Annotated in this window: 50 protein-coding genes, 1 tRNA gene and 2 pseudogenes (1 of these 53 only partly in view); 29 read left to right on the plus strand and 24 right to left on the minus strand. The window is 69.4% G+C overall.

Annotated features, from left to right (window positions below):
- The 6 genes from ACFVYE_RS12950 to ACFVYE_RS12975 all read left to right on the plus strand — a co-directional run.
- A protein-coding gene (locus ACFVYE_RS12950) for an MBL fold metallo-hydrolase (protein WP_389605443.1) crosses the window boundary here: on the plus strand, positions 1 to 589 show its 3' portion. The gene continues 164 nt to the left of window position 1, outside the view; the window shows 589 of its 753 coding nt (coding positions 165-753); its start codon lies off the left edge, out of view; it ends in the stop codon at positions 587 to 589.
- Positions 590 to 786: 197 nt separating this feature from the next.
- A complete protein-coding gene (locus tag ACFVYE_RS12955) occupies positions 787 to 993 on the plus strand; it encodes a hypothetical protein (RefSeq protein ID WP_383959322.1) in 207 nt (68 codons plus the stop codon).
- Between the two features lie 217 nt (positions 994 to 1,210).
- On the plus strand, positions 1,211 to 2,080 hold the full coding sequence (locus tag ACFVYE_RS12960) for a JmjC domain-containing protein (protein ID WP_383979120.1): 870 nt from the start codon (positions 1,211 to 1,213) through the stop codon (positions 2,078 to 2,080).
- A 35-nt stretch (positions 2,081 to 2,115) separates the two neighbouring features.
- Positions 2,116 to 2,994 (plus strand): JmjC domain-containing protein, encoded by an 879-nt coding sequence (locus tag ACFVYE_RS12965; RefSeq protein ID WP_383979123.1) that lies wholly within the window; start codon positions 2,116 to 2,118, stop codon positions 2,992 to 2,994.
- 192 nt (positions 2,995 to 3,186) lie between these two features.
- Positions 3,187 to 4,248 carry a helix-turn-helix domain-containing protein gene (locus tag ACFVYE_RS12970; protein WP_383979126.1) on the plus strand — a complete coding sequence of 354 codons (1,062 nt, stop codon included), beginning with the start codon at positions 3,187 to 3,189 and terminating at the stop codon, positions 4,246 to 4,248.
- 162 nt (positions 4,249 to 4,410) lie between these two features.
- Positions 4,411 to 4,875, plus strand: coding sequence for a hypothetical protein (locus ACFVYE_RS12975; RefSeq protein WP_383979129.1), 465 nt, complete (start codon positions 4,411 to 4,413; stop codon positions 4,873 to 4,875).
- Positions 4,876 to 4,913: 38 nt separating this feature from the next.
- Here the strand turns inward: ACFVYE_RS12975 and ACFVYE_RS12980 are convergent, their stop codons facing one another.
- The 3 genes from ACFVYE_RS12980 to ACFVYE_RS12990 form a co-directional block, all read right to left on the minus strand.
- A complete protein-coding gene (locus ACFVYE_RS12980; protein ID WP_389605447.1) occupies positions 4,914 to 5,144 on the minus strand; it encodes a hypothetical protein in 231 nt (76 codons plus the stop codon).
- 203 nt (positions 5,145 to 5,347) lie between these two features.
- On the minus strand, positions 5,348 to 5,575 hold the full coding sequence (locus ACFVYE_RS12985; RefSeq protein WP_383979133.1) for a response regulator transcription factor: 228 nt from the start codon (positions 5,573 to 5,575) through the stop codon (positions 5,348 to 5,350).
- A 312-nt stretch (positions 5,576 to 5,887) separates the two neighbouring features.
- Positions 5,888 to 6,169 carry a hypothetical protein gene (locus tag ACFVYE_RS12990; protein ID WP_389605449.1) on the minus strand — a complete coding sequence of 94 codons (282 nt, stop codon included), beginning with the start codon at positions 6,167 to 6,169 and terminating at the stop codon, positions 5,888 to 5,890.
- 75 nt (positions 6,170 to 6,244) lie between these two features.
- On the opposite strand from ACFVYE_RS12990, the gene ACFVYE_RS12995 reads away from it, so the two are divergent.
- The 3 genes from ACFVYE_RS12995 to ACFVYE_RS13005 are packed head-to-tail and all read left to right on the plus strand — an operon-like array spanning position 6,245 to position 9,492.
- Complete coding sequence (locus ACFVYE_RS12995) at positions 6,245 to 6,673, plus strand: Na+/H+ antiporter NhaC family protein (protein WP_389605451.1); 429 nt, start codon at positions 6,245 to 6,247, stop codon at positions 6,671 to 6,673.
- Positions 6,674 to 6,718: 45 nt separating this feature from the next.
- Positions 6,719 to 8,179, plus strand: coding sequence for a basic amino acid/polyamine antiporter (locus tag ACFVYE_RS13000; RefSeq protein WP_383969595.1), 1,461 nt, complete (start codon positions 6,719 to 6,721; stop codon positions 8,177 to 8,179).
- A 53-nt stretch (positions 8,180 to 8,232) separates the two neighbouring features.
- Positions 8,233 to 9,492 (plus strand): arginine deiminase, encoded by a 1,260-nt coding sequence (locus ACFVYE_RS13005; protein WP_383969598.1) that lies wholly within the window; start codon positions 8,233 to 8,235, stop codon positions 9,490 to 9,492.
- Between the two features lie 155 nt (positions 9,493 to 9,647).
- Here the strand turns inward: ACFVYE_RS13005 and ACFVYE_RS13010 are convergent, their stop codons facing one another.
- From ACFVYE_RS13010 to ACFVYE_RS13025, 4 genes and pseudogenes are all read right to left on the minus strand, one after another.
- Positions 9,648 to 12,599: a tetratricopeptide repeat-containing serine protease family protein gene (locus ACFVYE_RS13010; RefSeq protein WP_389605454.1), complete on the minus strand. Its 2,952-nt coding sequence runs from the start codon at positions 12,597 to 12,599 to the stop codon at positions 9,648 to 9,650.
- Positions 12,600 to 12,609: 10 nt separating this feature from the next.
- Positions 12,610 to 12,921, minus strand: a complete 312-nt coding sequence (locus ACFVYE_RS13015) for a trypco2 family protein (RefSeq protein WP_383969652.1) — start codon at positions 12,919 to 12,921, stop codon at positions 12,610 to 12,612.
- Between the two features lie 195 nt (positions 12,922 to 13,116).
- Positions 13,117 to 13,455 (minus strand): P-II family nitrogen regulator, encoded by a 339-nt coding sequence (locus ACFVYE_RS13020; protein ID WP_383969603.1) that lies wholly within the window; start codon positions 13,453 to 13,455, stop codon positions 13,117 to 13,119.
- A pseudogene (locus tag ACFVYE_RS13025) lies at positions 13,452 to 14,116 on the minus strand (ammonium transporter); the annotation flags it as partial. The pseudogene ACFVYE_RS13025 and the gene ACFVYE_RS13020, both read right to left, overlap by 4 nt.
- Positions 14,117 to 15,194: 1,078 nt before the next feature.
- Here ACFVYE_RS13025 and ACFVYE_RS13030 point away from each other — a divergent pair.
- The 3 genes from ACFVYE_RS13030 to ACFVYE_RS13040 all read left to right on the plus strand — a co-directional run bounded on the left by ACFVYE_RS13030 (position 15,195) and on the right by ACFVYE_RS13040 (position 18,048).
- The gene (locus tag ACFVYE_RS13030; RefSeq protein ID WP_389605457.1) at positions 15,195 to 16,457 is read left to right on the plus strand and encodes an MFS transporter; all 1,263 of its coding nucleotides are present in this window, start codon (positions 15,195 to 15,197) and stop codon (positions 16,455 to 16,457) included.
- 285 nt (positions 16,458 to 16,742) lie between these two features.
- Entirely contained in the window at positions 16,743 to 17,105 is a 363-nt protein-coding gene (locus ACFVYE_RS13035; RefSeq protein WP_389605459.1) for a tautomerase family protein, read from the plus strand.
- Between the two features lie 343 nt (positions 17,106 to 17,448).
- The gene (locus tag ACFVYE_RS13040) at positions 17,449 to 18,048 is read left to right on the plus strand and encodes a hypothetical protein (RefSeq protein WP_383969611.1); all 600 of its coding nucleotides are present in this window, start codon (positions 17,449 to 17,451) and stop codon (positions 18,046 to 18,048) included.
- 144 nt (positions 18,049 to 18,192) lie between these two features.
- On the opposite strand, the gene ACFVYE_RS13045 is transcribed toward ACFVYE_RS13040, so the two are convergent.
- A complete protein-coding gene (locus ACFVYE_RS13045) occupies positions 18,193 to 18,405 on the minus strand; it encodes a hypothetical protein (RefSeq protein WP_389605461.1) in 213 nt (70 codons plus the stop codon).
- 210 nt (positions 18,406 to 18,615) lie between these two features.
- Between ACFVYE_RS13045 and ACFVYE_RS13050 the strand changes: the two genes are divergently transcribed.
- Together ACFVYE_RS13050 and ACFVYE_RS13055 are read left to right on the plus strand one after the other, a co-directional pair.
- Positions 18,616 to 19,398: a polysaccharide deacetylase family protein gene (locus ACFVYE_RS13050; protein WP_383969617.1), complete on the plus strand. Its 783-nt coding sequence runs from the start codon at positions 18,616 to 18,618 to the stop codon at positions 19,396 to 19,398.
- A 405-nt stretch (positions 19,399 to 19,803) separates the two neighbouring features.
- A complete protein-coding gene (locus ACFVYE_RS13055) occupies positions 19,804 to 20,505 on the plus strand; it encodes a Crp/Fnr family transcriptional regulator (protein ID WP_383969619.1) in 702 nt (233 codons plus the stop codon).
- Between the two features lie 10 nt (positions 20,506 to 20,515).
- Here the strand turns inward: ACFVYE_RS13055 and ACFVYE_RS13060 are convergent, their stop codons facing one another.
- Positions 20,516 to 21,034, minus strand: coding sequence for a hypothetical protein (locus ACFVYE_RS13060; RefSeq protein ID WP_389605464.1), 519 nt, complete (start codon positions 21,032 to 21,034; stop codon positions 20,516 to 20,518).
- A 328-nt stretch (positions 21,035 to 21,362) separates the two neighbouring features.
- Here ACFVYE_RS13060 and ACFVYE_RS13065 point away from each other — a divergent pair, with 328 nt between their 5' ends.
- Positions 21,363 to 22,178, plus strand: a complete 816-nt coding sequence (locus ACFVYE_RS13065; RefSeq protein ID WP_389605466.1) for a hypothetical protein — start codon at positions 21,363 to 21,365, stop codon at positions 22,176 to 22,178.
- Positions 22,175 to 27,517: a tetratricopeptide repeat protein gene (locus ACFVYE_RS13070; protein ID WP_389605468.1), complete on the plus strand. Its 5,343-nt coding sequence runs from the start codon at positions 22,175 to 22,177 to the stop codon at positions 27,515 to 27,517. The genes ACFVYE_RS13065 and ACFVYE_RS13070 overlap by 4 nt, the downstream gene beginning before the upstream one ends.
- Before the next feature lie 524 nt (positions 27,518 to 28,041).
- Here the strand turns inward: ACFVYE_RS13070 and ACFVYE_RS13075 are convergent.
- The 4 genes from ACFVYE_RS13075 to ACFVYE_RS13090 all read right to left on the minus strand — a co-directional run bounded on the left by ACFVYE_RS13075 (position 28,042) and on the right by ACFVYE_RS13090 (position 31,027).
- Positions 28,042 to 28,461, minus strand: coding sequence for a VOC family protein (locus ACFVYE_RS13075; RefSeq protein ID WP_383969631.1), 420 nt, complete (start codon positions 28,459 to 28,461; stop codon positions 28,042 to 28,044).
- Positions 28,458 to 28,979, minus strand: a complete 522-nt coding sequence (locus ACFVYE_RS13080) for a cupin domain-containing protein (RefSeq protein ID WP_383969634.1) — start codon at positions 28,977 to 28,979, stop codon at positions 28,458 to 28,460. The genes ACFVYE_RS13075 and ACFVYE_RS13080 overlap by 4 nt, the downstream gene beginning before the upstream one ends.
- A gap of 77 nt (positions 28,980 to 29,056) precedes the next feature.
- A complete protein-coding gene (locus ACFVYE_RS13085; protein WP_383969637.1) occupies positions 29,057 to 30,298 on the minus strand; it encodes an MFS transporter in 1,242 nt (413 codons plus the stop codon).
- A gap of 135 nt (positions 30,299 to 30,433) precedes the next feature.
- The gene (locus ACFVYE_RS13090; protein WP_383969639.1) at positions 30,434 to 31,027 is read right to left on the minus strand and encodes a malonic semialdehyde reductase; all 594 of its coding nucleotides are present in this window, start codon (positions 31,025 to 31,027) and stop codon (positions 30,434 to 30,436) included.
- A gap of 91 nt (positions 31,028 to 31,118) precedes the next feature.
- Here ACFVYE_RS13090 and ACFVYE_RS13095 point away from each other — a divergent pair, with 91 nt between their 5' ends.
- On the plus strand, positions 31,119 to 31,649 hold the full coding sequence (locus ACFVYE_RS13095; protein WP_322109492.1) for a MarR family transcriptional regulator: 531 nt from the start codon (positions 31,119 to 31,121) through the stop codon (positions 31,647 to 31,649).
- A 494-nt stretch (positions 31,650 to 32,143) separates the two neighbouring features.
- Here the strand turns inward: ACFVYE_RS13095 and ACFVYE_RS13100 are convergent, their stop codons facing one another.
- The 3 genes from ACFVYE_RS13100 to ACFVYE_RS13110 are packed head-to-tail and all read right to left on the minus strand — an operon-like array spanning position 32,144 to position 36,595.
- Positions 32,144 to 33,382: an FAD-dependent monooxygenase gene (locus tag ACFVYE_RS13100; protein WP_383969642.1), complete on the minus strand. Its 1,239-nt coding sequence runs from the start codon at positions 33,380 to 33,382 to the stop codon at positions 32,144 to 32,146.
- A 59-nt stretch (positions 33,383 to 33,441) separates the two neighbouring features.
- Positions 33,442 to 36,441 (minus strand): BTAD domain-containing putative transcriptional regulator, encoded by a 3,000-nt coding sequence (locus ACFVYE_RS13105; protein WP_389605472.1) that lies wholly within the window; start codon positions 36,439 to 36,441, stop codon positions 33,442 to 33,444.
- A 13-nt stretch (positions 36,442 to 36,454) separates the two neighbouring features.
- Entirely contained in the window at positions 36,455 to 36,595 is a 141-nt protein-coding gene (locus ACFVYE_RS13110) for a hypothetical protein (protein ID WP_389605474.1), read from the minus strand.
- Between the two features lie 66 nt (positions 36,596 to 36,661).
- Here ACFVYE_RS13110 and ACFVYE_RS13115 point away from each other — a divergent pair.
- Both ACFVYE_RS13115 and ACFVYE_RS13120 read left to right on the plus strand, forming a co-directional pair.
- Positions 36,662 to 37,062: pseudogene (locus ACFVYE_RS13115) on the plus strand (VWA-like domain-containing protein); the annotation flags it as partial.
- A gap of 519 nt (positions 37,063 to 37,581) precedes the next feature.
- Complete coding sequence (locus ACFVYE_RS13120; protein WP_389605476.1) at positions 37,582 to 38,853, plus strand: LAETG motif-containing sortase-dependent surface protein; 1,272 nt, start codon at positions 37,582 to 37,584, stop codon at positions 38,851 to 38,853.
- 631 nt (positions 38,854 to 39,484) lie between these two features.
- On the opposite strand, the gene ACFVYE_RS13125 is transcribed toward ACFVYE_RS13120, so the two are convergent.
- From ACFVYE_RS13125 to ACFVYE_RS13140, 4 genes are all read right to left on the minus strand, one after another.
- Positions 39,485 to 40,000 carry a DUF5994 family protein gene (locus tag ACFVYE_RS13125; protein ID WP_383978313.1) on the minus strand — a complete coding sequence of 172 codons (516 nt, stop codon included), beginning with the start codon at positions 39,998 to 40,000 and terminating at the stop codon, positions 39,485 to 39,487.
- Positions 40,001 to 40,054: 54 nt separating this feature from the next.
- A complete protein-coding gene (locus tag ACFVYE_RS13130; protein WP_383978316.1) occupies positions 40,055 to 40,477 on the minus strand; it encodes a YjbQ family protein in 423 nt (140 codons plus the stop codon).
- 273 nt (positions 40,478 to 40,750) lie between these two features.
- Positions 40,751 to 41,023: a hypothetical protein gene (locus ACFVYE_RS13135; protein WP_383978320.1), complete on the minus strand. Its 273-nt coding sequence runs from the start codon at positions 41,021 to 41,023 to the stop codon at positions 40,751 to 40,753.
- Positions 41,024 to 41,133: 110 nt separating this feature from the next.
- Complete coding sequence (locus ACFVYE_RS13140; RefSeq protein ID WP_383978323.1) at positions 41,134 to 41,406, minus strand: hypothetical protein; 273 nt, start codon at positions 41,404 to 41,406, stop codon at positions 41,134 to 41,136.
- A gap of 867 nt (positions 41,407 to 42,273) precedes the next feature.
- Here ACFVYE_RS13140 and ACFVYE_RS13145 point away from each other — a divergent pair.
- The 3 genes from ACFVYE_RS13145 to ACFVYE_RS13155 all read left to right on the plus strand — a co-directional run bounded on the left by ACFVYE_RS13145 (position 42,274) and on the right by ACFVYE_RS13155 (position 43,340).
- Positions 42,274 to 42,723 carry a helix-turn-helix domain-containing protein gene (locus ACFVYE_RS13145; protein ID WP_189276862.1) on the plus strand — a complete coding sequence of 150 codons (450 nt, stop codon included), beginning with the start codon at positions 42,274 to 42,276 and terminating at the stop codon, positions 42,721 to 42,723.
- Between the two features lie 41 nt (positions 42,724 to 42,764).
- Positions 42,765 to 42,893 carry a hypothetical protein gene (locus ACFVYE_RS13150; protein ID WP_383978326.1) on the plus strand — a complete coding sequence of 43 codons (129 nt, stop codon included), beginning with the start codon at positions 42,765 to 42,767 and terminating at the stop codon, positions 42,891 to 42,893.
- Positions 42,894 to 43,007: 114 nt separating this feature from the next.
- Complete coding sequence (locus tag ACFVYE_RS13155; protein ID WP_383978329.1) at positions 43,008 to 43,340, plus strand: hypothetical protein; 333 nt, start codon at positions 43,008 to 43,010, stop codon at positions 43,338 to 43,340.
- 372 nt (positions 43,341 to 43,712) lie between these two features.
- On the opposite strand, the gene ACFVYE_RS13160 is transcribed toward ACFVYE_RS13155, so the two are convergent.
- Both ACFVYE_RS13160 and ACFVYE_RS13165 read right to left on the minus strand, forming a co-directional pair.
- A complete protein-coding gene (locus tag ACFVYE_RS13160) occupies positions 43,713 to 45,257 on the minus strand; it encodes an HNH endonuclease (RefSeq protein WP_389605480.1) in 1,545 nt (514 codons plus the stop codon).
- Between the two features lie 756 nt (positions 45,258 to 46,013).
- Positions 46,014 to 47,333 (minus strand): tetratricopeptide repeat protein, encoded by a 1,320-nt coding sequence (locus ACFVYE_RS13165; protein ID WP_389605482.1) that lies wholly within the window; start codon positions 47,331 to 47,333, stop codon positions 46,014 to 46,016.
- Between the two features lie 274 nt (positions 47,334 to 47,607).
- Here ACFVYE_RS13165 and ACFVYE_RS13170 point away from each other — a divergent pair, with 274 nt between their 5' ends.
- The 5 genes from ACFVYE_RS13170 to ACFVYE_RS13190 all read left to right on the plus strand — a co-directional run bounded on the left by ACFVYE_RS13170 (position 47,608) and on the right by ACFVYE_RS13190 (position 52,175).
- Positions 47,608 to 47,793 (plus strand): hypothetical protein, encoded by a 186-nt coding sequence (locus tag ACFVYE_RS13170; RefSeq protein ID WP_389605484.1) that lies wholly within the window; start codon positions 47,608 to 47,610, stop codon positions 47,791 to 47,793.
- Positions 47,794 to 47,912: 119 nt separating this feature from the next.
- A complete protein-coding gene (locus ACFVYE_RS13175; RefSeq protein ID WP_389605486.1) occupies positions 47,913 to 49,820 on the plus strand; it encodes a nucleotidyltransferase domain-containing protein in 1,908 nt (635 codons plus the stop codon).
- Entirely contained in the window at positions 49,817 to 50,935 is a 1,119-nt protein-coding gene (locus ACFVYE_RS13180) for a hypothetical protein (protein WP_389605488.1), read from the plus strand. The genes ACFVYE_RS13175 and ACFVYE_RS13180 overlap by 4 nt, the downstream gene beginning before the upstream one ends.
- Complete coding sequence (locus tag ACFVYE_RS13185) at positions 50,916 to 51,707, plus strand: SDR family NAD(P)-dependent oxidoreductase (protein WP_389605490.1); 792 nt, start codon at positions 50,916 to 50,918, stop codon at positions 51,705 to 51,707. The genes ACFVYE_RS13180 and ACFVYE_RS13185 overlap by 20 nt, the downstream gene beginning before the upstream one ends.
- Positions 51,708 to 51,737: 30 nt before the next feature.
- On the plus strand, positions 51,738 to 52,175 hold the full coding sequence (locus ACFVYE_RS13190) for an NUDIX domain-containing protein (RefSeq protein WP_383978894.1): 438 nt from the start codon (positions 51,738 to 51,740) through the stop codon (positions 52,173 to 52,175).
- A gap of 255 nt (positions 52,176 to 52,430) precedes the next feature.
- Here the strand turns inward: ACFVYE_RS13190 and ACFVYE_RS13195 are convergent.
- Positions 52,431 to 52,504 (minus strand) — tRNA-Gly (locus ACFVYE_RS13195).
- Positions 52,505 to 52,972: 468 nt separating this feature from the next.
- On the opposite strand from ACFVYE_RS13195, the gene dcd reads away from it, so the two are divergent.
- Together dcd and ACFVYE_RS13205 are read left to right on the plus strand one after the other, a co-directional pair.
- Positions 52,973 to 53,548: a dCTP deaminase gene (gene dcd, locus ACFVYE_RS13200; protein ID WP_072487843.1), complete on the plus strand. Its 576-nt coding sequence runs from the start codon at positions 52,973 to 52,975 to the stop codon at positions 53,546 to 53,548.
- A 7-nt stretch (positions 53,549 to 53,555) separates the two neighbouring features.
- On the plus strand, positions 53,556 to 54,056 hold the full coding sequence (locus tag ACFVYE_RS13205) for a phosphoribosyltransferase (RefSeq protein WP_389605493.1): 501 nt from the start codon (positions 53,556 to 53,558) through the stop codon (positions 54,054 to 54,056).
- A 339-nt stretch (positions 54,057 to 54,395) separates the two neighbouring features.
- Here ACFVYE_RS13205 and ACFVYE_RS13210 read toward each other — a convergent pair whose 3' ends face one another.
- Complete coding sequence (locus ACFVYE_RS13210; RefSeq protein ID WP_383978887.1) at positions 54,396 to 55,352, minus strand: Yip1 family protein; 957 nt, start codon at positions 55,350 to 55,352, stop codon at positions 54,396 to 54,398.
- Positions 55,353 to 55,595 lie beyond the last annotated feature (243 nt).

Raw genomic sequence — 55,595 nt, forward strand, 5'->3', positions numbered from 1 at the left:
GCCCCGGGTGGACGCCGTGCTGCTCAGCCACGACGAACACCCCGACAACCTGGACGCCACCGGCCGCGGGCTCCTGGCCGGCCGCCCCGTACTCACCACCGTCAGCGGCGCAACGCGCCTCGGCGGTGACGCCCGCGGCCTGGCGCCGTGGGAGACCCGGACGCTGACCGTCGGCAACGGGACCCTGCGGATCACGGGCACGCCCGGTCTGCACGGTCCCGTCGGGGACGTCACCGGTTTCGTCATCGAGGCGCCGGGCGAGGACGAGGCCGTCTACATCTCCGGCGACACCGTCCACATTCCCGAACTCGACGAAATCGGCCGGCGATTCACGATCGGCACCGCCCTGCTGCACCTGGGGGCGGCGCGCATCGAAGCCTTCGGCGGAGGCGAACTGATCACCATGGACGGCGAACAGGCCGCATCACTCACCCGCTCGCTCGGTGCCCGCAGGGTGGTCCCGGTCCACTACGACTCCTGGGACCACTTCACCGAGGGACGCGAACAGATCGCCGCCGGCTTCACCGAGGCAGGCCTCGCGGACCGCCTCCACTGGCTCACTCCGGGAATCGCCGAACCTCTCGACTGACACGGCGTCGCCACTCCCGTTGTCCGCTCACGGCGTGCCCGCTCCTCCCGGGACCTCGGGTCACGTGCATGCGGGAGCGGGCTCTCGTCACTGTCGGCGACCGCGCGCGGAAACCAGGATGGAGATCAGCCAAGGGGAAGCGCCCCGGGGCACGAACCCCGGCCTCACAGGGCCGGCCCGATGACACAGGAGATCTCATGAACCTCTCGCGGAACACCGCGCAGCCGACCGACGCCCAGCCCAAGGCCGGCCTGACCCTGTCCCGCAAGGCCGCCCTCGGCGTCGCCGCGGCCGCGGTCATCGGCGGCTCGATGTTCGCCCCGAGCGCCTTCGCCGCGTCGGACTCCGCGCCCAGCCACTCCGTCGAGGCGGGCTGCGGGGATTGCTACCCGGACGTCATCTGATCCCGGCAGTCATCCGGCCCCGGCAGTCGTCCGACACCGGCAGCCGGCCGGCCCCGGCAGTGACCCGACCCGGCAGCCGGCCGGTTCCGGAGCCGTCCGACTCCCGTAGTTCCCTTCGGATCCGACCCCCGACAGCGCCCTGACGGGGCCCGCCGGCCCCCCGTGCCGGCGGGCCCCGCAGCCGGAGCGTGAGCAACGTGAGCAAGGAGAGTGAGCCGTGAACTGGCTCGAACGCTGTGTTTCCGACGCGGAACGGTTCCTCAGCACGCAGTGGCGCCAAGGGCCCGTCGTGCTGCGGCCGGACGATCCGCCCACCGAAATCCTCACCCCCGCCGACCTCGACGACCTCATCGACTCGGGCGCCCTGAGAGTGCCCTACGCCGGACTGTTCACGACGGCGGGCGCCGTGCCGGAGGCGGACTTCTGCCCGCCACGCGTGGTCGCCGGGCGGTATCTCGAAGGCTGGCTCGACCCGGAGCGCGTACGGACGCTGATCCGGGAGGAGCGGGCCACCCTGCAACTGCGCTACGTCAACCACTGGTACCCGCCGGTCCGGCAGCTCACCGCCGGTCTCGCCGAGCAACTCGGGCGGCTGGCCGAGGCGTTCTGCTTCTACTCGCAGCCCGGACGCTTCGGCGCCGTACACCGGGACGACGGCGACATCCTCGTGCTCCAGCTCAGCGGCGCCAAGCACTGGCAGGTGTTCGGCGGCCCCACCGACGCGGACTGGCAGCCCGTACGGGAGGACGACCCGGGCCCCGTCCTGCTCGACACCGTCGTACGGCCGGGCGAGGTCCTGTACGTCCCGAACGGCTACGCCCACACCGCGCAGGCCACCGAGGACGGCCCCTCGCTGCACCTCACGATCGCGTTGCGCGAGGCCGGCGCCGGGCACCTGCGCGCGGAGCTGCAGTCCCTGCTCGCCTCCGGCCTCGTCCTGCCCGCCCGCCCCCTCGACGACGCGGATCTGACCGGAACGGCCGCCGCCCTCCTCGACCACTTCCGCGACAGGCTCGACAGAGCGAGCGCCGAGTCCCTCGTGCACAGCGCCCGCCTGCACGCGTACAGCAGCCGCCCCACGGCCTGACCGGCCGGAGCACCCGACGGAGAGTGAGACCAACGATGGACTGGCTGAAACGATGTGTCCGGGACGAGCAGGAGTTCTTCGCCACGCATTGGCGCCGCGCACCGGCCGTGCTGCGCCCCGACGACCCCCCGGTGGACCTCCTGGACACCGCCGAACTGGACGGCCTGCTCGATGCCGGGCTGCTCAAGGTGCCCTACATCGGGCTCGTTCACGAGGACAGCCACGTACCCGCCGAACGGTTCTGCACGCCCCGGGTGGTGCTCGGTGAGGTGGTCGAGGACTACGCAGACGCGGAACTCGTGCGCCGGTTGGTCGACGACGAGCGGGCCACCGTACTGCTGCGGTACGTGGACCAGTGGCACCAGGGTGTACGGGCGCTCACCACGGGCCTTGCCGAGCAACTCGGCCGCCAGGTCGAGGCGTTCTGCTTCCGCACCCCCGCGGGCACCCAGGGCCGTCCCCTCCACCGCGACGACGCCGACGTCCTCGCGATCCAGATCAGCGGGGAGAAGCGCTGGCGCGTCCACGCCGGACCGGTCGACGGGAACTGGGAACCGGCCAGGGTGGACGGCGACCCGGGCGCGGTGCTGCTGGAGACCGTCCTGCGACCCGGCGAAGTCCTGTACGTCCCGAGGGGGTTCGCGCACCATGCGGACGCCGTGGGCGACGCTCCGTCCGTCCACCTCTCGCTGACCGTACGCGAGGCGGGCACCGCGAACCTGTACGCCCTGCTGCAGGCTCTCCTCGCGGACGGAGCCGCGATCCCCGGCCGGCCGCTCGGTGACGAGGCGCTCACCGATGCCGCCGAGGCCCTGATCGGCCACACCCGCCGCACCCTGGCGACCCTGACCCCCGAGGCGCTGGTGGCCCACGCGCGCGCCGCCATGCGCGCGACGATGCCGGCCGCCGCGTGAGCCGTCCGACCGGTGCCGGTCCCTGGACCGCCGCGCTGCCCGCAGCACAGCCCCCGATGCACCCGGGCTCGGGGGCCTTTGCGTAGTCCTGACGCGACAAGATCTTTTCTGCCTGTCCCTTCTGCCTATCCTTGCCCGGGGCATCCGATGCGCCGGTCGGCACCACCCGTCAGACGGCGACGAGGGGGGTACGTGGAGGGGCAGGAGCAGGTACGCACCGGGCCGTTCGAGGCGGCCCGGGGGCTGGGCGAGAACGACCTCGCCGTGTACGGCTGGGTCCTCGAACACCGTACGGGCGACCCGGAGGCCGTGTCCGAGGCCACCGGGATCGGCCCCGAGGAGGCCGGACTGAGCCTGGAACGGCTGCGGCGGGCCCAGCTGTTGCACACGCAGAACGTTCCCGGGGGCTCCCGGGAGCTGTTCGCGGTAGCGCCCGAGACCGCGCTGGCGCAGTTGGCCGCGCCCGTGGAGGCGAAGATACGCGAACAGCAGGACAGGCTCGCAGGTATGCGCCAGGACCTCGGTCCCTTCGTCGCGTGCTACCACCAGCGGCATTCCCGCAGCGAGTCGTTGGAGCTGCTGGAGAATGTGCAGGACGTCCGCAACACCCTCAACCAGGCGTCGAACCGCTGCCGCAAAGAGGTGCTGACCAGCCAGCCCGGCGGCGGGGCGCGGGATCCCGAAGCGATGCGGGAGGCGCTGGTGCGGGACCAGTCGATGCTGGAGCGCGGCATCCAGCTGCGTACGCTCTACCACCACACGGCCCGCTTCAACGGCCCCAGCCAGGCCTACGTGGCCGCCGCGTCGGCGCTGGGCGGCAAGTACCGCACCGCGCACGAACTGTTCGGCCGGCTCATCGTCTTCGATCGCGAACTCGCCTTCATCCCTGTGCAGGACGACAGTTGGGGAGCTGTCGTCATACGGGACCCGTCCACGGTCAGGTACCTCTGCGAGATCTTCGAGCAGACGTGGGACCGGGCCACCCCGTTCGCCGATGCCGTCAGCCAGGGCCTGGAAGAGGTGTCCCGGGAGATCCACGAGACGATCGTCCGGCTGCTCGCAGCCGGTCTGAAGGACGAGGCCATCGCACGCAGACTCGGCATGTCGCTGCGTACCGCCCGCCGGCACATCGCCGACATCATGGAGGAGCTGGACGCCACGAGCCGCTTCCAGGCCGGCGCCCACGCTGCGACCCGGGGGCTCCTGGTGAACACCGCTCCCGAAGCGGGACCGCCCGACGGCCCGGTCGCCTGACGTCCGTCAGCCGACGGACGGCCGTATCCGTCGGTGTCCGGCCCGTGCTCCGGTAGCGAACTCACGCGACTGGCCCGGGGCCGCCCGGTGCCGGATGCTGTCAGCAGAGCCCGCGCGGGACGCTTCCTGCGCGGCGCTTCGGCGGAGAGCACGAGGAGGGACATGGACGGCCGGCCCCTGGCACCTCCGGCACCCCGGGCGGAGAGTGAAGGCGCGCTCCATCTGCGGGAGTTGCTGCTGTTTCTCTCGGTGCACCTGGACCGGGCGCCCGGCGTGATGTGGCCCGAGTACGAGCATCCGGCCCTCGACAGCCCGCAACGGCCGGAAGCACTCGATGATCTGGCCGCCGAACTCGGCCTGCGTACCGGCCTGGTCACGAGCAGCGGCCGGGGCAGTCGCACATGCGGGGGTGCGCGGAACCCCGCCGCACATCTGGTGATCCATCAGACCGAGGGCGCGGGGTTGTGGCGACTGCGCGGTGCCCGGGCCGATGGCGGCGCGGGGGCCTTCCGTCACCGGCTGCGGTCGGGCGAAGTCCTCTACATTCCGGCAGGCTGGTCCTGGGCGGTGGAACTCACGCCGGGAGCACAGTACGTGGTCACCGATCTGACGCCGCCGGGCAGCTAGGCCCTGGTGGCCCGGCGGACGCAGGGTGTCCCGTGGGATCAGCCGCCCCATGAGGTGTCGCACGTGTGCACCGTTCCCCGGCCCGGCAGTTCCCCGTCCGTGACGTTCCATCCGGTGGCCGGGTCGCTCGTGGTTCTCTCGGCCGAGACGGTCACCGAGGAGAGCTCGATACCGCCGCAATCGATGTCGGCGGCGTACGCGGGGGAGGCGGGACGGAGGACCAACAGAGCGGCGGTGGCGGTGAGGAGCAGGGCAAGGCGCTTCGGCATGATTCCCCCCAGGGACATGGTGTGGGGCCCGCCTTTTCGGCGGGCCCGCTCCGTTCGTGCGGTGTGTGACCACACTGGCCCAGGCCTGTCGCGTATGTACGGGAGCGAGCCCCTCACCAAGGTGCGTGACCGCTAAGTGAAGGGGGCTCGAATGCCCTCAAGCCGGTGGAAGTCCGGCGAATTTCCGGTTCGTGCGCGCGCTTTCAGGCCAAGTAGCCCCGCTGGATGGCCAGCACCACCAGCTGGGTCCGGTTGCTCGTGCCCGTCTTGTCGCGGAGCCGGCGCAGATGGGTGTCGACCGTGTGCGGGCTGATGCCCAGCCGACGGCCGATTCCCCAGTAGGTCTCGCCTCCTGCGAGCAGCGTCAGGACCTGGCGCTCGCGGGGGGTCGGTGTGGGCTCGCAGACAACGGTGTTCAGGGCGTCCGGCATGGCGGGCTCCTCCTCGTCGACGGGTGGCCGGCGGGCGCTGGTCCCGTCCGGGCATCCACCACACTGGGCCACCTGCGAACCCGCCCGCGAGGGGCCGGACACCTCATCAAGCTGCCTGACAGCAAAGCGAGGCGGCGACAAAGGGGGATGAAGCGCTCTGCGTCGGTGCGGGTGCGGGTGCGGGAGCGGGGCCGACGCGGGACCGGCGCGGGGCGTCGCGGGCCGACCCACCCGCGACGCCCCGCGTCGGAGAGGTCAGGACCTGACCGGAGTGATCCGGGAGGTGTTGTCACCGGCGTTGACGGTCACCGGTTAGTCGTGGTCGTCCGCCGTGCCGAAGCCGCGCAACGTGGCGGTGCCGGGCCGGAAGTCCGTGCCGGGCTCCATGGCGGTGACGGGGATGGCGACCTTCCACGGGACCGGGTCGCCGGGAGCGCGGTCGACCGCTGCTCCGGCCCGGGGGCGGTCGCAGTGCAGTGGCCGCCACCGGCCGCTGCTCCCGCAGGGCTCGGCACCCCTGGCGACGCCGGAACCATCACGGCAATCCCGCTCCGGGGCGATCCATGAAGCGTAATACCGGGCAAAATGTGTCAAATGGCATTAGGTTTCCTCTCACTGAACCAGGCGATGAGGCGGCCACTGGCCCTTCTCTGCGAACCGGGGGCTGAGGTGACGGACGAGGTCCCGGGGAAGAGTGAGCGCCCGGTTCGCGACCCCCCACCGGCTGACGCCGTCGTGCCGCTGGTCCTGCCGGTGTATCTGTCGATCCGCAAGATGCCCGCCTCGGCGTTGGTGTGCTCCGCCGTCTCCGCGGGCATTCCCGGCGTGATCCGTGTGGAGTTCGCCGGGCGCGGGCCCGCCCCGCCGAACCTGTCCCGGCCGGCCGCCGACAGCGGCACGGTGACCTCAGCGCTCGTGCCGTGGAACCGGTGCGGCGCGTTCATGGGAGCGGTGCTCGGCGCGTCGACGCTGTCGTATCCGCCGTTCGCAATCTTCGACCACGCCGGCCCGGCCTTGAGCTTCCTCCACGGAATCACGGGCTTCGAGATCGAGAAAGCGGACCCGGTCGAGGCCGATCCCGGGACACCGGCCCACTAGCAGCCCCCGGGTCCACGACACCGGGGCGCGTCGACGAGGAAAGACATGACTGACACTGGCAGCAGCGCCAAGACGGCAGCCGTCGAACCGCCGGCGGCCGTCAAACTCACCCTGCTGACGCTGACGGCGATGGTCGTCGGCTCGATGGTGGGCGCCGGAGTGTTCTCCCTGCCGCGGCGTTTCGCCGAGGAGACCGGCGTGGCCGGCGCACTGATCGCCTGGGCGATCGCGGGCGTCGGCATGCTCATGCTCGCCTTCGTGTTCCAGGCACTCGCCGTCCGCAGGCCGGACCTGGATGCCGGTGTCTACGCGTACGCGAAGGCCGGATTCGGCGAGTACCTCGGCTTCTTCTCCGCCTTCGGATACTGGGCCAGCGCCTGCGTCGGCAACGTCACCTACTGGGTGCTGATCATGTCGACCATCGGCGCCGTCTGGCCGAGCCTCGGCGACGGGGACACCCTTCTCGCAGTGGTCCTGTCGACGCTTGGCCTGTGGGCGTTCTTCTTCCTGATCCGGCGCGGCGTCAAGGAAGCGACGGCCATCAACAAGATCGTCACCGTGGCCAAGGTCGTACCGATCCTGGTCTTCATCATCCTGGCGCTGTTCTACTTCCAACCGTCCGTCTTCGCCGACAACTTCGGCGGCGCCGACTACGCAGGATCGCTGTTCAACCAGGTCCGCGGCACGATGCTCGCCACGGTGTTCGTCTTCCTCGGAGTCGAGGGCGCCAGCGTGTACTCCCGGCACGCCAAGCGCCGCGAGGACGTCGGCCGGGCCACGATCCTCGGGTTCCTGAGCGTCTTCGCCATCTTCGCCTCCGTCACCATCGTGTCGTACGGGCTGATGCCGATGAGCGAGATCGCCGAGCTGCGCCAGCCCTCCATGGCGGGGGTCCTGGAGCACGCGGTCGGCACTTGGGGAAAGGCCTTCGTCAGCGTCGGGCTCATCGTCTCCGTCCTCGGCGCCTATCTGGCCTGGACCCTGATGGCAGCCGAGGTCCTCTTCGTCGCGGCCAAGGACAACGACATGCCCCGGTTCCTCGGCCGCTCCACCGCCGCCGACGTACCCGTCCCGGCCCTGCTGATGACCACGTTGCTGAGTCAGGTCGTCCTCGTCGTCACGATGTTCTCCGACGACGCCTTCAACTTCGCGCTCGATCTGACCAGCGCGCTGAGCCTGATCCCGTTCCTCCTCGCCGCCGCGTTCGCGGTGAAGATCGCGTTCCGGCCGGGCCGTGAAGGCACGGTGGGCGACAGCACCCGGCGCGAACTCGTGACCGCCGCGATCGCCACGTTCTACACCGCGTTCCTTCTCTATGCGGCGGGGCTGAAGTTCGTCCTGATCTCCTTCATCCTCTACGCCCCCGCGACCCTCCTGTTCATCAAGGCCCGGCGCGAGCAGAACCGTCGGCTGTTCTCGCCCGCGGAAGCCGTGATCTGCGCGGTCTCGGTCGTCGGGGCCATCGTGGGCGTGACTGCCCTGGCGGCCGGCTGGATCGAACTCTGACCACTACGCACGCTCCGTCCACAACGCACACCCATCCGACCGAAAGGCACACCGTGACGAGCACCGACACCACCGAGCCGGCCCTCGGCGTCCACTCCGAGGTCGGAAAGCTGCGCAAGGTGCTGGTCTGCGCTCCCGGCCTCGCACATCGCCGGCTCACCCCCACCAACTCCGACGACCTGCTCTTCGACGACGTGATGTGGGTGGAGAACGCCCAGCGCGACCACGCCGACTTCGTCAACAAACTCCGCCGGCGCGGTGTCGAGGTCGTCGAACTGCACGACCTGCTCGCCGAGACGATGGCCATCACGGAAGCCAGGACGTGGCTCCTCGACCGCAAGATCACCGCGAACGAGGTCGGCATCGGGCTCCTGGACGACACGAGAGCCTTTCTGGAGACGCTCCGGCCCGGCCCGCTCGCCGAATTCCTGATCGGTGGCCTGGCCGTCGCAGACCTGCCCGACGACTTCCGCTCCCCGTACGTGGCCCTGGCCCGCGAGTCCACCGGCGCCCGCGAGTATCTGATGCCCCCGCTGCCCAACACCCTCTACACCCGTGACACCACCTGCTGGCTCTACGGCGGCCTGACGATGAACCCCCTGTACTGGCCCGCCCGCCACGACGAAACCCTGCTGATGAAGGCGATCTACACCTTCCACCCCGACTTCAGGGGCTCCACGGTGTGGTGGGGAGATCCGGAACGGGACTGGGGCCGGGCCACCTTCGAAGGCGGCGACATCATGCCTGTCGGCAAGGGCGTGGTGCTCATGGGCATGAGCGAACGCACCTCACGCCAGGCCATCACCCAGGTCACGGACGCCTTGTTCAAGAACGGCGCCGCCGAGCACGTGATCGTGGCGGGCATGCCCAAACTGCGCGCCGCCATGCACCTCGACACCGTCTTCACCTTCGCCGACCGCGACCTCGTCACCCTCTATCCGAAGATCATGGACGAGGTCCATGCCTTCTCCCTGCGGCCCAGCGACAGGGCCCCGGGGGTCGAGATCACCGACGAGGGCACGACCCCGTTCGTCGACGTGGTCGCCAAGGGGCTCGGCCTGCCGGGGCTCAGGGTGATCGAGACCGGCGGTGATGTGTACGCCTCGGAGCGCCAGCAGTGGGACAGCGGCAACAACGCCGTGGCCCTGGAACCGGGCGTCGTCTTCACCTACGACCGCAACACCCAGACCAACACCCTCCTGCGCAAGGCCGGCGTCGAGGTCATCACCATCGTCGGCGCCGAACTCGGCCGCGGCCGAGGCGGCGGCCACTGCATGACCTGCCCCCTGGTCCGGGACGCAGTCGCCTTCTGACGCCGCGCCGCCCGCGCCCCTTCCTCGCCCTTCCGGTACCGGCGTCCAGGTGATGGTCCGGTCGGACTGCTGTCTCCGGGGCCTTCTGGCGCGGTCCGGACAACAGACAAGCCCCGGGCCACCGGCCCGGGGCTTCGATGCACGACCCCGCAGCGTCAGACCTCGCCGCGCAACCGCTCGGCCTCCTCGGTGAGCCAGGCCGGACGGACCATCTCGACATTGCGTCCGACGCCGTCGGCGGCCCGGGCCAACGCGTCGGCGGCCGCCTGCGGGTCGGGCACCGTCCGGGCGTGGGCCGCCTCGGCGAGCGCCCGTCCCGCCGCGACTTCCGCCGCCCCGGCGAGCTCCAGCGAGGCGGCCGCCCGCTCGGCAGTCTCGGCCGCCTGCCCGTACCGGCCGTCGGTCCAGTACGCCCACGCCATGTTGTAGAGGCAGACTCCCTCGGTGCGCGGATTCTCCATCGTCGACGCCGCTCGGAGCGCCGCCTCCAGAGATGTCAGAGCTTCCGTGACCCGCCCCAGTGCGAGCATGGCCACGCCCTTGGCGTTGAGCGCGTAGTCCGTCGCTTCCTGGATGCCCGCGTCCCGGTAGGCACGCACGGCCCTGTCGCCCGCTTCGATGGTCTCCTGCCAGCGGCCCATGGCCAGCAGGGCCGTGAAGCGGGCATTCCATGAACGGGCCTCGGTGAACAGGTCCCCCGACATACGCGCGAGTTCGCTCAGCCGGTCGGCACCGGCAAGGGCAGCCTCCCCGTCGCCCAGAGTGCTGTGGGCGAGGCTGAGATCCAGGACGGCATGCACCTCGGCTTCGGCGTCGCCGTTCTCATGTGCCAGGTCACCGGCCCGGGCGAGCGGTCCCATGGCGGCGTCCAGGCGGCCCAGCTGACGGTAGGCGTCGCCCAGGCCGAACATGGCGTTCTGCAGCGCACGGCGGTCTTCGAGGCGCTCGGCCATGTCGGCCGCCTCGGCGAACAGGTCCGCCGCGTGCGCCAATGGGCCTGCGCTCAACCGGGCATGCCCGAAGCTGATGAGATGGGCAAGACGCGCCCGGTCGTCGGTCAATTGTTCCTCCACTGTCAGGTGCATCGAGACGGCCGCAAGCACCGAGCCCTGCCAGACCATCCATTCGCTGATCGCGCCGAGGACCAGCGCGGCGCCGTCCATGTCCCCTGCGCGCACACGGTGGTCGAATTCACGCCGGTACGGCTGTATGTCGTCCAGGGTGCGCCAGTTTGCGCGGGGCGGTGCGACACTCGCGTACCAGTCGGCCGCCCGCCGTTCCACGGACTGCCGTCCCCGCTCGCCGTCCCGTGGCATGGCGCCGTACGCGAGGTCGGCGTCCATCGGATGCAGCGCGAAGGTGCGGCTGGCCCGGTCCACCGACAGCATGCGCATCTGCAGCAGACGGGACAGGACCGGCGCGACGACGAGCCCGGGATCGAGGCCGGCCACGATCCACTCGATCGCCTCCCGTGGCACGGGCGTGCGCAGTACCGCGAGGACGTTCAGCACGGTGCGGCCGTCGGGGCCGAGCCGCTGGTAACGGTCCTGGGCCAGGCCGGCGACCACGTCGCCCCGCAGGGTGAAGTCCTCCAGTACGTCCTGCAGCGTCGGCAGAGTCAGCATGTCGTCGGCCATGGCGCCCACCAGCAGCTCCAGTGCGCGCGGAACCCCGTGGACGTGGACCGACGCCTGCAGCAGCTGATCGTCGGACAGCTGCGCCACGCCGAGGCTGCCGTCCTGGTCGAGTTCGCGCAGCAGAGCCACGGATTCGGTGGGCGGCAGCCCGGCGGACAGCTCCACCTCCGCGGCGAAACGGCGCAACTCGGGCGCGAGGCGCAACGGCAGCTGCGAGGTGACCAGCAGTCGTGGCGTGGATCTCACCCGGAAAAGGCAGTCGAGGAAGACCGCCAGTTCGTCCTCGTCGTCGAGCCGGCCGTCGTCGTCGAGCAGGTCCTCCAGGTTGTCCATCAGGATGATGAAGAGCTGGTCACCCATCGCGGCGAACAGCTCGCCGATCTTGTCCTGCACGGGGCGGTTCGTGGCCCAGATGTCCAGCAGACGGGTCTCGTGATCCGAGCCGAGCGCGCGGGCGCAGTCGAAGTACAGGCGTTCCAGGGAGATCCCCGACGTACGGGTGCTCAGATTGACCAGCCCCGACGGAGCCGGAGCCCGGGCGTGGCCCGGCCACTCGCCCTGCTCCAGCATCTCCATGACCTTGGCCGCGACCGCGCTCTTGCCCATGCCCCGTCGACCGGTGACGGTCACCATGCGAATGGCCGGATCGGAGAGGTGACGGCCGATCATCTCGCGTTCTTCAGCGCGATTCTTGAACAGCTCGAGCCCATGCGTGACCGGCAGCCCGATGACCTTGGAACCTGCCTGCGGAGGGGCGGAATCTACAAGGGCCGGCTCGGGGCCCACGTCGGGCAGCGCCCAGGGGTCGGCGATCGCCAACAGCCCGGCCAGCTCTCCCCGACGCGGCTCGCCGACCCGGCTCAGGGTGTGGTCGATGCGGGCCGCTGTCAGCCGGCCCAACCCTTCCCATCGGTGGTGCTCGGCGACCACTCCGACTATGCGGGGCCCGGCCCATACGGCGGCGCCCGACATCCCCGACCACGGCGACACCTTGGGGTCGGGGTCGGCGGCCGCCACCGGGACGGTGATCTCCAGGGTGCCGGTCCTCAGGTTGGACAGCGCGGCCACGGTCCCGTCCGCCTGGTGCAGTTCCCGGAACTGCCTCCCATCGGGGCTGCGGCGGCGCTTCCACAGCGGGAATCCCGCCGTATGCACATCGATGACGGCATGACGGTCGTCGCCGATACGCCCGAACGTCGCGGGCACGACGGGGGCGGCACCCGGCGGAGGTACGAAGGTCAGTACAGCCACATCGGTGTCACTGTCCGACCAGGCCACCTCCGCGGCCGCGACCCACTGCCCCGGCCGGTCGGCATCGAATCGCACCTGCACGCCCGCGGCCTCGGAGACCACATGGAACGCGGTCAGCACCGCCGTGTCGCCGACCCGGTAACCCGACCCGCGCCGCCCGCCACCGGCGGTGGTGACGATGACCTCCGCGATGCGGTGCGGGTCCAGTCCGCCGCTCACGGCCGCGCTGTCAGTCCTCACCGAGCAGCTCGTCCCCGGAGATCAACGCCATCTGGTCCGGCGCGTCCGCCCGCACCGGCTGCAATGTCAACGTGAGCTTCTGAGTGACCGTGGACGACCGCTTCGTCGTCGCACTGGCATCGAAAACCCAGAACCTCACCTTCACCCCCGGCTCGTGGGTCCGCTCCACCCCAACGGTCAGCTCCAGCTCCACCCGCTCGGCCTTGAACCGCAGGTCGGCGTCCTCACCGGCCGACATCGCCCGGCTCAGCTCCTGGCGCAGCTGCGCGATCATGTCCGCCAACTCCACCGCATCATTCACAAGCAGGGCCCCCAACCGGCTCCTATGACCAACTACCCACTGACCAGAGCCACATCATCACGCATCAGCCCCCCGGCCCGTCCACCCCGGCAGCCCTCGGCGCCGGGGGCGCGGCCGTGAGACCTGTGCACAGGAGGCCGAGGCGTCGGCGCGCCACCGCGGAGGGTGGACGGGAACCGGCCCCGGGACCGGGCGCTACAACGCGTCCGGGCCTCGCTCGCCGGTCCGGACCCGTACCACCGTCTCCACGGGCAGCACCCACACCTTGCCGTCACCGATCTTGCCGGTCCGGGCGGCGCGCACCACCGCGTCGATGACCAGGTCCGTGTCCGCGTCCTCGACGACGACCTCGATGCGGACCTTGGGCACCAGGTCGACCCGGTACTCGGCGCCCCGGTACACCTCGGTGTGGCCGCTCTGGCGCCCGTATCCGCCGGCCTCGGTCACGGTCAGTCCGTGCACGCCGAGCTCCTGCAGAGCGGTCTTCACCTCGTCGAGGCGGTGCGGCTTGACGATCGCGGTGATGAGCTTCATGCGGTGGGGTTCCTGTCCTTCGAATGAGGCGTCGACAGTGCCGGGATCTGCGAAGCGCCATGACCCAGGGCGCCGTGATCGTAGGCGCTCTCCGCGTGCACCGTCCGGTCCAGGCCCGTGAGCTCCTCCTCCGCGGAGGCCCGCAGACCCATCAGCCTGTCGATCGCCTTGCCGATCCCGTACGTCACGAGGAACGTGTATGCCGCCACGGCAAGCACGGCGACGGCCTGCCGGGCGAGCTGGCCCGGTCCGCCGCCGTACAGGAGGCCCTCTTTGCCGCCGCTCATCGTGGCTGTCGCGAACAGGCCTATGAGCAGGGTGCCGACGACGCCTCCGACGAAATGAACGCCGACCACGTCCAGTGAGTCGTCGTAGTCGAACCGGAACTTCCACGCGACCGCGTACGAGCAGACGACGCCCGCCGCGAGTCCGACCACGGCGCCGCCCAGGACCCCGACCGTGCCGCATGCGGGGGTGATCGCCACCAGGCCGGCGACCGCGCCCGACGCCGCACCGAAGGTGGTGGGTGGCCGTCGCGCCTCTGCTCGACGAAGAGCCAGCCGAGCAGGCCGGTGCATCCGGCGACGAGGGTGTTGAGGAGCGAGGCCGCTGCCAGACCGTTGGCGCCGAGGGCCGAGCCGCCGTTGAAGCCGAGCCAGCCGCTCCGCGGCCTCTTCGTGGGAAAAAATCCGGTTCGCGGGAATTATCTGGCTGCCGCCCGCTCACACGTAATCAAGCACCTGAGCAGTCACGTCCCCGGGAGATTCCCGACGATAGTCACTGGCGGGGGATTCGAAGGCGTGGGCACCTGGATAAGGAAGGGGACGAACTCGATCCGTCCGCCTGTGTGCAGAAGCCTCTTAGAAACCCGATAGCACACAATCCGATCCGGATCACGAATAGTCCCGTAGCACTGAAGAACTGACTTCTCGGGCGAGACCTGAGAGTTCTTCGGTGAGGTGCCGGCTTCACTCGCTGAGGCGCCCCATGCCCCGGCTGCCAGGCAGGATGAGGTTGTTGCTGCGACAATGATGCTTCGCAAGATCCTCTTCCTCATATTCATCACCCCGAAGGCTGGAAGTGCACTGAACACCACAGTAGGGCTCGGACGGCGAGTCTTCCGGATGATGGGGTAATTCTGCCCACATCGTCATCGGTTGATTTACCTCCAGATCTCCTGGAGCTGAGGGCCGATCCTTGAGTCACGTCGTGCATGGGGTAGTTGTTTCCCCGATGCGCTGAGGGCCCAGAGGCGCGGCTCCCCGTTTTGTCCGGTGGTCGGTGTCCGATGCCGGGGCACGGGAACTCCGACTGTGTCAAGGACACGATGGTTCGAGCAGGACGGTCGTCCGAGGTGGTGCGCGGCTCTTGGACCGGTCCGGACAACAAAGAAGCCCCGGGCCGCCGGCCTGGGGCTTTTGCATGGAGCGGGTGAGGTATGCCGCGTAGGCGGGGCGATGGGTGGAGCATCTTGATACCCGGATCGACCGCTGTTGACCGTTCCGCCGGGCACGGACGGGGCATGGTCAGGGCGGGGGGTCGTAGGTGCCCGGCATCTCGAAGCCGTGCGGCGTGTACGCCGTCATGCCCCGGTCACGCGTGGTCTGCAGGCACCGTTTCACATGGTCGCGGCAGCGGCGACCCGTCCTTCGCGAGGCAGCTCAAAATGTGAGACGTCTTGTCTTGCATTATGGATTCGCTGTCATAGTTGTAACGTCCACACACCGGGGAGGGCTGCTGTGCGCCGTTGGATGATGCTGACTCTTGGGACCGCAGCGCAGACGGTCGCCTGCGCCTTCCTGTACGGACTGCCGTACACCTCGGAGACGTTGAGGCGGGACAACGGGCTGACACTCAGCCAAGTCGGATTGCTGGTCGCCTGTCCCACCGTCGGCCTCGTGCTGACTCTCGTCGCCTGGGGAGCCCTGGCCGATCGTTTCGGCGAGCGGGTCGTCATCACCTCCGGTCTGGCCATGACAGCCGTCCTCCTTTCCCTGGGGGGCGCGGTGAATGGTCTGGTTCCCCTGGGAGTGCTCCTGGCGCTGGCCGGGGCAGCGAGCGCATCGGTCTCCGCGGCCAGCGGCCGGCTCGTCGTCGGTTGGTTCTCCGCCCGGGAGCGCGGGCTCGCCATGGGAATACGGCAGACGTCGACCCCGCTGGGCATGGGCATTGCTGCTCTGGTGGTCCCCACGCTCGCCGCGCGCAGCGGCGTGAAGGGGACCGTTCTGTTCTGCGCGGCATTGTGCGGTGTCGTCGCCTTGCTCGTCGGCTCGCTGACCTCGGATCCGCCTCGCACCGTGCAGTCCACAGCGCAGGAGCCGACCGCGAACCCCTACCGTCACTCCAGCCTGTGGCGCGTCCATGCCTCCAGCGCGCTGCTGTGCGTTCCACAGTTCGCGGCGAACGCTTTCGCGATGGTGTTCCTGATCGACGTCCGGGGCTGGAGCGCCGTGCACGCGGGTCAACTCCTGGTGGTGTCACAGGTACTGGGGGCTGTCTCGCGTGTCGTGGCGGGCCGTTGGTCCGACCGGGTCGGCAGCCGGGTGCGGCCGATGCGGCAGCTGTCCGTGTGCATCGCCGTCGTCATGGGCGCGACTGCGCTGGGTGCGCTCTGGCCCTCGCCGGTGACGGATCTCGCCATGATCGTCGCCTGCGGTATCACCGCAAGCACCAACGGCCTGGCCTTCACCGCCACCGCCGAGCTTGCAGGACGCTCCTGGTCGGGACGGGCCATGGGCGTCCAGAACACCGGCCAGAACCTCGCCGCATCGCTGACACCGCCGCTGCTGGGCGGACTCATCGCCTCCGTGGGGTACGCGTGGGGCTTCACGTTGGCTGGAGTGCTGGCCGGCGCGGCATGCTTCGTGATCCCCACTCTTGAGGGCAAGGCAATGCCCGACTCCAACCAGGAAGTTGCGAGCGGGCCGGATGAGCTCGTGCAGGCCGCCCGGCAGGAGGGCAAGGAGAAGCCTTCTGGCGCGGATCTGGTGCAAGGCGCTTAAGCGCGGGCCAGACCACAAAGAAGCCCCCGGTCGCCGGCCCGGTTCATCTTCATGGAGCGAGTGACGAGAGAATCGACCTCGCGCTCTGAGCTTGGGAATCACCGCTGGTTCAGCGGCGATTCGTGGACGTCAATTTTTCCCCGCCGGGCCGACCCGCCGCTCGTCTCCGCTCCGAAGAAATCGCGGTCGATGCGGTAAAATTTTGTTGGAATCAATAAAATATTTTACGCAGCTCAAGGGAATTCTATGCCACTTTTCACCATCACGATGCGTTCCGGGAGAACGGTGGCAGAGAAGGATGCGTTATCCGCCGCCATCCATGAAGCAAGCGTCAGCGCTGGTTACCCCGAGGACGATCACTTCCAGAGGTTCATCTCTTTGGAAGAAGCCGACCTTCGTATCAGCCCTCTCTATCCCGATCTGCAGAAGCCTCGCAGCGAGCATGCTCTGATGATCGAGGCCGTGCTCTCGTCAGGGACTGGGGACGAGAGGAAGCGCCTGCTCCTCTCCGCGATCGTGGCTCGCCTGCAGGCGGCAGGAACGGATCCGAACGACGTCATGGTCTTCTTCGGTGAGATCGACCGTGCCAGTAGTTCCTTCGGCGGAGGACGTCCCGCCCTGCCTGTCGACGTGCGGCCAAAAATGTAAAGTCGACAAAGCCCCGGATTTGTGATCTGGGGCTTTGCTGTGGAGCGGGTGACGGGAATCGAACTCGCGCCAAGGCCGCTCACATTCCACTTGGTGGCTGAGTTGGTTCCGAAAAACCCGCCGAAGCGGTGAGCCACCTCTTGGGCCTCACCGTATTTCTCTACGGGGCTGCGTTTCGCCTGGTGATACGAGAGGATTTGTCTGCTGTTCTGTCGTAAGAAATTACTCGGAGGGTTGTCTGTGCTCTCGTGAGAGCGAAGGTGTGCGTAAAGGGATTGGGTGTTCGTTTTCATGGTATAGTCCTAATGAATTTACAGGACGCCACGAAAAAAAGGGGAATGGCGTGAACACCGAGAAGGTTACGGCTCGACGTCTTACGGCCGGAGAGGTTTCGGAATTGGGCCCCCAGGACGGCATCTTCGTCTCGGCGGAGATGAATGGCCTTCCTCTCGACTGCTACGCCCCGGCTTTCCTTACGGGGCCGGGTAAGAATTTCGAGGGAGGGTCCTTCGCCGCGAGGACGATCTTCGGTGAGGAAATTCATGTTCTCCCGGACAATGCCGAGGAGCGCGGGATCTGGATTGCCGACAAGGCAGGGGAAGAAATCGAGGTTCTCCAGAGTGCAGGCGTCCTCCTGAACCTCGCCCTCTTCGTGCCTGACGGGAAAAAGGAATCCCTGGAGTCGCTCTACGCCGCCGCACGGGACGCGTTCGGCGCGGGGATCGTTCAGCGCTGGAGCGAGGAAACCGTCGCGGTGCCGGACGTCAAGGTCGACCTGTACGAGGAGCCGGCCCGGGGGCGGAAGAACACGAACAGCCAGAACCGCGACCGCCGTGCCCTGGACATCTACCCGACCCGGGTGCGGTTCCTGGAGCCCAGCGATGGCTGGAGGTTCATTGTCGAACCGCACAAGGAGATCGTCGACGACACACCGACGATCTGACCTGATGGCAGGTTAGCCTCGATCTTTCGCGGGAGCCCGTCGGCTTGCTGACGGGCTCTTCGTCGTTTGTGGGGGCGTGTGGGCAGACCGCCGGCCCGATTGTCGCGTCGGGTGGGCGCCGGCGTTCATTTCCGGTGGGATGGTTCAGGCTCGTCGGGGCAGGTGGGTCTGCCGGTAGACCGGGGTTCGGGAGGGCGTCGAGTCGCTCGATCGCGCTGGTGATGACGTCGGTCCGGTCCCAGTGGTGGGTGAATCGCAGGTGCTGGTGGCGAAGCGGGTGAGCCGCAGGCCGTCGGCGTCGGTGAAGCGCAACTGGGTGCCGAAGTGCGGCCGTTCCTCGCGGACGATCAGCCGCATGCCGGCCGGAATCCGTGCGGATCAGCGTCTGCCGCCCTCGCCGGCACCTTTCGAGGCCGTTGCGCCCCCTCATCTGTCGCCGGGCTCCTGCGTTTGTCGCCGGTCCCCTGCGGATTCGTCTGCGATCGGTAACAGAGGGATCCTCTACGGGCGTTCGTATGTCTTCATGAGTGCAGGGCATCGGCGGAGACAGTAAAGGGGCGGGCGGACATGGCAAAGCACAAGGGAAGGGGATGGCACAGCCGGCTTCTCGCGGCGGCACTCGGGGTGACGGCGGTGGCCGCTGCCACATCGGTGTGGACCGCGCAGGCCGACACCGCCGGAGGGCGGCAGCCGCAAGCGCGTGTCTCAGCGCCGGACGCCCGGCCTCAGGACCGGACCGTGACCAAGGTGGCGGCGGACATCGCGCACGCCTCGGACCGCGGCGCCCGGGGCGTCAACATCACCATCGACGACGGACCGGACCCGGTCTGGACGCCGCAGGTGCTGCAACTGCTGAAGGACAACGGTGTGAAGGCTACGTTCTGCATGGTGGGCACACAGGCCCAGGCACACCCGGACCTGGTCAAAGAGGTCGTGGCGGCCGGGCACCGGCTGTGCGACCACGCGGTTTCGCACGACACCGCCATGGACACCAAGTCCGAGGCGTACCAGTCCCAGCAGATCCTGGATGCCGAACGCATGATCACCAAGGCGTCCGGAGGCGTCCGGCCGCAGTACTACCGGGCCCCGGGCGGTGCTTTCACCCCGTACAGCCGGCAGCTCGCCGCGTCCCGGGGGATGCGACCGTTGGGCTGGAACGTCGACTCCAAAGACTTCGAGCGTCCCGGTGTGGACGCTATGGTCGCCACCGTCAAGAGCGAGATCTCCAACGGGCCGACCGTCCTCTTCCACGACGCGGGAGGGGACCGCTCCCAGACCTTGGCCGCTCTGCGCGAGATCCTGCCCTGGCTGAAGCAGCAGGGGTACTCCTTCGGTTTCCCCGTGCGGTGAGTGAGGCTCGCCGGTACTGACACCAAGACCCGCCCCCGGCACCGGCAGGCAGGCATGAACAAGTTGGTCGTCGCAACTTCCGACCGGTCTCAGGCGATCAAGAACGGCTGGGCGCCTCGTGCTCGTGTGCAGTGACGGCCGGCCTGCCCCGGAAGCAGACGCGGTAGCGGACATGTTCCCGCTCCCAGGCAGTGTCCCGGGGATCGATGGCGCGGATGTCCATGTGAGGAGCCTGAGCAAGGGTGAACGGTTGGTGAGGAGCAGCCCGCTCCGGTAGAACCGTTTCCGCAGAACCGGCACGATGATGTCCTGTGGTCGGCTTCGGGTCTTCCCCCTCCGGTCGTATCGGAGGCGGACCCCTCTGTGGCCACGCCCGAACCCAGAGAGACGGGGATACACGTGGGTGTGCCCATCGGGTCCGAGGAGTGGCCCGCGCGCAGTCTGTTGGGCAGGCTGTCGCCCCCGGCACGGCGGGAACTGCTCAGCCTGGGTACCGAGGTCCGGTTCGATGTGGGTGCGGTGCTGCTGAGAGAGGGGATGAACGACCGGCACGTACTACTGCTGTTGTCCGGTTTCGCCAAGGTCATGGCGGCTGTGGAGAACGGTGAGACCTCACTTCTCGCCGTCAGGGCCGGCGGGGATACGGTGGGCGAGATGGCGGCCATGGACGGGGCCCCGCGCTCGGCGACGGTCACCGCCTGCGGTCCGCTGACCGCCCGGATGCTGCAGACCGGTGTGCTGCGGGGGCTGCTGATGCGCCGCCCTGAGGTCTCCATGGCCCTGACCGGCATTGTCGCCGACCGGCTGCGCGGGGCGAACCGGCGGCGGCTGGACTTCCGTGGGTATCCGGCAAAGGTGCGGTTGGCCCGGCTGTTGGTGGAACTCGCCGCGTCCTACGGATCTTCCCGGAGCGGCGGAGTGGTGATCGGCTGCCGGCTGACGCAGCCGGAGCTGGCCACGCTGGTCGGCGCTGCCGAGACGACCATCCACAAGGTACTGCGTGAACTGCGCGAAGAGGGCTTGTTGGAGACCGGCTACCGTTCCACCACCATCCGGGATCTGCCCCGGCTCAGACAGCTTGCGGACCTGGCGGACGACGGGCCGTAGCCGAGTGACGTCAAACCAATACCGGCTGCAGGGTCACGCTCAGCCCCGCGCTCACGCCCATGACGGCCGTGCACACCACCGCCCCCGTCAGGCAGCGGTACTTGCGTACGGCGACGCGAGCGAGGAATCGCACGGTGTGCGACAACTCCCTGCGATCCGCGGCCTCGTCCGTGGGCACGCCTTCGGAGGGCAGGATGTCAGGGCCCGACGCCAGATGGACGAAGCTGTACCGATTGACCGCCGGGCCCCGCAGCATGCGGGGGCTCAACGTCGCAGCCACGCTCACCGCGCCACCGATCAGGCCGCAGACGAACAGAGCCAACAGTGTCCCGGCGAACGCTCCGGCCGCGCCACCCTGCTCGCAGACGAGAACGGCCTGACGACTCCAGGATCCCGCCGTGACGACCAGCGCCGCCTGCGTCGCCGCCAGGATGCCGGCCTTGGCGTCCGCGTGCTGGTGGGTCGTCTGCAGCGTGGTGAACATGTACTGCGCGGGGCGGCTGTCGGTGACCTGCCCAATTGGTGCCATGGAAGTCTCCTCCGGTCGACGAGGGTGTGTTCCGTCCAGTAAGGGGGCGAACGCCCCGACCGAACCAGTCACTTCTGTGGGTTCTCGGGACTTCGGGAGCGGTCAGATCTCGGCAATCCGTATTTCCACAGGGTTCACACCGGGGCGTGGGTGTACGACTTCAGTGTCGGCGTCCGTACTCGGGGGAGCGGGCGCCGATTCCTTCCCCCGGGAGGCTCCGCAGCGATACCGGTCAACCCTGCTGGAGTGTAGTAACTCCGCGGATTGGCAGGGCATTTGAGTGAAACGGCATGCTCCCCCATGAAGTACGTGTATCCCGAGAGGTGTCATGACAAGGAACAGTCCGGATGGGCGGGGCGGCATGGGAGAGTTCGAGCGCAGGCTGCTGCTGTCGGTCGATGCGGAGGGATACGGCCGCGCCGACGAGGTGACGCAACGCGAGTTCCAGGAGGCGATCCCCCGGCTGTTGGGCGAAGCGGCCGACGCCGCCCGGTTGAACCGCGGGCGATGGGTGACGCAGGAGGGCGGGGACTCGCTGTTCGCGGTCCTGCCCGCAGGCGCCTCCGAGCCGGGCCTGGTCGACGCGTTCATGCGCAACCTGGATGCCCGTCTGAGGACCTTCAACCACAACCGGAATCGGAAGGCATGGCTCCGGCTCAGGGCGGCCGTCCACTTCGGCCCGGCCTCGCCGGGTGCCAACGGTTTCGTCGGCCGGACTCCGGTAGAGCTCCGCCGCATCCTCGACTGCGCGGCCCTGAGTGCCGCTCTCGTGCAGGCGCCGGATGTCTGCCTGGCCGTTGGAGTTTCGGAGCCTGTCTTCCTCGACGTCGTAAAGGCCGAGGCGTACACCAGCGTCCGGGCGGACGAGTTCCGGCACGTGCGGGTCGAGGTGAAGGACCACCGGGGGGAGGCATGGATCTGGGCGCCGGGTACCGACGTACGGCGACTTGACCTGGGGCCGCAGCCGCAGCCGGAGCCGGAGCCGGAGCCGGAGCCGGAGCCGGAGGCTGCCCCGGAGGGACGGGCCGGCGGGGAAGCGGCGCGGGGGGACGTTTACAACCAGCATGTGGCGCCGGGCGGCGCGGGCGCCGCGGGCCCTGGCGCCAGCGCGACCGTCAACAACTACAACGGCGGCCAACCGTGACCGGGCACCCTGAGAATCCCGAGACCCCTGAGGACTCCGAGGCCCCCCGGTACTACTACGAGGGGCACGCATCGCACGGCGGTGCGATCGCCCAGGGCCCGGGCGCGACAGCCACGGTCAACAACATCTACGGCTCGCGCCTGCCCACGATCGAGGCGTTCTCCTCCCCCGCCGCCCCTTCCGCCGCCAAGCTGATGGCACAGCCCAGCCGCCTGCTGGACGCGCGCAGCCAGGTCGTGCCCTTTGTCGGTCGGGAAGCCGAGTTGGAGCGGCTGCGGCAATGGCGGGACACCGGGGACGAGGACGTGTCGGTCCTGCTGCTGCACGCCCCCGGCGGGCAGGGCAAGACCCGGCTCGCCACGGAGTTCGCCGAACAGACCCGGAGCCTGCGGGGAAAGGAGCGATGGCACGTCCTGCAAGCGGGGCTCCAGGGTGTCTTCCCCGGCCCGTCCCTCCCACGTAATGGCATTGCCCCGCCCGGCGACACGGCCCGAGTCCTCCTGGTCGTCGACTACGCGGACCGATGGGCGCACAGCGAGCTGGAACAACTGTTGTCCTACGCCGTTCTCCGCGAACGGCGCCCCACCCGCGTTCTGCTGATCGGCCGGACCGTCCGCTGGTTCGCGGCCCTCCGGGCCGAACTGGCCGATCGCCGTGCCGCCGCCGAAGACCTGCTACTTCCCTCGCTGGCCGAGGACAGGCTGCGGATGTTCACCGCCGCCCGCGACCGCTACGCCGAGGCCGACCTGTACGGCCTGTCGGACGCCGCGAGCATCCAGCCGCTCGGCTCCCTCGATCACCGTGATTTCGGCCTGCCCCTGAACCTGCACATGGCCGCCCTGGTCGCTGTCGACGCCCGCAAACGGGGCGCACAGGCGTCCCTGTCCGAGCCGCACCACCTGTCGGCGTACCTCCTCGACCGCGAACGCCTGGCGTGGCAAAAGCTTGTCGACGCCGGACGGGAGGGGCAGGACTACCGGACCAAGCAGTCCGTCATGGCCAAGACCGTGTTCACAGCGGTGCTCACGGGAGCGGTCAGCCATGCCGTGGGGATGCAGGCCCTGGAGAGACTGCGGCTGCCCGAACCACTCAACGTCTTGGACGATCACCGGCTCTGCTACCCGCCCGTCGACCGGGCATCGGTCTTGGAGCCCCTCTGTCCCGACCGGCTCGCGGAGGACTTCCTCGGCCTGCTCACCCCCGGGCACGACATCAGCTCCTACGAACCCGACCCCTGGGCGAGCGATGCCCCCGCTTCTTTGACCGCTGAGGAGAAACTGCGGCCCGTCATCGCCCCGCGCGCGGTGACCTTCCTCGCGTCGGCCGCCGACCGCTGGGCGCATATCGGCGAGGACGTCCTGTACCCACTGCTGCGCCGCGATCCCGGCCTCGCGATCGCCGCCGGCAGCCCCGCCCTGACCGCGCTCGCCGCCCTCGGTGACACGAGCGGCCCGGACGACGGCCCCATCGGCCCCGAGTTGCTGGCCGCACTGGAGGCCGTCGAGTCCCACTTGCCCGAGGGCCGCGACGCCAACCTGGACATCGGCATCCTCGCGGTCATGGAAGTCCTGATCGCCCACCGCCTGTCCGCCACGGAGGACCCCGGCGAACGGGCCTGGCTGTACGGCACCCTGGCGTGGCGCCGCGCCAACGCCGGCCGCAGGGAGGAGGCGGTCGCCGCGTCCGAGGAGACCGTCCGTCTGCACCGGCAACTCGTCGAGGACGCCCCGGATCATCGCGATCACCCCGGCCGACGCGATCATCCCGATCGTCTCGGCCACCTCAGCCGCCTGGCGACCTCCCTGGCCAACCTCGGCGAGCGGCTGTCCGACGTGGGCCGCCCGGAGGAGGCGCTCTTCCTCACCGAGGAGTCCGTGGCGATCAGCCGCCGCCTGGCCGGGGCCGACCCCGCCGCCCATCGGAACAGGCTGGTGAGGTCACTGACCGGCCTCGGCAACCGGCTGTCGGAGTACGGCCGTCGGGAAGAGGCGCTGGCCGCCCTCCAGGAGGCCGCCGGTCTGGAGCGGCAACTGGCAGCCGACGACCCCGCGGCCCAACGGAGCGATGTCGCCGGATCGCTGGCCAACCTCAGCATGCATCTGACCGATGCGGGCCGCGAGGAGGAGGGCCTGGCCGCCGCGCAGGAGGCCGCCGACCTGTTCCGGCGCCTGGCCGAGGCGGACCCCGCCGCCGAGTCCCACCACTTGGCCGGGGCGCTGAACAACCTCGGGCGCGCGTTGCTCGGCGTAGGTCGTACCGGTGAGGGCTTGGCGGTCACCCGGGAGGCCACCGGCCTGCTCCGGAAACTGGCCGAGGCGAACCCCGCCGCCCACGGGCCCGACCTGGCGACCGCGCTGCTGAACCTCGGCGCATTCCTCTCGGCAGTGGGCCGAAACGAAGAGGCCCTGGCTCCGACCGAGGAAGCCGTGGCCATCCAGCGGCAGTTGGCCGAGACCAACTTCGCCGCCCATCACCTCGGCCTCGCCAAGTCGCTGGAGAGTCTCGGCCTTCGGCTGTCGCACCTGGGCCGCGAGGAGCAGTCCTGGGCAGCCCTCCGGGAAGCCGCCGACCTGTACCGCCAGCGGGTCGGGGCCCACCCCGCCATCCATCTCCCCGAGAGTGCGGAAGACCTGACCCGGATTTTCATCCCGTCGCCGGGCTACCGGGAGAAAGCTCTGGCGGCCACGCGGGAGGCCGCCGACCTGTACCGGCAGCTGGACGAGGCCGGACCCGACGCCGACCTCCCCCGCCTGGCAGCGTCGCTGAACGACATCGGCTGGACTCTTGCCAGGCTGGGGCTGTTCGAGGAGTCCCTCACGGCCGTCGATCGGGCCGCGACCGTCCTCCTGGAGACCGGTGACCCTCAGGGCGCGGCGAACCTGCTCAACGCGTTCACCGACGCCCTGGAGAGGATGGAGCGGTTCGGGGAGGCGGTCACGACGAGCAAGCGGGCTGCCGACCTCTTCCGTGAGGACGGCGACCGCACCATGGAAGCCGCCGCGCTGATCAACCTCAGCAGGTTCCTGTCCCGGCTGGAAAGGACGGACGAGGCCGCTGACGCCTGTCAGCGGGCCGTGGACGTCTATCAGTCGACAGGCGAGCGGCACCTCGAGGCCGCCGCGCTGAACAACCTCGGTGTCGCGCTGATGGCGGCGGAGCGGTACGAGGAGGTCGTCTCCGCCAGCCGACGGGCCTACACCCTCTTCGAGGAGGGCCACGGCAACCTGCAGGGCCCGCCGCTCTACAACCTCGGCGACGCCCTCTTGAAGCTGGGACGGATCGAGGAGTCCCTCGCGCCCACCCGACAGGCCGCCGCCGTCTACCGAGAGAAGGACAACCGCAGTGGCGAGGCGGACGCTCTGGACAACCTCGGCAACGCTTTGTACAGCTTGAACCGGCCCAAGGAGGCGGTCCCCGCCTACGAGCGGGCCGCCACCCTCCTGCGCGAGACAGGCGACCGCAAGCGGGAGGGCCAGGTACTCGGCAGGCTCGGCGGCGTCCTGATAGGCCTGCGGCGATTCGAGGAATCCTTCACCGCCTCCCAGCAGTCCGTCGCCCTCCTGCGTGAGGCCGGTGATCGCGACGACGAAGCCCTGTCGCTGATCAATCTGGGTGGTGCCTGTGCGGGGACGGGCCGGTTCGCGGAGGCCGCCGCCGCGTGCGGGAAGGCTGCCGCCCTCTACCGCGCGGCGGGCAACCACGGCCGCGAAGCCGATGCGCTGGCCAACCGGAGCGAGGCACTGACGAACGCGGAACGGTACGAGGAGGCCGTCACCGCCTGTGAGCAGGCCGTCGCCCTGTACCGCACGGCGGGCAACTGCGCGCGCGAAGGCACACTGCTGCACAGCCTCGGCGTCAACCTCTTCTCGGTGCGGCGGTACGCCGAGGCCGCTGACGCCTACGAACGGGAACTCGCGATCTGCCGGGAGACCGGCGAACGCCAGAACGAGGACAGGGCGCTTCTCGGCATCGCCGTCTCCCTCCTGCACATGGACCGGTTCGAGCAGGCGGTTCCTGTCTGCGAGCAGGCCGCAGATCTCTGCCGCGAGAACGGCGACCGTGGCGGCGAGGGGGCCGCACTGGCGGGCCTCGGCAGAGCGCTGGAGGGGCTGGAACGCGTCGAGGAGTCCGTCGCCGCCCGTCGACGGGCCGCCGAGGCGTACCGTGACGCGGGCAAACTCTCCGGCGAAGCCGAGACATTGAGCGCACTGAGCGCGGACATGGGCCGGACGGGCCGCTACGCGGAGTCCATCGTCGCCAGCAGACGGGCCGCCGAGATCTACCGGCAGCTCGGTGACGGCGGCCACGAGGCCCATGCCCTGGAATACCTCGGTCAAGGTCTGCAGAGCGACGAGCAGCACGAGGAGGCCGTCACCGTCTGCGAGCGGGCCGCGGCCCTCTTCCGCGAAAACGGCGACCGGAGCGGAGAAGGCCAGGCACTGCGTCATCTGGCCCGCTCCCTGAGGGCCGTGGGGCGGATCGAGGAGTCCGTAGCCGCCTCGCAGCGGGCGATCACCAGCTATCGCGAGGCGGGTGACGAACGCCTCGAATCCACGGCCCTCTACGCCCTCGGCGAGGTTCTCCTGGAGGAGGAGCGCTACGAGGAGGCCGTCACCGCGTACCAGCGGACCGCCCGCATCCTGGGGGATATCGGCTTCCCCTCTCTCGAAGGCTCCGCGCTCCTCAACCTCTGCCGCGGACTGCTGGGACTGAACCGGTTCGAGGAGGCCGTCACCGCCTACCAGCGGGCCGTGAGGGTCTACGACGGCGTCGGCGACGGCGACGGCCTCGGCAGGAGCAGCTTCCACCTCGGCAACACGCTCATGAAGGTGGGCCGGAACGGGGACGCTGCCACCGCCTACCTGCGGGCCGCCGTGGCGTTTCAGGAGATCGGCGCCGAGAGCTCCCGGCGCACGGCGCTGCGCTCCCTCGGCCAGGCGCTGTTCAAGGCGGGCCGGTACGAGCAGGCCGCCACCGTCGGCATGCAGGCCGCCGCCCTGTACGGCAGGGCACAGGGACCCGAGGTCGAGCAGCAGTTGGTGTTCCAGCTCAGCGTCGACCTCGTGGAGGCGGGGCGGTCCCAGGAGTCCCTCCCCGTGTGCCGACGGCTTCTCGCGGTCTACCAGGAAGCCGGAGACCGGCTGGGGGAAACCTGGGCACTCGTCCTGCTGGGCGGCACCTTGGTGGACGTACGGCAGTACCAGGAAGCCGTCCTCGTCAACCGGCGGGCCGTCGCCGCCTGCCGTGCGGTGGACAACGGCAATGGCCTGGGCCTGGCCCTGAGTCAGCTGGAGAAGGCCGAACGTGGCCTGAGACGGGGCGACCACGAGCTGTACTGACCCCGCGCCGGCCTCGCGCAGTCCTCCCTGTCGCGCTCCCGGCTTGATAAGCGACGGTGCTCGGGCGGCTGCATGAGGGCTGACCTGCTCGGATTCATTGACCGGTGGGGGATCCCGGCAACGCATGAGCCCCAGGCCACTGACCTGGGGCTGCAAGAGGAGCGGGTGACGAGAATCGAACTCGCGCTCCGAGCTTGGGAATCACTCGGCACTTGGGGGTGAGTATGGTCGCTGACCTGCGCAAACGGCCCGGAAAGGGCCGGTCGAAGTGCTGCGCCGACTCCTTTGTCGACCGCTGTCTACCGCCTCCGCCGGCACGTTGTGGCACGGCCGCCGATTCCGTGCGGCGCCTGTCCTGAGCGAGGAAACCCTGGCGCCAGGTGCCTGTGTGCCTCACGGATCAGGCACCACCCATTTCCGTGGCTCCTCGCTCCTTCGACTTGATTCGATCCATGAGAGTGCTCCATGGCGTCAAGGATCGGCGGCATCGTGCCCGGTTCCCGCCGGCCTCGCTGTGGCTCCGCTCATGAGATGTCGGACGCTTGTTGTGCCCAGGTGCGTGAGCACAGTACGAGGCGGTAGCCGTCCGGGTCGGCGATCGTCACTCCGTGCTCGTCCCAGTACGGGTTGTGTGCCGGGACCCGGGTACCGCCGGCCGCCGCGAGGCGGTCGATCAGGGCTTCGTCCACGGGCTTGCCGAGGTAGACCACGAACAGGTCGTCCACCGTCGGGGACGGCTCCAGTGGGTGGTCCGGGTCATGCGTGAGCTCGAAATGCCAGGTGCCGCCGGTAGGGCCGAGCATCAGCAGGTCGTGCTCGCCCGGCACACGCTCGGTCGTCCGCCACAGGACGGTCAGACCCAGGCCGTCCCTGTAGAAGCGTTCTGCGGCGGCGAGGTCCCGCGAGGGCCGGGCCACCCGGATCGGGGTCGTGGAGTCGATCACGCGGAACGCTCCAGCGCCGCGCGCCAGACAGCGCTGTCGACGTAGTGGTTGTCAAAACGCTCCGAGGACTCGGCGATCTCCTTCGGGTCCGCTTCGCCACGCATCACCCGGCCGAGCAGGCGCAGGTAGTCGAACCTGCCCATGCCGGGGGTGAAGACGAAGAGGACATCCGCTGCACAGCCCGGGGCAGCCGCGAAGGCGTGCGGGGTGTGGGGAGGCACCGCGAGGAAGTCGCCTTCCTCGAGGACGGTGACTTCCTCGCCCACCAGAACCTGCAGAGCTCCGCTGATCACGAAGAACAGTTCCGTCGCCCTGGTGTGGAAGTGGGCCGGCGCCCCTGTCGCGCCCTCGGCGAAGGTGGACCGGTAGCTCGTGATGCCGCCTGCCGTGCCGTCCGAGTCGGCCAGAAGAGTCATCACACTGCTCGGGTCGGCACAGGTCTCGGCATCTGCGTGGCGGGTCAGTAGCGCCGCCGGCGGAGTCTTGGACGCGGACATGGTGGGTGTCTCCTTGTTCATGATCATGATCCTTGGATTGTGAATGGCCGTCGTACAGGTCGTCTCCGGCGTCGCGCTGGAGACCGGGGCAGGGTGATTCAGCCGCCCATGGTGATCAGGGCCGCGATCGCCGGGCCGAAGGCGCCGCCGAGCTGGTAGCAGAGGTTGAACAGGCCGATCGCCGTGGGGCGTTGGGCGGTCGGCGCGGCCTGGGTGGCGAACACCGCGAGAGTCGCCTGGCCCGCACTCGTCGTGAAGACGGCCAGCGTCGCGACCAGCAGGAGCAGTGGCGCCCAGGGGGTCAGTACTGCGGTGAGCGGAGCCAGGGCTCCGGCCGTGAGCAGGATCGTCAGGATCCGCGGGCGGCTCATCCGGGCCGAGGCGGCGGCCAGCACCATGGAGAGCGCCGACCCTGCGAGGAGGGCGACCAACTGGCCGGTGCCGATCGTGGAGGTCGACCAGCCGGTACGGTCCCGCAGCAGCTGCGGGACGGTGAAGAGCAGCGTGAAGTACGAGGTCGCGAAGGTGCAGGCGAGCACGGCGGAGAGAACGAACGCCCTGGTGCGCAGCAGCGATGCCGGGACGAAGCCTGTGGGGTTGGACCGGATGTGCAGGGCCAGCAGCGCGGCCATCACCAACGAGGCGGTCACAGCCGGGAGCGGGTAGCGCGGGATGAGTACCAGGGCCGTCGCCATCAGGGCCAGCAGGGCGGCGCCCCGGCCGTCGAAGGGGGAGCTCTGCTGCGGTGCGGACAGGTCGGCGTGGCGCATGACGGCCGGCAGGGCGAGGAGTGCGACCGCCCCGACGGCGAGGGACGCTCGCCAGGAGGCCGTGCTCGCGATCGCCGAGCCGAGCAGCGGCCCGACCGCGCCCAGCGTCCCGAAGCCTGCTGTGATCACGCCCATCCTGCGGACCGAGCCCGCCAGGCTCATCGCCGCTGTGACCAGGCCCGCGCCGCCCATCGCCTGGGCTGCCCGGCCCGTCATGGCCAGCGGCAGCCAAGGCGCCACGGCGACGACCGCGGTGCCGGCCACGATCAGGGCCGTGCTCAGCCGGAGCGTGCTGCCCAGCCCGCGGCGACGCTGCAGGCCCGCCATCAGCGGAGTGCCGACGGCGACGGCCCAGGCGAACGCCGTGACGAGCCAGGTCGCCGTGGCTGTACGGATACCGAGCGAGTCGGCCATGTCGGGGAGGATCAGGACCGGGCTGTTGGCGCTCGCGGCGAGCGGCGTGGCCAGCAACGCCAGCCATGCGGTGGGGACATGGCGCGATTCCCGCGCGGCAGCGGGGGCCGGTGTCTGCGCGGTGGGGCGGGGGTGGGTTCGGTCGAGCAGCGGCATGGCGGGCTCCGGAAGGTGAGGCGGTTGGCGCGGACGGTTCGCGAATGCGCCGAGGCGGTCGGGACGGTCCGAGGCTCCGACGGTCTGAGGCTCCGGTGGTCCGAGCAGCCAGGGAGGCTCGGTGGAGCAGGTCGCTCAGACCGTGGTGACGACCTCGGCGTAGGCGAGCCGCGGTGAGCGCGCGTACCAGGCGTCCGCGCCGGGGCGGCCGATGTTCACGACCATCAGCGGCGTGTGGTCGTCGTCCAGGAACTCCTTCTGGACACCCGGGAAGTCGAACCCGGTCATCGGCCCCGCGGCCAGCCCCGCCGCGCGCACGCCGAGGATGAAGTACGCCGCCTGGAGCGTCGCGTTGAGCAGGGCGGACTCCTCGCGGACCGGGCGGTCGGCGAAGAAGACGTCCTTGGCCTGCGGAAAGTGCGGGAGCAGCGCGGGGAGTTCCTCGTGGAACTCGTTGTCGGCGGCGAGGATCGCGACCAGCGGCGCGGCCGAGGTCTTCGCCCGATTGCCCTCGTCCATGTGCTGCGCGAGCCGCTCGCGGGCCTCGGCCGAGCGGACCAGGGCGATCCGTAGCGGCGACTGGTTGTAGGCGGTGGGGGCGTACTTCACCAGGTCGTAGATCGCCCGGACCTGCTCCTCGGTCACCGGCTCGCTGGTGAAGGTGTGGGCGGTACGGGCCTCACGGAAGAGGAGGTCCTGGGCGGCGGGATGGAGGGCGAGCGAGGACATCGAGTGCTCCTGTCGTTCAGCTTTGATAATCTCAACGTTGAGATAAAAGCAGCGTGACTCCTTCAACGTCAAGTCTCTTAACGTTGAGAAGGTGTCCATTGAGAGGAATGTGGCGATGAGCGATGCCGTGGACGCGATCATCGGTCAGTGGGCCAAGGAGCGCCCCGACGTGGTGGAGGATCTCTGGCCGGTGGAGCTCTTCGGGCGGATCCAGCGGCTGGCCCGGGTGGTCGACAAGTCCGCCAAGGCCACGGCCGCCGCGCACGGAGTGGAGCACGGCGAGTTTGACGTACTCACCACACTGCAGCGCTCAGGGCCGCCCTACGCCCTCACCGCCGGATCCTTCCTCAAGGCGTCCATGGTGACCTCCGGCGCGATCACCAACCGCATCGACAAGATGGAGGCCAAGGGCCTGGTCGAGCGGGTGCGCGAAGGCGGCGACCGGCGCACCATCAAGATCCGCCTCACCGAACACGGACACGAGGTCACCCGGGCCGCCTTCGCCGACCATCTGGCGAACTACGCACGGCTGCTCGCCGATGTGGACCGCGACCTGGTCGAGAAGACCGCCGAGGGCCTCCGGCAGGTGCTGGAGACCCTGGGGGACACCACCGTCAAGTGAGGACCATCCGAGAGTCGTGAGCCGGAGGTGACAGGCCGTCGCACCCTCAGGCGCATGACCCATGCCGACGACGACCCCGCCCGAGCTCGCCTTCAGTCGAGGGAGCGCACTCTGCACAGGCGGCTTCGGGCCGCCACTCCCGTGGAGGCGCGTGCCGGTGGCGGTCCCGGTGTCCGGGGTGCCCAGATGTCCGGCTGTCCGACGACCGACTCGCCGCCGTGCCGGGGTGGCCGTGGTCGCGGCGTCTGCTTCATGGACCCGGCAGGCCACGCCACGGAACTCATCACCGTGCCCTGTGGCGGCCGGCCGTCGTAGTCGCGGACATCGACGGTCGCGCCCCGCACGGCGGGACGCGGCCCTCGGTGCAACCAGCAGGCGGGAGAACTCCCGCGTCCCGCGGGTCAGCCGTGCGGCGCGTCGTGGCGCGGGAAGGACCTCGGCCGGGCCTGGTCGGATGGAGCGAGTGGCTGAGTGCGGGGACGTCGGCGTGCGGGTCACGCCGACGGGTAGTCGCGCAGGGTGATGTTCTCGGCGGCCCGGCGGGCGATCTTGGCCGCCATGTTCTTGCCGGGGAGGTAGGGCATGACCTTGTAGTAGCGGTTGAGGGCCGCGGCAGCGAAGCGGCTGCTGGGGACCATGAGGCCGGCGACACCGTCACCCATCCTCTGGCAGCCTTCCGCGTACGCCCGCATCTCGCGCTCGTAGCGGGCGAAGGCGACCGTGTAATCACCGCGGGCGGCGGCGAGTTCGCCGGCGAGGACGTAGGCGCCGACCAGGGCGAGACCCGAGCCCATGCCGGACAGCGAGGACGGGCAGTACGCGGCGTCGCCGAGCAGCGCGACCCGGCCGCGCGACCAGCGGTCCATGCGCACCTGGCTGACGGAGTCGAAGTAGAAGTCGGGCGCGTGACGCATGTCGTGCAGCAGCCGGTCGCTCTGCCAGCCGGTTCCGGCGAACTGCTCTGCCAGAAGGGTCTGTTGGCGGGTCACATCGTGGCGGTCCAGGCCCGGGGCCGGGGAGCCGAAGTAGAACACGGCCTTGGCCTCGGTGTTGTCGCGGGCGCTGTACATCGCCACCATCCGGTTCGCGGTGCGGTAGGCGTGGCCGGTGTGGTCGAGTCCCAGGTGGTTGGCGGTGGTGAAGATGGCGCAGTAGACACCGAGGTGCTTGACGAAGTCCTCCTCCGGTCCGAAGGCCAGCCGACGGGTGGTGGAATGCAGTCCGTCGGCACCGATCACCAGGTCGAAGCGGCGAGGGGCGTGGCGCTCGAAGGTGACGGCGACACCGTTCGCGTCCTCGTTGAGCGAGGTGATGGAGTCGCCGAAGAGGTACTCGGTGTACGGGCTCGTCTCGTCGTACAGGACGCGTGCCAGGTCACCGCGGAGGATCTCGACGTCCCCGGCGAACAGGTCGGCGGGCAGCTTCGCGACGGGCTTGCCCGTGGTGTTGACGTACGACATGGAGCCCATGCCCGTACGAGCGCGCTGGACGGTGTCCAGGATGCCCATGCGGCGCAGCACCGACAGGTGCGCGTGGCCGCGGAAGTCGACGGCGTAGCCGCCGTCGCGCAGCGCGGGGGCGCGTTCCACGATCGTCGCCTCGAAGCCGTGGCGGTGGAGCCAGTGGGCGAGCGCCGGGCCGGCGACGGAGGCGCCGGAGATGAGGACCGAGAGCTTTCCGGTGCGGGTGCTGGTGCTGGTGAACTGCTTCGTGGTCTTCCGCGTGTTCGTCACGGGGAAGAGCTTGTCCGGGTGCGCTCACCGGGCGCTCGCACACCGCTCACCGACCCCGCTCACCCCGCGCGCATGACCGCCTCGACGGCGGCTTCCCGCAGGCCCATCAGACGGAGCGTGTCCGGGAGGCGAGGGCCGAGGCCGGAAACGGATGCGGCGGCCCGGCGGTAGTGGTCGCGGGCCGCGGCGTGGTCGCCGCGGGCCTCGGCGACCCGGCCGAGGCCGGCCAGGGCGCACACCCGGTTGCCCAGGCTCTTGACCCAGTGCGGGTCGATCCGTTCGAGCGCCTCGGTGAAGAGCCGTCGCGCCTCGTCCAGGTCGCCGTCGAGGAGCGCGATGTCGCCGAGCCCGCGCAGCGCCGCCCCGAGGCCGGTGGAACTACCGCCGGCGCGGGCGAGGGCGGCGGCTTCGGTGTAGTCGGCACGCGCCTGGCCCGGGTCGCGGCCGACGTGCTGGTCGCCCCGGTTGACCAGGAGGTCGGCGGAGTCCTCAAGGGCGCCCAACTCGCCGGTGAGGGCGAGGGCGCGGTCGGTCAGCGCCACCGCCTCCGCACGGTCTCCGCGTGCCCCTGCGAGACCGGCGAGGGCGTCCAGGGCCAGTGCCGAGCCCCAGCGGTCGCCGAGGGCGCCGAAGCCGTCGGCGGCGGTACGGAAGTCGTGCGCGGCGCGCTCGGTGTCGCCGTCGCTCAGCGGCCCGTACCCGGACACGTACGCGGCGGCGGCCCGCCCCCACGGGTCGGGGCACGAGTGCTGGGCCGCCACGAGCGTGAATGCCGCCCCGGAGTCGGCCTCTCCGGCGTTCCGCATCATCCAGAGCAGCAGGGCGGCCGGGTAGCGGCCGGCCCGGTCGCCGGGCCACGCGACCTCCAACGCCCGCTGCGCCGAAGCGTGGTGGCGGCGCCAGGCCGGCTGTCCGGCGGAGGTGGCGGCGGCGAGCAGTACGCACACCGCGTACTCCTCGCCCCACGCGTCCGGGGACGCGTCGGCAGCCCTTTCCCCGAACTCCTCCCCCACCGCTTCGAGCAGGGCCGCCGCGTGCGCGGCGGCCGTGGCGGACACGCCGCGGATCCACAGGGACGTCGCGGCCGAGGCGAGCAGGCGCAGGGCGGTGCCGTGGTCGTGCGCGCCGAGCGCCCGGCGCAGCGCCGCGGCGAGATTGCCGTCCTCGGCCGCCGCGCGTGGCAGCCACTCCAACTGGGAGGCCCGCAACAGGTGTTGATCAGCGTTGCCGAGGAGGTCCAGAACATGTGCGGCGTGCAGCCGTCCGATCCGCTTTTCCTCTCCGGACTCGTGCAGGCGCTCGGCGGCGTACGCGCGGACCGTCTCCAGCATGCGATGGCGCCCACCGCCGACAGCCTCCAGTATCGACTTGTCGACCAGCGACTCCAGGGTGTCGCCGTCCATGCCGCACACCTCGCGCGCGGACCGCGCGGTCGCGCCGCCCGCGAAGACGGCGAAGCGGCGCGCCGCGCGCTGTTCGTCCTCCGAGAGCAGCTCCCAGCTCCAGGCGACCACGGAACGCAGCGTACGGTGCCGCGCGTCGGCGCCGCGGCTGCCGAAGGCCGTGACGGCGAGCAGGTCGTCCAGACGCCCGGCCAGTTCGGCGAACTCCAGGGTGCGCAGCCGTGCCGCCACGAGTTCGATCGCCAGCGGCAGTCTGTCGAGGGCGGCGCAGATCCGCCGTACGGCACCGGTGTCGGGCGCGGGCCCCCGGCGTACGGCACGGGCGCGGTCCTCGAAGAGCCGTACGGCCGCGTCCTCGTCCAGCGGGCGGACCTGCCACACGTGCTCGCCGATGACCCCGAGCGGCTCCCGGCTGGTGGCCAGGATGCGCAGCCGCGGACAGGCTGTCAGCAGCCGCGCCGCCAGGGCGGCGGCCTCGTCCACGACGTGCTCGCAGTTGTCCAGGACGATCAGCAGCGGGCGGTCCGACAGGGCCGTGATCAGGCGGTCGAGCGGTGTCTGTGGCTCGGCCGCCATCTGGAGGCCGTTCTCGCGCAGCCCGAGCGCGCTCAGCAGCACCCGTGCCGCGCCGGATCCGTCGCGCAGTGCGGCCAGTTCCACGAAGCACACGTCGTCGCCGGTGGCCGCGGCCCCGCGCGCGACCTCGGCCGAGAGCCGGGTCTTGCCGACGCCACCGGGACCGGTGAGACACACCAGGCGTGCCGTCCGCAACAGGGTGGCGAGCTCGGAGGTCTCCGTGCCGCGGCCGACGAAGGAGGTGAGGGGTGATGGCGGTGCGGCAGGCGTGGGCGCGGTACCCGCGTCCAGCAACTCGCGGTGCAGCGCGCACAGTTCGATCGAGGGGTCGGCGCCGAGTTCGTCGGCCAGGTGGCGTCGGGTCTCCTCGTAGACCACCAGCGCCTCGGCCTGGCGGCCCTGGGCGAACAGGGCGCGGATCAGCAGGGCGGCCAGCCGTTCGCTCAGAGGATGCGCGCCGACCAACTCGCGCAGCTCCGGCACGACGGCACGGGGCTCGCCGGAGCGCAGCTCGGCCTCGATCCGGTCCGCCACGGTGGCGAGCCGGAGTTCCTCCAGACGCGCCGCGGCCAAGCGGGCCGACTCGCTGTCGGGGAGCCCGGCCAGTGCGGTCCCCCGCCACAGGCCGAGCGCCTGCCGCAGCACCGAGGCCGCCCGTACCGTGTCGCCGTCTCGTAGGGCCGCGCGCCCCTCGTCGGCCAGCCGTTCGAACCGGACGGAGTCCACGGCCAGTTCGCCGTCCCCGGCACGTCGGCCGCCTCCGGCTTCTCCGCCACCTCCAGCGTCCCCGGCGTCTCCGGCGGCGCCCGCTTCGAGCAGTATCCGGTAACCGGCGCCGACCCGTTCGATCGTGGCCCCGGCGGGCAGCACCGCACGCAGCCGCGAGACCTGGGACTGCACCGCGTGCGCCGACACCGTGCCGCCCGGCTCGATCTCCTCGGACAGGCGCTCCGCCGGCACGACCGCGCCGGGGCGGACCAGGAGCAGCGCCAGCAGGGCCCGCCGTGCGGGGCCGCCCAACGGCACCTCGGTGCCGTCGTCGTGCCACGCCCGAGTCTCTCCGAGGATTCCGAACCGCATTCCGGCGATTAGATCACGCGGTGGCCAGGGGCCCGAGGCAGGTACAGCCCGAGACGCCGATGGTCTGACCGGTCGCCCACCGGCCCTGCGGGCCCGCCAGGAACCCCACCACGTCGGCGACGTCCTCCGGGCCGCTGGCCTGGGGCTTTTCCATGGAGCGGGTGACGAGAATCGAACTCGCGCTCTGAGCTTGGGAATCACTCGGCGCTCAGGCACCGACATCTGCGTCGTGATCGACACCTCCGGGTCGGTGAGCGACGCCGAGCTGGGCAGCGCGCTGCTGGAGGTGGCGGCGATCTCGCGGGCGGTGGGCGGGCGGCGTGACCTGGTCTCGGTGATCTCCTGCGACGCGGCGGCCGGGGTCGCCGTCCCGCTCTGCCGCGCCGAGAACATCGAACTGGTCGGCGGTGGGGGAACGGATCTGCGCTCCGGCTTCGCCCGGGCTCTCCGCTCCCGGCCCCACCCTGACGTGATCGTTGTTCTGACGGACAATCAGACACGTGGCCCGCCGCGCAGCCGCCCTGCCGCACCGTTGTCGGTCTCTTCTCCCGTCCCGTCCGTGTTGCGGATGAAGAGAACCCCGACTACGTCCCGGACACCCCGCCGCCCTGCAGATGGGCCGCCCCGTTGCGGCAAGTCGGTGGTCAGTCCTGGGGCACCTCCATTGTTCTCTTGCTCAGGAGTTGCTTCGCGGCCTCGATTGCTTCCCGGTTGAGTTCCTCGACGGAAACGCCCCGGCTCTCTTCCCGTCCGTCCAGGTTGTGAGCGCAGTGGACCAGTGTCTCCAGGTCTTCGGGACAGTCGAGGTCATGGGCGATGTCTGCCCAGATGAGATGCGCTGCCGGCGACAGGGTCGCGTACGCGCAGGTGCAGGCGCTCGCCGGGTGGGGCGGCGCCGGAGAGGCTTAGAACGACGCGTCCAGGGCCGTGTGGCGTTCCTCACAGCGAAAGTACAGGCATTGAAAGCAACTGCACCCTTTCGTCTTTTCTGTCTGCCCCGGTGTTGTGGTGTTGGCCGGAACAGGTGAAAAACTTGTGACGGTCGACCGTTGACCCGGCCATACGATCACCTCAAGTCGCATCTGCGTGTCCCATTCCGCTGCGACCCCTTCTTCTCTTTTCGGACCCCGAAGGGCTCTTGTGAAGATTCGCCGGATTCTTGCCACAGCTGTTGCCGCCGCAGTGACCACGCCCGCCCTCCTGCTGTCAGTTACCCCCGCGTTCGCCGAAGACAAGCCGGCAGCGCAGACGCAGGAGAAGCCGACCATCGCGGAGCTGGAAAAGGCCGCCGCCGCAGCGAAGGCGGCGTACGACGACGCAGTAGCAGCCGAGAGTGCCGCCCGCGCGGCTCTGGAAGCGCTCCTGTCCGACACCGCTCCCCTGACCGTGGCAGTCAAGGCCGCCGAGGCCGTAGCGGCCGACGCCGCCACCGCGAAGACCGACGCCGACCAGGCGGTCGTCGACGCCAAGGCGGCGGTCGACGCCCTCCCGGAGACGGCCACCGAGGAGGAGAAGGCCGCCGCGGCGACGACTCTCACCAAGGCAGAAGCCGCCGCCGCAGCCGCCGCCGATGCCAAGGCCGCCGCCGATACCAAGGTCGTGGAAGCCCTGGACGCGCGTGACGACGAGCGGGTCGCCGCAGCCCGGAAGCTTGACCAGGCGCAGAAGGCCACCAAGGCGGCGCTCGCTGACAAGACCGCTGCCGACAAGGCGCTGGCCAAGGCGAAGGAGGAGGGTGAGGACGGCGAGGACTGCGTCCCCGAGGCCAAGCTCACCACGGTCGTCACGGGTCTGCCGTCCACAGTCGTCGCCGGCACGAAGGTCAACTTCAATCTCCGGGTGACCAACGGCACCGACAAGACGATGGACGAGGTACTTCCGTTCGCCTACGTCCACGCGACCGACAAGAGCGGGCTCAAGGACATCGACGACCTGGTGCACCTGCAGTGGTCGTCCGCCTCGTCCTCGACGTGGAAGACCGTCGACAACGAGCACTACATGGACGCCATCAGCCCGCTGAAGGCGGGTGCCCACGCCGACGTCAAGATGCGCCTCACGGTCGACGCCTCGGCCCCCGCGGGCAACGGCGTCACCTTCGTCGCCGGTGACTACTTCAACGACAACGGCACCTGCGGCGGGAACCCGGACCTCGAGGGCTACGAGTTCCTGATCGCCGCCGCGGGAAGCAAGCCCGGCAAGGTCGACGACGCCAAGCCCAGCACGACCAAGCCGAACACCTCGGACCTCAAGCCGCAGAGCGGCGCGTCGGCCGGTCCCGTGAACGGCAGCCTCGCCGCCACGGGCTCGTCCTCCGCGACGTCGCAGCTCGCCCTCGCGAGCGGCGCGGCCCTGGCGATCGGCGCGGGCGCGGTGATCGTCGCACGCCGTCGCAAGGCCGGCTCCCACGCCTGACGCATGAGGCGGGGTGCCGACCAGGCACCCCGGCCCACGCGCCGACCGCCCAGCGGGCCCGACACCGAGCGGTGTCGGGCCCGCTGTGGTGACACGGCCGCCCCGGCACGTAGTCACCTGCGGACCAACGCCTACGGGACCGGAGTCCGGAGCGCGGCGGCAGGGCCCGTAGCAGGCAGTCCAGACCTTCTCGGCAGCCCGCCTGGCGTCTGCTGCACTCCCGTACCGAGGCGCCGGCCGCCTGCGGCACACCGCCCTCGTGCCCGAGACGAGCTACGCCTCTCTCTCGGAGTTGGGGCACGCGGAGGGCACGGCGAGGTCGGACAGGTCCAGACAACAAAGAAGCCCCCGGCCGCTGGCCTGGGGCCTTTTCATGGAGCGGGTGACGAGAGTCGAACTCGCGCTCCGAGCTTGGGAATCACTGGCGCTCAGCCCCCATAAACCGCTCTGAACTGTAGGAATGCCCTTGAGGGGGCGCCATCCGGGGGTGCCTCAGTACCGCTATTGACCGGTGCTGACCGCTCTGAAGGGCACGGATGGGGCATGAGTACCGAAGGTGGCTGTTGGCCCGGGGCTTTCTTCCGGCGCGGGACGGGAATCGACGCCGCGCTCTCGAAGGTTTCCACGATACTCAGATACCTTCCACCGCATCTGGTACCTGAGCAACGATTGCTTGGGCGGGGGAACGCGATGTCGGCAGGCTTGCTCCATGGCCGCCTTCGGAGTCCCAGACCGAAACCAGGGACAGCTCCATCTCCTCCGCGATCCGGCGTTGCTCCGCTTCCTCCATCAGGGCGCTCGCGGTGAGGGTGCCCAGCGGATAGGCGGCCTCCGTCATGAGCCGGGCGGCTGTGGCGGGGATGGTCTCCGGTGGAATCACCAGCAGGTCCCAACGGCCGGTGTTGTAGGAGAGCAGCAGCAGCTTGTGGGGATCTTGCTCGGCCTTGAACCAGCCGACACCCACCACATGCCCGTCGACGGGCACCTTCCGTGGGATGACCGGCCAGAACGTGGGGTTTACCGTGACGTGGGTGATCCGCCCCCACAGCGGGTCGAGGACGGCCGTCAGTGCGGGGCCACCGCGCACCGTCGAGCAGAGCCGGACCGATACGGAGCCTCCCGTACGGGCAACTGGACGGTCCCGCACGGCACCGGCTGCCGACAGGGGACTGTCAGCCGCAGGGCCGCGTGGGTCGTGTGGTCAGCTGAGGAAAGACAGCCGGACTTGGCGTTCGGGGCTGTCCCGGTCGGTGTTCACCAGTACGACGGACTGCGAGGTCCCCAGCTCCAGCTCACCGTCGACTACGGGCAATGTGGCGTGTGGTGGGACCAGAGCCGGGAGCATGTGGGCCCTGCCGTGGCCAGGACTGCCGTGGCGGTCTTGCCAGCGGTCGTCCGCGGGAAGAATGTTGCGGAGGGCCGCCAACAGGTCATCGTCACTGCCCGCGCCGGTCTCGATGATGGCCAGGCCGGACGTCGCGTGGAGGGTGAAGATGTTCAGCAGTCCGTTTCGCCCGTGAGCGGCCTCTCGGAGGAACGCGGAGCATGCGTTCGTGAGGTCGTGCAGGGTCTCCGTGGAGCCGGTTGTGATGTTGATCGTGCGGGTGGTGAAGGTGCCAGCCATGGTTCACCGTTACCCATTGCGGAGCCCGAGCACTGACGGCCGGATGGGTTGTTCCTCCGGGACTCCGCCGGTAAGGGCACACGCTCCCGTACCTGGACAGGTCCCTCATGCCGTCTCATCCGAGTCCCGCAAGCGAGACCTGGACCGCGACTTCCTCGCCTGCCCGGCCCCAGACGCATCCCTTTGCGTCCAGCGTCCAGCCCCCGGCCAACGGCACCTGGAGTACCTGGCACCGCGTAGTCCGGGCAGCTCAGACGTCGCCCGGGCTCCGCGTCAACCGTGCTCTTCCTCTTCAGACTCCATACGTCGAATGCCTTGGTGCGTCAGCGTGATCATGACCGGCGTATTGCCCGCGGCCCAGTCGACCGTGATCAGGCCCTCGCCGACCAGATAGGTGCAGGCGGCCGCCAGATCCTCTTGGGGGATCGCGAGTTCCTGGAGCAGCTTCGCCCCGGTGATCCCCAGAAGGCGGTTGCCTTCAGTGGCCTCGTACAGAGCCTGCATGATCTCCTCTCGGTACGCCTTCCGGTCGGCTAGTGATGCCATGACTGCCACCTCTGGGGGAAAAGGCGCCGTGCTTATCGCGGCGGAGGGGTGCCGGGATGCCCGGCGAGGAGCCGATTCTGTCGCAGCTGCTTATCTGAGGCCCGGCTCCCTCAGACCTCGTCCGGATGCGGGCGGTCACGCGCGGCTGACTTGCTGGTCACCAGCCACGGCGGGGCCGTCGCATTGGGCTCGGGCGTGTGCGTGGTGTCCACAGTGATGTGGAGGCGGGTCCCGCCATCGTGGCCGGCGGGGTAGCTGCGCTGTTCGGTGGCAGGGAAGCAGTGCCGCAGAACTTCTGTGACGCGGCGGGCGGCCTCGGGGGATGCAGCGACGATACGGACCTCGGCCATCCCTGCCGAAGGCATCGGTTCTACAGGTCTCATGCCAGCCTCTTTGCCAGGCGGGTGAGGTGCCCACGGGGTGAGGCGAAGGCTCACACCTACCGCCGCCAGTCATGGAACGGTTGGCGTCCTCACCGCCCTTATCGTGCTGTCCGCGGCGAGTTGCCGATGGACGGAGGAATGAACCGGCCGGACCCACCGCCGGTCTTCCTACTCCGGCAAGGCATCGCTGCTGTGAAAGCTTGCGTTCCTCTCGCTTTCACCGAGAGGGATACCGGCAAGCGGTGGGAGCGCTCGAAATATCGTGATGGGTTCACCGTACTCCGGCCGACGGTCCACCGAACCCACACGAGACCAGGCGTTCGTGGGGGCGGCCCGTGCCCTATCGCCCTCGGCGGTCGGGGCGTGAGAAGAGGTCCTCCAGCGCTGCGGGGGGTGTCGGTGAGGGCGTTGGCCTCTCTGCGCCACTTGGGTACACCACCCCTGCCAACGCTGACCACGACCGCCGCGTCGGACCGCGCGCCGACGGTACAGACGACCGCGCCGACGGCCGTGAGCGCGTCGCTGGGCTCAGTGATGATCACGTTGCTGACCTCGGCATCACCGGCCGGCAACCGGCCATACCCGCACTGAAGGCGAGGCGGGCCGAGCCGGGGCGGCCGCCCTCGCTCACTGGGTGACTGCGGTGAGCAAGTCGGCTCCCGGAAGCTCTGCCGTCGCGGTAGTGATGTAGGTGAGGGGCTCTCGCGAAGCCGACAAGGCGTTGCGCATGTCGGCGGCATGCTCCCAGCGGCGTGCTGCTCGATGCTGCTCATGGGGGGCGTCTTCTTCACGGTTGCCCACGCCGGACCATCCGGTTACAGTTATTGCAGATGCATTTTTCGCCGGGGTCAGTGATTGGAGGCGGCCATGGCTCGTTCCAGCGTTCTTGCCCGTGCTGAGAAAGTCGAACCGAATCCCTCGCACCAGGGCGCGCTCGCCGCGACTGCTCGGATGGCACCGGAGTCGGTCGAGGTGGTGGTGCGCACCCCGGATGGCGGCGAACTGGCACTGCCGGGGGAGCTGGTCCGCATTCTTCTGGCGTCGGCCGGTGAGCTGGCCCGCGGGCATGCGGTTACGGTCCTGGCGTCCGAGGTGCAGTTGTCGCCCTCTGAGACCGCTGAACTTCTGGGTCTGTCTCGGCCGTTCGTCGCACGCTTGCTTGATGCCGGCGACATCCCCTCGATGAACCTGCCTGGCAGCAGTCACCGCGTGGTCCGCCTTGCGGACGTGCTGGCGTTCCAGCAGCGGCGTGAGCGCCGCAGGGAGGGGCGGCGTCAGATCGCCGACGCCTTGGAAGGCGTCGACCTGCCCTATTGATGTGGGTGTCACTGGCAGCCGTGAAAGAGAAGAGGGGGAGCGTGGCAGCGCGGGTTTTTGTGGACACCAACGTCTTGTTTCCGTTCTCGGTGATGGACGTGATGCTGGCCCTCACTGAGGACTCCATCCACGAGATCGTGTGGTCCGAACGGCTGCTCGCGGAGTGGTAGCGGGTCATCGTCCGGGAGGGAAGGCGTTCGGCGGAGTCGGCTGCTGCGGTTGCCCAAGCCGTCCGACGTTTCTTCGCCGACTGTGAGATCGCGGCGGCGGTCTATGGGCACCTTGTGGATGAAATGCCGGGCGATGACCCCGACGACCGGCACCATGCGGCGGCAGCGGTGGCTGCCGGGGCCGATGCGCTGATCACATGGAACCTTGCCGACTTCCCTGCCGGTGACTTGGCTGAGCGTGGAGTGCGGGTGATCGACCCGGATTCGTACCTGTGCGGGCTGTATCGCGAGTTGCCGCATGAGGTGGTGGAGACAGTGGTCAGGCTTGCCGGAGAGAAGCGCAACCCGCCAGTCACGATCACCGATGCCATCGCTCGACTCGCGAAGGCCGGCCTACCTGGCTTCGCCGACCTCCTGACGCGGCACCTCGGGCGCCGAATGACGTGATGTGGTGACGGGTGGTGCGAAGGTGGCGCGGGGCGCCTGAATTGGTCTGGACAACGACAAAGCCCCGGGCCGCTGCCCTGGGGCTTTCTGCTGGAGCGGGTGACGAGAATCGAACTCGCGCTCTGAGCTTGGGGATCACCCGGCACTTGAGCCTGTGCATAGTCTCTGACCTGCGGGAATCTCTCCTGAGGAGCACCTGCCGCTCTGCCTGTGATGGCCCTCTGTTGCCCGTTGTTCACCGCCCCTACTGGCACGTTGTGGCACGCGTCGCCGCAGGCCGGTTCGGGGAGTGACGAAGTCGAAAGATAGTCCTCGGCGGCTGTCCCCAGTGATACAGGCAGGCTTCGTGGAGCGTAGCGGAGACGACCGATATCAGCCGTCGAGGTATCTCGCAGGAGAGGCTTCTGGGCCCGATTCCTTCTTGCCTAGGAACCGGGTGACCACGGCAGGGTGGATGAATTCGTTTGGGCCGATTCCAATCGAGTCCTTGCTTGACTTGCGCCAGTTGCAGCCCTGGTGAGCCAGCTGCACGTTGCTTAGGGTGTCGGGTCCGCCGGCGGCGATGGGCACGACATGGTCGATGGCGGCGGACAGCGGGTCCGGCCACTGTGCGGTTTGGTCCACTGGGAAGGAGCAGAGCCGGCACTGCCAACGATCCCGTTCGAACACGTCGAGTCGCTCGTATCGCTCGCGGCCATTGCCTCGGATCCTGGCCCGACGACGGTTCGCTGCGTCTGCTTGCTGGCGACGACGGAGGTCCGGATCTTCGGCCCAGCGTCTGCGACGCGCTTCGTTCTTCCATGCCGGGAGACAGTCATCACAGCGAACCGCCGAGAGCTGCTTGGCCGTGATGTCCGCTTCGCAGTCGCGGCAGAGGCGTGTCCCCACATGTTTCGGATAGGGCTTTGAGTGGCGCCCGAAGTACTCCATGCACGCTTGGCTGCACCACTTGCGGCGAGGGCCGTTCAACGGCTGTCCGAATGACCGGCCGCAGCCTGCCGCGCAATAGGTGATCTCATTGGCTGCGGCATCCCGTGCACAACTGCGGCACCCGATGTGGCGCCGTCCGCCCGTGATGTCGGAGACCTTGACGGTCGTGCCGGTACCGCAATCCAGGCATTCGACAGCCACTGCGAGCGTGGCTCGGGCGTACGGCCCAGTCAGGACCAGACGGAGACCTGCCAAGGCTTTGAGCGCTTCGGACTTGGGTAGGGCGCGGTCCCGGCCCGCCCGGAGACGTCGAAAACAGTGGATGCATGAACCGCCCCGGATCGCATTGCTGAGCAGTACTGCTGACACCTCGTCGCAGTTCAGGCAGGCGACCTTCACAGGCTGATTGCTGCCCTGGAAGGCTTCCAGCGGGCGGTAGCCGTTGTTCGCAAACACTTCCGAAGCGCAGTGAGTACACCAGCCGGGCCGGCCAGACGCCGTGTATCTGATGCGGCACTGGGTGCACTTGGCCCCCAATGCGTCTCCGTACAGTTTCTGCAGGCGTCGGTGCCGCGGGCAAAGCCCGAGGGCGGCTGCCGCCTTCGAGCAGTTCTCAACAGCGCAGTAGCGCATCTGCCGAGGAACTGCTTCGTGCCGTGGGTCTCCGTGCTTGTGCCAGCGCGCGTAATGGCTGCGGCAGTACCCACGCGCCACGGCCAGGCCGCCGCAGCCTTCGAGTGTGCACTGCTTGAAGTCGCCGGTCGAGAGCCGCTCCTGCCGCTTGAGATCGGCACGCTTTGCACCTGCCTGCTGGGCGCACTGCTTGGAGCAGAACTTTTGCCACGGCATGGCCTGCGGGGTGAACACCTGTTGGCAGTGTGCACATGCCTTGACGAGGCCGGCGAGCTTGCGCTGGGTCTGGGTCCGGCGGGTCTCATTGCCTACTTCGCGGCGCCGTTCCGTGGCGCACTCCTCGGAGCAGGTCATGCAGGCACGGTGCCGGGTGGAGGGGATTGGGCCTGCACACACCACGCAGACGAAGTGCTTCTGTGGTGGGCGGCGGGTACCCCTTTTGCTCGCAATGCCTTGCCGTTCGCGGCACTCCACCCCGCAGTACTTAGCCTGGGGAGCCCGTTCTGGTGGGATGCTGCCGCCACACCATGCGCAGGTTGATGCCATCCTATGGTTCTCCATCCGACTGCTGCATCGGCTCGGTTCAGCGCAGGGTAAGCGCAGGGTCTGACAACTCAGTTGGGTGGATTGGGAAGGGGCGACGATCCGGACCGAGCGACACGGATACTGCCGCCACGAGGGCACATGATCTGGCGGACTTTGGGAAGCTCTCGTCGGGACCGCTCGACAGGTGGCTCGTGACCGCCGGAGAGCACGCAGCGGATGGCGTACCAACCTTGCCGAAATGGGTTGGTGAACCGGCCGACGATTCAAGATCGTCGGATCGTGCGCTCTCCGCTGCGGTAAGTCGCCCCGCCAGCGCGGACATATGCGCACTGATGGAGTGACTTTGTGAACGGCCTGTTCCGTGACGTTCTGCCCGAGTTCCTGGGAAGTCTTTCTGCCGCTCTTGTAGTTGCCGTCGCCGCTTGGGCGACCCGGCGGATTCAAAGCAGCCGACGCTCCACTGACGAGCAGACAACCACAGAAGAGTAGAGGTGCCTGGGGGCGGGTGAGCCCCGCCCCCATCTCAATCTGCAGATGTGATCATCCGGCCGATTGGGGTTGCCCTCAGCTGGCGATGCGGGCCGCCCGCTCACGGAGCTCCGCAGCTTCTTGGACTCCGCTGTACCGTCGAAGGCGGACCCGCATGTCCTGGAGCGCGGCCTGGACTTTCACCGAGCGGATTCCGTCGGCGCAGTCGAGGAAGTCGCGCCAAGTGGCCATGGCACCGTCGACGTCGCCTTGGCGGAGGCGGACGCCGCCGAGGTCGGCGAGGACGATGGCGCGAGTCCGGCGGCGGTCGAGGCCGTGAATGTCGAGGGCCAGGTGAAGGTGTTCCTCGGCGGCGTCGAGGTCGCCGAGGCGGGAGAGGATCATGCCGGATTCGTGGGCCCAGCGGCCGGGGGAGTAGTGGGCGGCCCAGGAGTCGCCGTCCGTGGCCGCCGGCTTGCCGATGGCGGTCTCGGACATGGCGAGGTGCTTGGTGGCCATGCGGCGGTCGTCGTCCTGGGCGGCGGCGTTGGCGAGGGTGGCCTCGTAGTAGGCGATGGCACGTGGGTTGTCGAGGTGGCGGCCGTATTCCACGCAGGCTTCGCCGAGCTGGACGGCCTCGGCCCGGTAGCCGAGGTCGACGCACTGGACGGCGAGGCCGCGGAGGGCCGTCGCCGAGAGCTCCAGATCGCCGGCCTCGGCGGCCAGACGGAAGGAGTGGGCGTAGTAGCGCTGGGCGAGCCCGCGCAGTTCGGGGGTGTCGCCTTCGTCCTGGGCCATCCAGCCGGCGAGGTGGACGAGCTGGGAGGTCGCGGCGAACAGGTCACGGCCGGTGGCCTCGGTGAAGCGGCCCTCCAGCCAGGGGGCGACGTCCTGGGTGAGGTAGCGAACGGCCAGATGGCGGGCGTGCCCGCCGCCGAGTTCGGAGGCTGAGTCGCCGAGGGCCTTGACCATGTGGCGTACGGCGGCCACCTCGCCCTGGCCGACGCGGACGGCTCCGGGAAGGGCGGTCTTGGTCCGGCGGGTGATGCTGTCCATGTCGGGCAGGCCGAGTGCGGACAGCGCGTATCCGCTGGAGGCGAGAATGAACTCCCGACGTTCCACGTCGCTCCTTCCCAGGTGCAGGACTGATGCAACGGTATCGGTGTGGAGTGCCGCAGGCATGGGCTCCGGGAGGTTGATCGCCTCGGGGTCCAGTGCCAGCACCTGCGCGATGTAGGGCCACCAGTGGCCGGGGGTTCGTTCGCCCTCGATCCACCGCCGGGCGTGCTGACGCTGCAAGCGGCGCGGGTCACCGCATTCGGCGAGGCCGAGTGCGCGTGCCAACTCCGAAGGGCCCCAGCCGCGTTCCTGGCAGGCCCGCTTGATCAGTTCCGCGACGGCCGGGTTCCTCGGCACCCCGTCACCCTCCCCACCTGGATTACGCGGGATTACGCAGGACTACATCCTGGGCCCTGTCCCGGGAGCGCGGACCGCCGTTCACTGAACATCACCCCGCAGATCTCCGAATGGCTCGAACAGGCCCCGTCCAGGGCCTGTTGGCGCCTGCCCGGACACGTGAGAGGAACCGACGGTGGCGATGCCCACTGACAGCGCACGGACCTGCACGATCCCGTCTTCGCGACGCCCTGGTGCGGCACGCACAGCACCTCGCCGTAAGAGAGGCGGTCCGGTGATCCGTTCCCCGTTATCCGACCCGCTGGAGACGGCCCTGAGCTGGGTCTGGGCCCTCGGCACGGCTGCCGGACTCACCATGGTCGGCCTTCTGGCTCACACCGAGCACTCCTCCGCACAGATCCCGTTGGCGCAGCCGACGCTCAGCGCCGAGGACGTTCCGTTGGCCGACGGCCCCGGATAGGCACTCCGGCCCGTCCTGTCCTCCCCGACCGGGGCCGGAGCCCCACCGCATTCTCGCCGCAGGCCGTCCACGGCACCTCGCCGGCGTACCCGCTCCTCATCACCAGTGAAGGGAAGCCCATGTCCACTCCGTACAACAGCGACACGTATCCCCTCCCCGTGTCGGTCGCGTTCAGCGGCCCCGACAACACGGGGAAGACCAAGCAGATCGGAATCCTGGCCCGGCGCATGCGCCGGGCCGCGACCTCCGCGGGCCCGCTCGACCACTACGACCCCCGGTGGGCCGCCATCAAAGTCGGCGGCATGGCCCGCTGGTGGTTCGAGACCGGCCCGGTTGAGGAGGTCGCCGACGTCCTCGCCACCTCCTATCTGGAACGCTCCCGGCACCCCTTCTCCACGCCGGTGCGCCTGCTGGACCGGGGCATCCCGATGCTGGAGGCGTCCGTCGCCGCAACGGTGGCCGTACGGGAGGACCTGGGCGCCGCGCAGGCCGCGGACCGGGCTCTGCTCCTGCTGGCCCCGTACGAAACCGACCTGCGGACCGCCGAGGAGGGCGAGCGCGCCCTCGTCCTCCTGCACTGCGATGACCCCGAGGAAGGCACTCGTCGGAGCCTGGCCCATGAGGTGACCGTCACCGATACCTACGCGGCGTATCAGCGCCACCTCCACGAGCAGATCAACCGGCTCGTCGACGACGGTCGCTTCCCGATGTCGATCCGCATTGGCGACCGGTGCACCGTCACCATTCAGGATGAGGTGCGCCGGCTCCTGGCGCCCCTGCACCCGGACGTGCCCGGCAGGGCCCTGGCAGGAGTGCACGTCACCGCGCTGGGCGGCATGTCGGAGAGCGGCAAGAGCACGGCCGGCGAGTACCTGCGCACGCAGCACGGCCACGCTCGCCTCAAGATCGGGCACCTCATCGAGGACGCGGCCGGCCGGGCGGGGATTCACGACCCGTACCGGCTGGGATCGGTCGTGCAGGCCGAGCTGATCGTGGACGCGCTGGACCGCTTCTGCCAGGCCCACCACTTCCTCGACTCCGTCAGCATCGAGTCGCTGCACGACTTCGACTCGACCGCCGAACTCGCCCGGATGCTCGGACCTCAGCTCACCATCGCCTACCTGGACGCCTCCGAGGCCACGCGCACCCGGCGGGGCACCGCCGGGGCCCAGGACGTCGCCGACCGCGACCTCGTCAAGAGCGCACGAGGTGCGGACAAGATCGTCTCCATCGCCCACGAGGTCATCGGCAACGACGGGCCGCGCCTGAGGCTGGAGCGCCGGTTGGACCGCATCGCGCTCGACCGCCGCTGGCCGGAGCACCAGCCCTGCACCATGCCGGTCAACGCACTCGGACTCCCCGTGCACCTGGAGTCCTACCTGGCCGAGTTCCTCGACCGCACCACCGGCCTGCGCCCGCTGATCGACCTGCTGGCGGTCACCGGCAGCGGTGCTCGGGGCAAGTACCAGCACGGTTGGAGCGACCTCGACGTCCTGGTCGTGGCCGACACCTCCTCCCTCGACGAGATGCGCCAGATCCTCGCGGAACTGGAGGCGGAACTCGGCGGGGTCAAACTGGGCATGACCGTACTGACCCGAGCCGAGTGCCGGGCCGGCGCTGTCACCTCCCGACTCCTCCACGTTCTCGCGCTCATCGGCAGCGGGGCGCTGGTCCCTCTGTGGTCCACCCCTGGCCTGGCCCTGCCCGCTCCGGACGCGGCCACCGACGTCGCCGCGAGCCTGCGCGAAGGCATCCAGGCCGCCATCGAGATCCGTCGCCAGCTCCTCAAGGGAACACCCGACCTCCGCGGCCTCTACAAGGTCACCGCGCTGCTCGCGAAGATCCAGCTCCGCTTCAGCGGGATCGAGTGCCCCTCCGACAGCGACGCCCTCACCGTCCTCCTCGACGCCGGACGGCAGGACACGAGCGTGGTCACCACCGCCCGCACCGAGCGCCCCGCCGCTGAGGCGCTCGCGCGCCTCGTTCTCCAGGCTTGGCTGGATACCTTCCCCGGGGAGACGCGGTGAGCGCGAGCGCTCGGCGGTCCCCGACGACAGCGGGCGCCTTCCACAAGCCGGTGGCGACCCGCGAGCAGGCCGAAACCGAGGCGAAGGGATGGGCGCGGCTCGTATCCCGCATCGCGGTTCCGGCCCTTCACGGGCAGATCGCGTTACCGGACAGGCAACTCCTCGTCTACGAGGACGTCTTCGCCACTGGCCGGTGCGAGCTGCTCATGGGCGACGTGATCGCCCTCGCCGACCGCGATCCGGCCGTGCAGCCCCGCGTGGACTGCCTCGTGGACGGCGTCTGCACCGACCTGCGGGCGGCGGCCGAGGAGACCGGGAAGAGCGTGCCGCTGGCCGAGTGCGTCCCGGACCTCTACCTCGACCGCATCCGTCCCGGTGGTCGGCTGGACCGCTGGTACCTGCGCCGTGACCTGCCGCTCGCCCTGCCCCACACCGATACGGTCGTCACCCTCCGGGAGCTGGCCGACTTCACGCTCACCGCCAACGGCAGGCAGCTGACGTTGAACGTTGCCGAAATCAACGACAGCCTCCGCCACGCCCTGGCTCCCGACCGCCGCCGGCTCGCCGGTCTGACGCAAGGCGATCCCACGGAACCGAACATCGCCGACCCGCTGTGCTGGCTCGACTTCGAGTTCGCCGGCCGCAACACCGTCGCGGGCGAGGCCGCCAACCTGCTCTGGTACCTGATGGCCCTGGGCGGCTGGCTCGTCCCCCGCTACCAGCCCGACGTGTACGCCCGCACCCTCCGCCTCGCCCTGCCGCCACTGTCCCGCCCGCGCATCGAGCACCTGGAACTGCACCAGAGCAGTCGGCACATCGACGTCCGGTACTCCTGGAACACCGGCCCCGGCCGCGGTGCGGCCATCACACGGGCCCTGGACGGCCTTCGCGGGGAGAACAGCAGCGGCCTGGAGGAGATCCACGCCTTCCTCGCCCTGCGCATCCTCGGGGTCATCCCGGCCTCCCGGCTGACCGGACACGACCTCCTGCTCGTACTGATCAAGCTTGCCGAGAGCCAGGACCCGCTCACGACGATCGACACCTTCTTCACCACCGCGTCGGCCTCCCACCCCCACCCCGGTGAACGGAGCAGCAATGTCCCTGCCCCTGCTTGAGACCCCTCTCCAGACCCGGCCGCTCCAGGGCCGCAATGCCCTCGTCACCGGCGGGGCCACCGGCATCGGTGCCGAGATCGGGCGGGCGCTCGCCGCCGCCGGAGCGACCGTCGCGGTCAACCACCTCGGTCAGGACCCTGACGCCCACGCCCTCCTCGCCGCCTTCGAGCGGGTGGGCAGCCCCGGGATCGCGGTGAACGCCGACCTGACCGATCCGGGTGCGGTCCAGACCATGGCCGACCTCGTCCGCGCCGAGATCGGACCCGTCGACATCCTGGTGAACAACGCTGGTTCCTACCCCCGCGTCGCCTGGCAGGACACCGACGAGACCGCCTGGAACTACTCCCTCGACGTGAACCTCACCGCCCACTACCGCACCTGCCACGCGCTGACCCCCGGCATGGTCGAACGCCGCTGGGGCCGGATCGTGAACATCGGCAGCGTCAACGCCCGCGCCGGCCGGACGAACCTCGTCGCGTACAACACCGCGAAGGCCGGGCTGCTGGGCCTGACCCGCTCCCTCGCCCGCGAACTGGGCCCGTACGGGATCTGCGTCAACACGGTCATGCCCGGCGCTATCCAGGTCGAGGCCGAGAACGCGATCCCCGCCCAGCACCGTGCGCGCCCGGAGGACCAGATCAAACGCCAGTGCGTCCCTCGCCGTGGCCGGCCCGAAGACGTCGCGGCCCTGGTGACGTTCCTCGTGGGCCCCTCCGCCTCGTTCATCACTGGGCAATCCGTCCACGTCGACGGCGGCTGGCTGCTGCACTGAGGCCGCCAACAAGCAAGGAGACAGACCGACATGATCGAACGAGTCCGCGCCGTCCTCGTCACCGCTGACGACACGATGCTGGTCATTCGCCGCACCAAGCCCGACATCCCCGAGTACTGGGTACTGCCCGGCGGCGGCGTTGAAGCCAGCGACGAGTCCCGGGAGGCCGCCCTCCACCGCGAGATCCACGAGGAGATCGCGGGGAAGGCCGACATCATCCGCCTCCTCCACACGATGGAGTCCGACGACGAGCGTCAGCTCTTCTACCTCGCCCGCATCGCGACCTGGTCCTTCGACGACCGCACCGGTCCCGAGTTCAGCGCCGAGGGCCGCGGAGAATACGCGCTGGAGGAGATCCCGCTGACCGTGAAGGGGCTCGACGGCATCGACCTGAAGCCTGAGGAGATCGCTCACGTTCTGCGGGGAGCCATCAGTGCCGGAAGCCTCGGAGTAGAGGCATCGCTCTGAGCCTTTGAGCACATCAACACACCACTGGGGCCGACGCTGAGATGAGTCGGCCCTGGTGGCGTTCCCCTGCACACCGAGAGGCATGCTTCCTTGGCAGCCAGGTCGAGACTGCGACCCGCCTGCGTGGTGCAGGTGGTGCACCAGGGGGATTCCGGTCAGGGCATTCGCAGGAATTGGGGCATGCGGAGGGCATGGCAAAGACTGACAGGTCCAGACAACAAACAAGGCCCTGGTCTCCGACCAGGGCCTTCATCATGGAGCGGGTGACGAGAATCGAACTCGCGCTCTGAGCTTGGGAAGCTCATGTTCTACCATTAAACTACACCCGCGAAGCGAGCCGTTTGATCGGCTTCGCATGGCTCCACACTCTACCCCATGCCAGGTCCCCGGCGTTTGAGCCGTGGGGCCTTTTCGTTGTGGGGGGAGGGTGGATGCGGGTGCCGTGGGCGGGAGTTGAGGGCGTAGCGTGGGTGGTCGGAGTGCCGCCTGGAGTGGCGTCCTGTTCATCCCCTAATGTGGCTTTCTCGTCCAAGGCTTGTTGGGGAAGGGACTTGATGGACTCCATGGAGCGCACCGTCGTCCGCTGTGCCGAAGGGCACGTTTTCGCTACCGCTTCGTTCCCGATGCAGCAGCTCGGGTCCGGGCGGATCGGTCCCGGGCGGCTCATTCGCTGTCCTCGTTGTGCGCGGCTTCGGCATGCCGTGCCCGTGGTGTTCGAGGAGCGGTAGGAGCGGTCACAGGCGCGCGGGGCGGTCCCGGATTGGGGCGGGCCCGCGCGTTCTGCGTATCCTCGGGGCGTGCTTCTCTCAGATAAGGACATCCGGGCCGAGATCGACGCCGGACGTGTACGCATTGATCCGTTCGACGCGTCGATGGTGCAGCCCTCGAGCATCGATGTGCGGCTCGACCGCTACTTCCGGGTGTTCGAGAACCACCGCTATCCACATATTGATCCAGCCGTCGAGCAGGCCGATCTGACGCGCATGGTCGAGCCGGACGGGGACGAGGCGTTCATCCTGCACCCCGGTGAGTTCGTGCTCGCTTCGACATACGAGGTCATCTCATTGCCCGACGATCTTGCGTCGCGGCTGGAGGGCAAGAGTTCGCTGGGGCGACTCGGTCTTGTGACGCATTCGACCGCCGGATTCATCGACCCCGGTTTCTCCGGGCATGTGACCCTGGAGCTGTCGAATCTCGCCACGTTGCCGATCAAGCTGTGGCCGGGGATGAAGATCGGGCAGCTCTGCATGTTCCGGCTGAGTTCTCCTTCGGAGTTCCCGTACGGCTCGGAGCGGTACGGATCGCGGTATCAGGGCCAGCGCGGGCCGACCGCGTCGCGGTCGTTCATGAATTTCCACCGGACCCAGGTGTGATGCCGGAATGAACGGTGATGTGCGGGAGAACCTGACATACGAGGGGTTCGGCCATGCCGTGCGTGAGCTGGCGCAGACCGTGGCCGACGACGGATTCGAGCCCGATGTCGTGCTGAGCATCGCGCGGGGCGGGGTATTCGTCGCGGGCGGGCTCGCTTATGCCCTGGACTGCAAGAACATTCATCTGGTGAATGTGGAGTTCTATACCGGGGTGGGCACCACCTTGGAAATGCCGGTCATGTTGGCTCCCGTTCCGAACGTGATCGACTTCTCGGACAAGAAGGTCCTGATCGCCGACGACGTCGCCGATACCGGGAAGACGCTGAAGCTGGTGCGCGATTTCTGTATCGATCATGTTGCCGATGTGCGCAGCGCGGTCATCTACGAGAAGCCGCATTCGCTCGTGAAGTGCGAGTACGTGTGGAAGAAGACCGATCGCTGGATCAACTTCCCGTGGAGTGTGGACAAGCCCGTCGTGCCGCGTAGCGGGCAGGTTCTCGACGCGTAGGGCGCGTAGGGCGCGTAGAGCCTGTAGAGCCGGCGGTCTGCGGCCGGCGGTGTGTGGTCGGGGGCGGACCGCGGTATTGGAAGCCCAGTACCGCTGAGTTGTAGATGTTCGGTGCCGCGCCCTCTTTCTCGGCCACGGAGACGCACACCTCGTACGGCGCACCGTGTACCAGGTCTCCGCGGGCCTCCAATTACCTCCACTGCGGTTTGTCGTGTGGCGTCGGCCGAGCCGGCATGGTGTGGGATACGCGGCACGGTCATCCGCGAGCAGTCGTACCCGCATGAGGAAGAGCCCCCGACGCGGTGTGTCGGGGGCTCTTCCTCGGATGGTCGGATGCCGTCAGATCGTGCCCAGCTTGATGATCGACAGCAGCGCGATCAGCTGGATCGCGGATGCGCCCAGCGCCTTCGGCCATGGCAGGTCGTGCGACTTGCTCACCATCGAGGTGAAGAGCGCGGCCGAGGCCAGCCAGGTGATCCAGCCGAGGACCTGGACCAGGGAGTTCTCGCCGCCGAGGAAGAGCGCGAATATCAGGCGGGGAGCGTCCGTGATCGACATGATCAGCATGGAGAGGCCCACGGTCGGCTGCCAGGAGCCGTCGCCGCCGAGCTGGCGGGCGAGCGTGTGCGTGACCGCGCCCAGGACCAGGCCGCCGATGACGAAGCCGATGCCCGTGATGACGACGTAGGGGACCGCTGTGGAGATCGTCGCGTGGATCGCGTCGTCCCGGGCCTGGTCGAAGCCGAAGAGGGCGAGCAGGCCGTACAGGAACGTGACGATGAGCGCCGGGCCCCAGACCGGGTAGTCGCGCATCTGCCAGAACGTCGGTCCCGGGCGCAGCAAGATGCCGGTGAGCAGGTCCTTCCACCGCAGCCGCGGGCCCGCGGGCTGGGCGGGGGCCTGGCCGGCGCGGTAGGTGTTGCCGTCGCCGTAGGGGTCCTCACCGATGCTGAACGCCTGGGTGTGGCCGGGGGAGTTGGCGTACGGGTCGCCGTGCTGGGCGGACCCGTGGGGGTGGTGGGGCTGCTGGTACGGGTCGCCGAAATACTCCGGCTCGCCGTGGCCGCCGCTGTTGTAGCCGTTGCCGTAGCCGCCGTTGTGCCCGCCGGGCCCGTTGTTTCCACCGTGTCCGCCGTTGTTGTACGGGGGCGGGGCGCCGTTGCCTCCCGTCGGCGGCCATGGCTGCTGGGCGTACGGCGGTGGTGCCTGTGTGCCGTACGGCTGCTGCCGCGGTTGCTGTTGCGCTTGCTGCGGGGTGCGGTTGTCCCGGCCGCGTCCGATCCTGAATCCAGCCACGTCGTCGAACGTACCTGGTCTGCGTGGGTGCGGTGAGAGGGCCCGGGGAACCTGCCCGCCATTGCGGCCGAGCTGTGACATCCCCTAGGGGAACCCTGGGGGGCGACCCCATGCGTAGCCGTGCGGAAATACAGAAGCGGGGGGGGGGGGCCCCCCCGCCCGGGCCGGCCCGGGGGGCGCGCCCCCGCCCCCGGGTGGTAACCCCGGCGGGCGGGGGGGGGTATAAAAAAAAAAAGCAACCGA

The organism is Streptomyces sp. NPDC058239 (assembly GCF_042882185.1).
Taxonomy (GTDB): domain Bacteria; phylum Actinomycetota; class Actinomycetes; order Streptomycetales; family Streptomycetaceae; genus Streptomyces.

What these genes read in the sequence shown, in the direction of transcription:
- ACFVYE_RS13000 (WP_383969595.1), top strand. Translation starts at nt 6,719, where the DNA reads ATGACTGACACTGGCAGCAGCGCCAAGACGGCAGCCGTCGAACCGCCG.
- ACFVYE_RS13145 (WP_189276862.1), top strand. Translation starts at nt 42,274, where the DNA reads ATGGCTCGTTCCAGCGTTCTTGCCCGTGCTGAGAAAGTCGAACCGAAT.
- ACFVYE_RS13175 (WP_389605486.1), top strand. Translation starts at nt 47,913, where the DNA reads ATGTCCACTCCGTACAACAGCGACACGTATCCCCTCCCCGTGTCGGTC.
- ACFVYE_RS12975 (WP_383979129.1), top strand. Translation starts at nt 4,411, where the DNA reads ATGGACGGCCGGCCCCTGGCACCTCCGGCACCCCGGGCGGAGAGTGAA.
- ACFVYE_RS13110 (WP_389605474.1), bottom strand. Translation starts at nt 36,595, where the DNA reads ATGGAAAAGCCCCAGGCCAGCGGCCCGGAGGACGTCGCCGACGTGGTG.
- ACFVYE_RS13065 (WP_389605466.1), top strand. Translation starts at nt 21,363, where the DNA reads ATGACAAGGAACAGTCCGGATGGGCGGGGCGGCATGGGAGAGTTCGAG.
- ACFVYE_RS12965 (WP_383979123.1), top strand. Translation starts at nt 2,116, where the DNA reads ATGGACTGGCTGAAACGATGTGTCCGGGACGAGCAGGAGTTCTTCGCC.
- ACFVYE_RS13060 (WP_389605464.1), bottom strand. Translation starts at nt 21,034, where the DNA reads ATGGCACCAATTGGGCAGGTCACCGACAGCCGCCCCGCGCAGTACATG.
- ACFVYE_RS13020 (WP_383969603.1), bottom strand. Translation starts at nt 13,455, where the DNA reads ATGAAGCTCATCACCGCGATCGTCAAGCCGCACCGCCTCGACGAGGTG.
- ACFVYE_RS12985 (WP_383979133.1), bottom strand. Translation starts at nt 5,575, where the DNA reads ATGCCGGACGCCCTGAACACCGTTGTCTGCGAGCCCACACCGACCCCC.
- ACFVYE_RS12980 (WP_389605447.1), bottom strand. Translation starts at nt 5,144, where the DNA reads ATGCCGAAGCGCCTTGCCCTGCTCCTCACCGCCACCGCCGCTCTGTTG.
- ACFVYE_RS13185 (WP_389605490.1), top strand. Translation starts at nt 50,916, where the DNA reads ATGTCCCTGCCCCTGCTTGAGACCCCTCTCCAGACCCGGCCGCTCCAG.
- ACFVYE_RS13130 (WP_383978316.1), bottom strand. Translation starts at nt 40,477, where the DNA reads ATGGCTGGCACCTTCACCACCCGCACGATCAACATCACAACCGGCTCC.
- ACFVYE_RS13140 (WP_383978323.1), bottom strand. Translation starts at nt 41,406, where the DNA reads ATGAGACCTGTAGAACCGATGCCTTCGGCAGGGATGGCCGAGGTCCGT.
- ACFVYE_RS13050 (WP_383969617.1), top strand. Translation starts at nt 18,616, where the DNA reads ATGGCAAAGCACAAGGGAAGGGGATGGCACAGCCGGCTTCTCGCGGCG.
- ACFVYE_RS13080 (WP_383969634.1), bottom strand. Translation starts at nt 28,979, where the DNA reads ATGAACAAGGAGACACCCACCATGTCCGCGTCCAAGACTCCGCCGGCG.
- ACFVYE_RS12955 (WP_383959322.1), top strand. Translation starts at nt 787, where the DNA reads ATGAACCTCTCGCGGAACACCGCGCAGCCGACCGACGCCCAGCCCAAG.
- ACFVYE_RS13135 (WP_383978320.1), bottom strand. Translation starts at nt 41,023, where the DNA reads ATGGCATCACTAGCCGACCGGAAGGCGTACCGAGAGGAGATCATGCAG.
- ACFVYE_RS13105 (WP_389605472.1), bottom strand. Translation starts at nt 36,441, where the DNA reads ATGCGGTTCGGAATCCTCGGAGAGACTCGGGCGTGGCACGACGACGGC.
- ACFVYE_RS13085 (WP_383969637.1), bottom strand. Translation starts at nt 30,298, where the DNA reads ATGCCGCTGCTCGACCGAACCCACCCCCGCCCCACCGCGCAGACACCG.
- ACFVYE_RS13090 (WP_383969639.1), bottom strand. Translation starts at nt 31,027, where the DNA reads ATGTCCTCGCTCGCCCTCCATCCCGCCGCCCAGGACCTCCTCTTCCGT.
- ACFVYE_RS13045 (WP_389605461.1), bottom strand. Translation starts at nt 18,405, where the DNA reads ATGCGGCTGATCGTCCGCGAGGAACGGCCGCACTTCGGCACCCAGTTG.
- ACFVYE_RS13205 (WP_389605493.1), top strand. Translation starts at nt 53,556, where the DNA reads ATGAACGGTGATGTGCGGGAGAACCTGACATACGAGGGGTTCGGCCAT.
- ACFVYE_RS13190 (WP_383978894.1), top strand. Translation starts at nt 51,738, where the DNA reads ATGATCGAACGAGTCCGCGCCGTCCTCGTCACCGCTGACGACACGATG.
- ACFVYE_RS13160 (WP_389605480.1), bottom strand. Translation starts at nt 45,257, where the DNA reads ATGACCTGCTCCGAGGAGTGCGCCACGGAACGGCGCCGCGAAGTAGGC.